At 41.8% G+C, this 45,262-nt stretch carries 38 protein-coding genes; 22 read left to right on the top strand and 16 right to left on the bottom strand.

Annotation, left to right across the window (positions count from 1 at the left end; genetic code table 11):
- The 9 genes from ACLL8Z_RS10655 to ACLL8Z_RS10695 form a co-directional block, all read left to right on the top strand.
- Positions 1-1,270 (top strand): transglycosylase SLT domain-containing protein (locus ACLL8Z_RS10655; protein ID WP_411274768.1); only part of this gene is annotated, 1,270 nt, incomplete at its 5' end.
- Positions 1,271-1,371: 101 nt separating this feature from the next.
- On the top strand, positions 1,372-3,696 hold the full coding sequence (locus tag ACLL8Z_RS10660) for an NADP-dependent malic enzyme (protein WP_411274769.1): 2,325 nt from the start codon (positions 1,372-1,374) through the stop codon (positions 3,694-3,696).
- A 5-nt stretch (positions 3,697-3,701) separates the two neighbouring features.
- Positions 3,702-4,286: a Holliday junction branch migration protein RuvA gene (ruvA, locus tag ACLL8Z_RS10665; protein ID WP_411274770.1), complete on the top strand. Its 585-nt coding sequence runs from the start codon at positions 3,702-3,704 to the stop codon at positions 4,284-4,286.
- 44 nt (positions 4,287-4,330) lie between these two features.
- Positions 4,331-11,353, top strand: a complete 7,023-nt coding sequence (gene sprA / locus ACLL8Z_RS10670) for a cell surface protein SprA (protein WP_411274771.1) — start codon at positions 4,331-4,333, stop codon at positions 11,351-11,353.
- 562 nt (positions 11,354-11,915) lie between these two features.
- Entirely contained in the window at positions 11,916-12,296 is a 381-nt protein-coding gene (gene gcvH / locus ACLL8Z_RS10675) for a glycine cleavage system protein GcvH (RefSeq protein WP_411274772.1), read from the top strand.
- Positions 12,297-12,701: a VanZ family protein gene (locus tag ACLL8Z_RS10680; RefSeq protein ID WP_411274773.1), complete on the top strand. Its 405-nt coding sequence runs from the start codon at positions 12,297-12,299 to the stop codon at positions 12,699-12,701. It begins immediately after the preceding gene.
- Between the two features lie 192 nt (positions 12,702-12,893).
- On the top strand, positions 12,894-13,109 hold the full coding sequence (locus ACLL8Z_RS10685) for a ferrous iron transport protein A (RefSeq protein WP_411274774.1): 216 nt from the start codon (positions 12,894-12,896) through the stop codon (positions 13,107-13,109).
- A gap of 3 nt (positions 13,110-13,112) precedes the next feature.
- The gene (gene feoB, locus ACLL8Z_RS10690; RefSeq protein ID WP_411274775.1) at positions 13,113-15,227 is read left to right on the top strand and encodes a ferrous iron transport protein B; all 2,115 of its coding nucleotides are present in this window, start codon (positions 13,113-13,115) and stop codon (positions 15,225-15,227) included.
- Between the two features lie 3 nt (positions 15,228-15,230).
- Positions 15,231-15,839 (top strand): sprT domain-containing protein, encoded by a 609-nt coding sequence (locus ACLL8Z_RS10695; RefSeq protein ID WP_411274776.1) that lies wholly within the window; start codon positions 15,231-15,233, stop codon positions 15,837-15,839.
- A gap of 161 nt (positions 15,840-16,000) precedes the next feature.
- On the opposite strand, the gene ACLL8Z_RS10700 is transcribed toward ACLL8Z_RS10695, so the two are convergent.
- From ACLL8Z_RS10700 to pdxA, 12 genes are all read right to left on the bottom strand, one after another.
- Complete coding sequence (locus tag ACLL8Z_RS10700) at positions 16,001-17,983, bottom strand: thiamine pyrophosphate-dependent enzyme (RefSeq protein ID WP_411274777.1); 1,983 nt, start codon at positions 17,981-17,983, stop codon at positions 16,001-16,003.
- Between the two features lie 3 nt (positions 17,984-17,986).
- A complete protein-coding gene (locus ACLL8Z_RS10705) occupies positions 17,987-19,366 on the bottom strand; it encodes a LutB/LldF family L-lactate oxidation iron-sulfur protein (protein WP_411274778.1) in 1,380 nt (459 codons plus the stop codon).
- A 273-nt stretch (positions 19,367-19,639) separates the two neighbouring features.
- Positions 19,640-21,247 carry a M28 family peptidase gene (locus ACLL8Z_RS10710; protein ID WP_411274779.1) on the bottom strand — a complete coding sequence of 536 codons (1,608 nt, stop codon included), beginning with the start codon at positions 21,245-21,247 and terminating at the stop codon, positions 19,640-19,642.
- Positions 21,248-21,266: 19 nt separating this feature from the next.
- A complete protein-coding gene (gene rpiB / locus ACLL8Z_RS10715) occupies positions 21,267-21,701 on the bottom strand; it encodes a ribose 5-phosphate isomerase B (protein ID WP_411274780.1) in 435 nt (144 codons plus the stop codon).
- Positions 21,702-21,748: 47 nt separating this feature from the next.
- Positions 21,749-22,624, bottom strand: a complete 876-nt coding sequence (gene tatC, locus ACLL8Z_RS10720) for a twin-arginine translocase subunit TatC (RefSeq protein ID WP_411274781.1) — start codon at positions 22,622-22,624, stop codon at positions 21,749-21,751.
- Positions 22,625-22,769: 145 nt separating this feature from the next.
- On the bottom strand, positions 22,770-24,110 hold the full coding sequence (gene accC / locus ACLL8Z_RS10725) for an acetyl-CoA carboxylase biotin carboxylase subunit (protein WP_411274782.1): 1,341 nt from the start codon (positions 24,108-24,110) through the stop codon (positions 22,770-22,772).
- Between the two features lie 61 nt (positions 24,111-24,171).
- Positions 24,172-24,645, bottom strand: coding sequence for an acetyl-CoA carboxylase biotin carboxyl carrier protein (accB, locus tag ACLL8Z_RS10730; protein WP_411274783.1), 474 nt, complete (start codon positions 24,643-24,645; stop codon positions 24,172-24,174).
- Positions 24,646-24,801: 156 nt separating this feature from the next.
- Complete coding sequence (locus ACLL8Z_RS10735; protein ID WP_411274784.1) at positions 24,802-25,788, bottom strand: beta-ketoacyl-ACP synthase III; 987 nt, start codon at positions 25,786-25,788, stop codon at positions 24,802-24,804.
- Between the two features lie 14 nt (positions 25,789-25,802).
- A complete protein-coding gene (gene plsX / locus ACLL8Z_RS10740) occupies positions 25,803-26,738 on the bottom strand; it encodes a phosphate acyltransferase PlsX (protein ID WP_411274785.1) in 936 nt (311 codons plus the stop codon).
- Between the two features lie 12 nt (positions 26,739-26,750).
- A complete protein-coding gene (gene rpmF, locus ACLL8Z_RS10745) occupies positions 26,751-26,942 on the bottom strand; it encodes a 50S ribosomal protein L32 (protein WP_411274786.1) in 192 nt (63 codons plus the stop codon).
- Positions 26,943-26,960: 18 nt separating this feature from the next.
- Entirely contained in the window at positions 26,961-27,494 is a 534-nt protein-coding gene (locus tag ACLL8Z_RS10750; RefSeq protein WP_411274787.1) for a YceD family protein, read from the bottom strand.
- Between the two features lie 86 nt (positions 27,495-27,580).
- Positions 27,581-28,636, bottom strand: coding sequence for a 4-hydroxythreonine-4-phosphate dehydrogenase PdxA (pdxA, locus tag ACLL8Z_RS10755; protein ID WP_411274788.1), 1,056 nt, complete (start codon positions 28,634-28,636; stop codon positions 27,581-27,583).
- A 301-nt stretch (positions 28,637-28,937) separates the two neighbouring features.
- On the opposite strand from pdxA, the gene rsmA reads away from it, so the two are divergent.
- From rsmA to ACLL8Z_RS10775, 4 genes are all read left to right on the top strand, one after another.
- Complete coding sequence (gene rsmA / locus ACLL8Z_RS10760; protein ID WP_411274789.1) at positions 28,938-29,717, top strand: 16S rRNA (adenine(1518)-N(6)/adenine(1519)-N(6))-dimethyltransferase RsmA; 780 nt, start codon at positions 28,938-28,940, stop codon at positions 29,715-29,717.
- Positions 29,718-29,722: 5 nt separating this feature from the next.
- Entirely contained in the window at positions 29,723-30,655 is a 933-nt protein-coding gene (locus ACLL8Z_RS10765) for an NAD(P)-dependent oxidoreductase (RefSeq protein ID WP_411274790.1), read from the top strand.
- A gap of 263 nt (positions 30,656-30,918) precedes the next feature.
- Entirely contained in the window at positions 30,919-31,392 is a 474-nt protein-coding gene (greA, locus tag ACLL8Z_RS10770) for a transcription elongation factor GreA (protein WP_411274791.1), read from the top strand.
- 3 nt (positions 31,393-31,395) lie between these two features.
- Positions 31,396-31,788 carry an HIT family protein gene (locus ACLL8Z_RS10775; RefSeq protein ID WP_411274792.1) on the top strand — a complete coding sequence of 131 codons (393 nt, stop codon included), beginning with the start codon at positions 31,396-31,398 and terminating at the stop codon, positions 31,786-31,788.
- Positions 31,789-31,935: 147 nt separating this feature from the next.
- On the opposite strand, the gene ruvC is transcribed toward ACLL8Z_RS10775, so the two are convergent.
- A complete protein-coding gene (ruvC, locus tag ACLL8Z_RS10780; protein WP_411274793.1) occupies positions 31,936-32,502 on the bottom strand; it encodes a crossover junction endodeoxyribonuclease RuvC in 567 nt (188 codons plus the stop codon).
- 87 nt (positions 32,503-32,589) lie between these two features.
- Here ruvC and ACLL8Z_RS10785 point away from each other — a divergent pair, with 87 nt between their 5' ends.
- The 6 genes from ACLL8Z_RS10785 (at position 32,590) to ACLL8Z_RS10810 (ending at position 38,548) form a co-directional block, all read left to right on the top strand.
- On the top strand, positions 32,590-33,564 hold the full coding sequence (locus ACLL8Z_RS10785; protein WP_411274805.1) for a lysylphosphatidylglycerol synthase domain-containing protein: 975 nt from the start codon (positions 32,590-32,592) through the stop codon (positions 33,562-33,564).
- On the top strand, positions 33,545-34,678 hold the full coding sequence (locus ACLL8Z_RS10790; protein WP_411274794.1) for a glycosyltransferase family 2 protein: 1,134 nt from the start codon (positions 33,545-33,547) through the stop codon (positions 34,676-34,678). The genes ACLL8Z_RS10785 and ACLL8Z_RS10790 overlap by 20 nt, the downstream gene beginning before the upstream one ends.
- Before the next feature lie 66 nt (positions 34,679-34,744).
- The gene (locus tag ACLL8Z_RS10795) at positions 34,745-35,989 is read left to right on the top strand and encodes a PP2C family protein-serine/threonine phosphatase (RefSeq protein ID WP_411274795.1); all 1,245 of its coding nucleotides are present in this window, start codon (positions 34,745-34,747) and stop codon (positions 35,987-35,989) included.
- Between the two features lie 54 nt (positions 35,990-36,043).
- Complete coding sequence (locus ACLL8Z_RS10800) at positions 36,044-36,649, top strand: ribonuclease HII (RefSeq protein WP_411274796.1); 606 nt, start codon at positions 36,044-36,046, stop codon at positions 36,647-36,649.
- A gap of 96 nt (positions 36,650-36,745) precedes the next feature.
- Complete coding sequence (gene gcvT, locus ACLL8Z_RS10805; RefSeq protein ID WP_411274797.1) at positions 36,746-37,822, top strand: glycine cleavage system aminomethyltransferase GcvT; 1,077 nt, start codon at positions 36,746-36,748, stop codon at positions 37,820-37,822.
- 12 nt (positions 37,823-37,834) lie between these two features.
- Complete coding sequence (locus tag ACLL8Z_RS10810; protein ID WP_411274798.1) at positions 37,835-38,548, top strand: 2-phosphosulfolactate phosphatase; 714 nt, start codon at positions 37,835-37,837, stop codon at positions 38,546-38,548.
- Between the two features lie 100 nt (positions 38,549-38,648).
- Here ACLL8Z_RS10810 and ACLL8Z_RS10815 read toward each other — a convergent pair whose 3' ends face one another.
- The 3 genes from ACLL8Z_RS10815 to rsgA are packed head-to-tail and all read right to left on the bottom strand — an operon-like array spanning position 38,649 to position 40,353.
- Complete coding sequence (locus ACLL8Z_RS10815; RefSeq protein ID WP_411274799.1) at positions 38,649-38,975, bottom strand: nucleotide pyrophosphohydrolase; 327 nt, start codon at positions 38,973-38,975, stop codon at positions 38,649-38,651.
- A 3-nt stretch (positions 38,976-38,978) separates the two neighbouring features.
- Complete coding sequence (dtd, locus tag ACLL8Z_RS10820; RefSeq protein ID WP_411274800.1) at positions 38,979-39,431, bottom strand: D-aminoacyl-tRNA deacylase; 453 nt, start codon at positions 39,429-39,431, stop codon at positions 38,979-38,981.
- A gap of 1 nt (position 39,432) precedes the next feature.
- Positions 39,433-40,353, bottom strand: a complete 921-nt coding sequence (gene rsgA / locus ACLL8Z_RS10825) for a ribosome small subunit-dependent GTPase A (RefSeq protein WP_411274801.1) — start codon at positions 40,351-40,353, stop codon at positions 39,433-39,435.
- 432 nt (positions 40,354-40,785) lie between these two features.
- Here rsgA and thrA point away from each other — a divergent pair, with 432 nt between their 5' ends.
- From thrA to thrC, 3 genes are all read left to right on the top strand, one after another.
- On the top strand, positions 40,786-43,236 hold the full coding sequence (gene thrA, locus ACLL8Z_RS10830) for a bifunctional aspartate kinase/homoserine dehydrogenase I (RefSeq protein ID WP_411274802.1): 2,451 nt from the start codon (positions 40,786-40,788) through the stop codon (positions 43,234-43,236).
- A gap of 11 nt (positions 43,237-43,247) precedes the next feature.
- Complete coding sequence (locus ACLL8Z_RS10835) at positions 43,248-44,183, top strand: homoserine kinase (protein WP_411274803.1); 936 nt, start codon at positions 43,248-43,250, stop codon at positions 44,181-44,183.
- Positions 44,184-45,262: threonine synthase (gene thrC, locus ACLL8Z_RS10840; protein ID WP_411274804.1), on the top strand; the 1,079-nt coding region annotated here is incomplete at its 3' end. It lies immediately after the preceding gene.

Below are 45,262 nucleotides of genomic sequence, written 5' to 3' on the forward strand. Positions count from 1 at the left end.
TATGATGAGAACTTTTACTTTTGTCGTGCTCGCATTATTGTGCACGGCCGATCGGACTAATGCCTCTTTAACCACGCCATTTATTGGCTTAGGGAAATTTAGCCAAATAAAGCTTAAATCTAAAACCGTTTCCGCGGACACAGGTCTTGTTGCTGCATCCTCCACCAATCCAGAACTTTCGTTTCAAGATCTCTTATTTAAGAGCAGACTTGATTCGCTGGAAAAATCTGTGCCTTTAAATTACAACGAGCATGTTCGGGGCTACATCAATATTTATCTCAACAGGAAAGAGCAGATTGGCAAAATGCTTGGATTATCCAACTATTACTTTCCAATATTCGAAAAAGTTTTGATGGAAGCAGGACTTCCCAATGAGTTGAAGTTTCTTACAGTAATTGAGTCCACTCTGAATCCTCACGCAGTTTCGAGATCCGGGGCTGTCGGGCCATGGCAATTCATGTATACCACTGCAAAAGGTTATGGCCTGGTGATGGATAGTTATGTGGATGAACGTAAAGATCCGGTCAAAGCAAGTTATGCTGCTGCGCATTATTTCGTAGATGCATACAAAAAAATAGGAGATTGGCTATTAACCATTGCCGCTTTTAATTGCGGAACCGGAGCAGTTACCAGGGCTATAGTTAAGTCTGGCGGTATACCTGACTTTTGGAGAGTTCGTGCATTTCTACCTAAAGAAACCCAGAATTATGTTCCTGCATTTATTGCTACAGTGTACGCAATGAACTATTACCAGAATCACGGAATTGAGTCGAGGCCTCCAGGATTTAATATTTTCACAGATGTTATTCAGGTCAACAAAATGCTGTCGATCCATAGTGTCGCTAAAGCAGCCAATCTGGATTTAAAAGAATTATTAATTCTGAACCCTTCGTATAAAAAGCAGATTATTAACGGCTCTGTTCAGAATCCTAAATCTTTAGTAATTCCGGATGTCGCTAAGGGTGCATTTGCATCGCTATACAATGTACTGAATGGCCTTGAAAACGAATATCCGGAGACGATTACAGCTTTGGGTAAATCAGCTTCGACTGAAGGGCCAGGCCAGAACATTCGCTTGTCAGCAATACCAAAATCTTCCGTCAAAGGACCTGAAACCCCTTACATGAATTATATCGTAAAAGTGGGGGATACATTATCGGGTATAGCAGAGAAATTCAGCGGAATGACGGTTTCAAAAATAAAAGCACTCAACGGCTTAACAAAATCGGCCATCAACCCAGGGATGAAGCTTATAATCAATCGATTATGATCAATGGAATTCATCGGTTAATAATCCTCTGAGCCCGGTTTTATTCATTATATCAAAGAAAAGAATTGTAATTTTGACGCACAAATCAATTCCCAATCTTAATGAGTAAGACTAATCGTAAACAAGATGCACTTGACTATCATTCGCAGGGCCGGCCCGGAAAGATCCAGGTGGTCCCAACAAAACCCACTAATTCTCAACGTGATCTTTCCCTGGCTTATTCTCCCGGTGTTGCGGAACCGTGTCTAAAAATAGCTGATAATAAAGAAGATGTTTATAAATACACTGCAAAGGGTAACCTCGTTGCAGTTATTAGTAATGGATCTGCAGTTCTTGGCCTGGGTGATATTGGCCCCGAAGCGAGTAAGCCTGTTATGGAAGGCAAGGGATTGCTGTTTAAAATATTTGCAGATATTGATGTGTTTGATTTGGAACTCGATACCAAAAACATCGACGAATTTGTAATGATCGTCAAAGCTCTTGAACCTACTTTTGGGGGAATAAACCTCGAGGATATTAAAGCTCCTGAATGCTTTGAGATTGAACGCAGGCTCAAAGAAGCCATGTCAATTCCAGTAATGCACGACGATCAGCATGGTACTGCCATTATTTCTGCAGCCGCGCTCATAAATGCATGTGAATTACAAAAAAAGAAGCTCGAAAAGATTAAGATTGTCGTAAACGGTGCGGGAGCAGCGGCCATTTCGTGCACACGTTTGTACGTAAGTCTTGGCGCGAAGCTGGAAAATATTGTGATGCTCGATCGCTCGGGTGTCATTCGTAAAGACCGTGATAATCTCGAGGGTACGAAAGCGGAGTTCGCAACAAAAAGAACTATTAGCACTCTGGCCGACGCCGTTAAAGATTCTGATGTATTTATTGGTTTATCATCGCCCGATGTGCTTACCGCGGACATGCTAAAGACAATGGCGAAAAATCCAATTGTCTTCGCAATGGCCAATCCTGATCCGGAAATTGCTTATGAGCTGGCAGTTAAAACAAGGAAGGACATTATTATGGCTACCGGCCGATCTGATTATCCTAACCAGGTGAATAACGTTCTCGGTTTCCCCTACATCTTTAGAGGTGCATTGGATGTAAGAGCTACAGGCATTAATGAGGAGATGAAAAAAGCCGCCGTTTTTGCAATTGCTGAACTAGCTAAAAGGACAGTTCCAGAGGCTGTAAATCTTGCGTATAACTCCCGGAACTTAAAGTTCGGTAAAGACTACATTATTCCTAAACCCATCGATTTCAGACTGATCACCACGGTATCACCTGCGGTAGCTCAAGCTGCAATTGATTCGGGGGTTGCAAGAAAAATCATTACCGATTGGGAGGCTTATAATGAGGAGCTGAAAAACCGGTTGGGGATGGATGATAAGATCCTGAGGGCTGTAACCAATAAAGCCAAATCATCGCCTAAACGGGTCGTATTTGCGGAAGCTGATAATTATAAAATATTAAAGTCTGCTCAAATAGTAAAGGATGAAGGAATAGCTATACCAATTTTGCTGGGTAATAAAGAGCGGATCAGGCAGATTATCGCGGACCATGAACTGGAACTTGAAGGTGTGGAGATAATTAATCCCATGGAGGAAAAAGCTATTTCTGCCCAGTTTGCTGAATACCTTTATAAGAAACGTCAGCGTCGGGGAGTCACGCTCTCAGAGGCTAAGAAGCTAATGCGCGACCGTAATTATTATGGCGCTAGTATGGTTCAAGTCGGCCAGGCTGATGCGTTGATTTCAGGCCTCACTAAAGATTATGGGACCACAATAAAGCCTGCGCTTCAGGTTATAGGAATTGAAGAAGGGGTGAACCGTGTAGCAGGGATGTACATGATGCTCACTAAAAAGGGCCCCGTATTTTTTGGAGATACAACTGTAAATGAAAATCCCACTCTCGAGGAATTAGTGGATATCACCGTGTTAATTGACCGGGCGGTAAAGAAGTTCAATATACAGCCAAGGATCGCAATGTTATCTTACTCTAACTTTGGATCTAATGATGGCATAGTGCCCGAAAAAGTGCGTCAGGCTGTGAAGATACTTCATCAAAAGTATCCCGAAATTATTGTGGATGGCGAAATGCAGGCCAATTTTGCTATGAATGCTGATCTATTGAAGGATAATTATCCTTTTAGTGCTTTAAATGGAGCTCCAGCAAATGTACTGATGTTTCCAAACCTCGAATCGGGAAATATTGCGTATAAATTGCTTCAGGAACTTGGCGGTGCAGAAGCCGTAGGGCCTATACTTCTGGGACTTAAGAAACCTGTGCATGTATTGCAGCTTGATAGCTCTGTAAGGGAAATTGTAAATATGGTGACTATTGCTGTTGTTGATGCGCAGACAAAGGAAGAACAGGAAGTCTCCTCGCGTAAAAGGGGTCTTTTCAGTCGTGTTAATAAATCTCAGAAATAAATAGAATGTACGCGTATATTGATGGAAAACTTGTTTTTAAGTGTCCTACGTATGTTGTTATAGATGCAGGCGGAGTTGGGTACCATATTAACATATCACTTAATACCTATGCAGCTTTAAATGATGCCGAGCGATGTAAGCTTTACACATGGCTTCATGTTAAAGAAGACGGTCATACTTTATATGGGTTTTTTGATGAGGGAGAGAGGCGCTTGTTTTTGCACCTGATATCTGTCTCGGGGATCGGTCCCAATACGGGCAGAATGATACTATCATCAATAACACCTGCGGAAATACAGATTGCAATTGTCAAAGGTGATGTTCCATTAATACAGAGAATTAAGGGTATTGGGCCAAAATCTGCACAGCGAATGATTTTGGAATTGCAGGATAAACTGAAGAAAGAAGGACCGGACTCATTGATTTCGATGCCTCACAATATTACCGCGATGGATGAGGCGTTATCAGCCTTGGTGATGCTTGGCTTTAATAAAAATATAGCTGAAAAAGCTTTGGACGCTGCCGTGAAATCAGAAGGCGAAGGTTTAACAGTTGAACGTTTAATTAAAATAGCTCTTAAAAGCTTATAATTAATATCAATTTTTGGAAGTTGAAAAGTGCAGCGTTGTTTAATATGGGTAGAGTCTGCTTCTTCTTGTTTGCTCTATTGAGCGGACAGGTTTTAGCACAAAATACCGTATCAACCAAAGACACATCGAGACTTACTTATCCTTTTGCAGATTCGCGATATATTCAGTTAAAGCGAGCCACAGGCATCACCCTTCCCAACCCTTCAAATATTCAACGCAGTATTGAATTCGACCCGATATCAAAACGCTACATTATCCGTGAGAAAATTGGAGATCGTTTCTACCGTTCGCCCCAGTATTTAAGTATTGAGGAGTATCAGAAATATGAGAATGAGCTTATTAAAAAAAATTACTGGCGCGAACTTGCTGACCTACCCTTAGTTGAAGCGAGGGAACCTGGTTTTATCCCCCCGGTAAAGATCAACAGCAAATCTTTTGAAAAAATATTTGGAGGATCAACGATTGATATCCGGCCTCAAGGCTCCGCTGATTTAACGTTTTCTGGAAGGATAAACAGGAATGAGAACCCCCTGTTTAACGAAAGGCAAAGAACCCAGGGTAACTTCGATTTTGATCAGCGGATTCAGATGAATGTGGTTGGTCAGATAGGGGAAAAATTAAGGATAACCACGAATTATAATACCGAAGCCCAGTTTGATTTTGAAAATCAGATTAAGCTTGACTACACCGGAAAAGATGATGAGATTATCCGAAAAATTGAGGCCGGAAATGTAAGTCTCCCGTTAAGCACGTCATTGATATCCGGCAGCCAGGCCTTGTTTGGATTAAAGACTCAGCTTCAGTTTGGGCGTCTGAACGTAACTACGGTATTCTCTCAGCAAAAATCCCAGCAACGTGAGATAACGATAACTAACGGTTCACAGCAAAATGAATTCGCTATTTCAGCCGACAATTACGAGACCAACAAACACTATTTTCTGGCCCAGTATTTCAGGAATAATTATAACAAGGCTCTCGAAAATACGCCCATAATAAATTCGAACATCAATATTACAAAAATTGAAGTCTGGGTTACGAACCGGGCAAACAGCACGGTAAACTCCAGGGACATTCTGGGGCTCATTGATCTTGGTGAAAATAAGGTTTACAATACCGCACAGGTACGTGGAGGAGCGGGGTTTTCAGGCCTGCCAGCCGGATTTGCAGGACCTGGATTTACACAGCAGTCTAATAATCTTTTACAGGTTTTGCCGCCCGGGGTAAGGCAGACTAACAGTAATGACGCGATAACTTTTTTTCAGGCAAATAGAGAAACTGACAACTTTGCAAAGCTGACTTTCGCACGAAATCTTACCGACAAAGAATTTACTTTAAACCCCAGACTGGGATATATATCACTTAATACTTCTCTAAACGCAGACGAAGTGCTGGCCGTTGCTTTTCGGTATACTGTAAATGGGGTTGAATATCAGGTAGGAGAATTTTCGACGGATGTTTTAGTTGATAATACCACTCCCCAGGTGCTCTTTGTTAAGCTCCTAAAGAATGAGACTCTCAAAACGAGTTTACCAACCTGGGACCTGATGATGAAGAATATCTATTCACTGGGGGCTTATGAGGTCAGTCGCACGGATTTCAGACTAAATATTTTCAGATTGGGTGAAGATACAGGAGTGGAAACTCCTCAAATTACAGAAGGGCAAAATACCATTGGAAAGCTCTGGCTTCAGTTGACAAATCTTGATAATCTCAATCAACAGAATGACAGGCGGCCGGATGGCTTTTTCGACTTTGTTGAAGGGATAACTATAGACCCACGAAATGGCCGGATAACCTTCCCGCTCATCGAACCATTCGGGTCAGACCTGGCAAGACGCTTCAATCCAGTTTCTGAAAGAAATCTTATCGATAAATATGTTTACCAGCCCTTATATGATTCAACGAAGGTACTCGCTCAACAGCTTTTCGCGCGGTTAAACAGGTATCAGATTCGGGGTACTTATCAATCGCAGGCAGGCTCAGTATTTCAACTAAACGCGATTAACGTTCCGCAGGGGTCTGTTCAGGTTGTGGCAGGTACTCTACAACTTCAGGAGGGTGTTGATTTTACAGTAGATTATAACGGCGGGATGGTGAGCATTATTAACCAGGCATTACTTAATTCCGGGCAGCCTATCCGAATTAAACTTGAAAATAATGAGCTTTTTGGACTGCAGCAACGGTCTTTAACAGGATCGAGGTTCGATTACCGGGTTAGTAATAAGCTAAACCTCGGCGGAACTTTTATGAATCTTACAGAAAAGCCCCTCACGGAGAAAGTCAATATTGGAGAGGAACCGATTTCCAATACTATTTGGGGTCTCGACGCAAATTATAGTTCGGGTTCCCGGTGGTTAACGCGGATGGTAGATAAAATTCCTTTTATCAATACTAAAGAGCCTTCCACCTTAACATTTAATAGCGAGTACGCACACCTGGTTCCTGGTCATCCGCGGGCATTGAACTTTGCCGGAAGCAGGAACGGCGCCAGTTACCTGGATGATTTTGAAGCAAGCAGATCACTAATTGATATAAAAAGTGCAATTGCCTGGCAGATTTCAGGAACCCCGCAACTGTTCCCTGAATCCCGCCTGTCAAATGACCTGGCCTATGGCTATAACCGCGCCCGATTGGCTTTCTATAATATTGACCCGATATTTTTCGTGAGCGGAAATTCACTGACCCCGGACAATATACGCAAGGATAAAAAGGAGCTTTCCAATCACTATGTTCGACAAGTTTTTGAACGAGAGGTTTTCCCATTCAAAGAATCTTCTACGGGACAGGCAATTATTTTACCAACTTTTGATCTCGCATTTTATCCGCGCCAGCGGGGCCCTTATAACTTCAGCCCTTCAGCCCTAAACCCCGATGGTACCCTGTCTAATCCGAGAAACCGTTGGGGAGGAATCTTTAGAAAGTTGGAGACCAATGATTTTGAAGCGCTGAATATTGAATTTATAGAGATGTGGATGCTTGACCCTTTTATTTACAATACTACGGGTCAGGGTGGAGATGTTTATTTTAACCTTGGAAATATCGCCGAAGATATTTTAAAAGATGGGCGGAAAAGTCTGGAAAACGGATTACCTGTAGATGGTAATATTGCTAAAACTGATGCCACCCAATGGGGACGTGTTCCTAAACTCCAACCGGTTATTCAAGCTTTTGACAATAATTCCGGTGCCCGTGCTTTTCAGGACGTGGGAATCGACGGGCTGTCCAGTACCGACGAAAGACAGCAGTTTGCACCATTTTTGACTCAGGCAAAGGCATCCATAAATTCCCAGGCAGGTATTGTGCTCGACGAAGACCCCGCATCAGATGATTTTCAATACTACCGGGGTTCAAACCTGGATCAGCAAAATGCAGGGATATTAAAACGCTACGAAAAATATAATAACCCGGAAGGGAACTCTAAAACACCGGAGCAATCAATTGCACAAACTGGTATTGAAAATACAGCGGCAACATCTTTACCCGATGGTGAAGATATTAACCGGGATAATAATTCTACTCAGGCGGATGAATATTATCAATATAAAGTATCAATTCGCCCACAGGATCTGGCGAGTGTAGGAACTAATTATATCACTGACATCGTTCCTGCTACAGTGCGGTTAGCCAACGGTTCGACCGAAACTGTGCGTTGGATCCAGTTTAAAATCCCGGTAACTGATTATGTACAGAAAGTAGGGAACATAGAGGATTTCAAGTCCATTCGTTTTATCAGGATGTTCATGACAGATTTCGTGGACACTGCCGTATTGCGCCTCGCGAAACTGCAGTTGGTAAGGGGTGAATGGAGAAGATATAATTCAGAAAATAATCCGACGAAAGTCCTGGCTGATCCTTCCTTAATAAATCCAGGATTGGATAACTCGTCTATCGACGTAACGGCTGTCAATATCGAGGAGAATGGAAAGCGTACTCCGATTCCTTATGTGCTTCCCCCCGGGATTACCCGCGAGCAGGACATTACAAATTTCCGGGGGGTGTCCCGGCAAAATGAGCAATCGCTTTCTCTGGCAGTACGTAACCTCCGTGATGGTTATGGGCGGGCTGCATTCAGAACTACGTATAACGATTTCCGTTCTTACAGACGGTTGGAAATGTTTATTCATGCTGAAGGAGACCAGGTTCGGGATAATGATTTGCGCGCTTTCCTTCGGGTTGGTACGGATAATCAGGATAATTATTATGAATATGATATTCCGCTTAAGATAACGCCTCCCGGATCCAGCGACCCTGCCACTATCTGGCCCAGCCAGAACAAACTTGACATTGAGCTTAGTTTATTTCAGGTCGCTAAAGCTGCCCGAAATAATGCAATATTTAATGGGCAACCATGGCCAATCAACCGCCCCTTCATTTACCAGGATGGCGTAAATACCATTATTGTAAAAGGTCAGCCCGACCTTAGTAAGGTTAGGGTTTATATGCTTGGTGTACGTAATCCTCTTCGAAATCCGGCAAGTCCTGGTGGAGATGACGGCCTGGATAAAATAGCACAAGTATGGTTCAATGAACTTCGTCTGACAGATTTCGACGAACGGGGAGGATGGGCGGCGACCGCCCGTCTAAACGCGAAGTTGGCAGACTTTGCAGATATTACTCTCTCCGGAAGCAAAAGCACTATTGGCTTTGGTTCAATCGATAAAAGAGTAAGCGAGCGTAACCGCGAAGATGATGTGCTTTTCGATCTTTCGGGAAATGTAGAGTTAGGAAAATTTTTTCCGGAACGAACAGGAATAAAGGTGCCCCTGTATGTTAATTTTTCATCTCAAGTGGGCAGCCCGCAGTACGATCCGAGGAATCAGGATACTGAATTCAGGCAAGTCTTGCAAAATGCTCCGGGACGTATCCGGGATTCTCTTCGGTTCATTACGGAGGATTATAGTTCGCGTAAGAGCATTAACTTTACGAACGTTCGGAAGATCAAAACCAATCCCGAAAGCAAAGTTCACTTATGGGATATTGAAAACCTAAGTGCAACCTATGCTTTCAATGCGTTCAACCACCGGGATTACATTAACGAAAGTACAATCCAAAAGACATATCGTGCAGGCGTGCAATACAATTATGCAAAGCAGGCGAAATCTATTACGCCTTTTGAGAAACTTATAAAGTCTAAAAGTCTGGCCCTCATCCGTGATCTCAATTTCAGTTTATTGCCTTCAATCCTTAACTTCAATATCAGTGTTGACCGCCTATATTCTGAAAATACTTTAAGAGATAATGATCCAAACAACTTCCTTCCTATAAACACTAACTTTAATAAAAATTTCCAAATGTCCCGGCTGTACGGTATAAGCTGGAATTTAACCCGTTCGATGCAATTGGATTTTAATGCCACCAATTTTTCTGTTATTGACGAACCTGACGGTCGGATTAATGGACTTAAGCGGGACACCTTATGGCAAAACCTTAAAAAATTGGGTCGCACGACTGATTATAATCATAGCTTGAATCTTACCTACAATCTCCCGATAAATAAAATCCCGGGACTTGATTGGGTGAATATATCTACGGCTTATCAGGCAGGTTTTAACTGGCAGACTGAACCGCTGATTACTTTGAGAGATCCTCTTATTGATGTCGGAAACACTATACAGAACTCTCGTGCGATACGAGTTAATCCCGGCTTAAGTCTAACCGGGTTATACAACAAGTTTGGATTTGTACGGTCGGCGGCCCAGGCAGAGAATGGAGCAGCTAAGTTCTTTATCAATTTGCTGACCAGCTTAAAAACTGTTAACGGCACCTATTCAAAAACTCAGGGCACTTTTCTGCCGGGTTATTTACCTTCGACTGATTTCCTTGGACAGGATGTTGACGCCAGTGCCCCCGGTTATGATTTCCTGTTAGGAAACCAAAAGGACATAAGGGGAAGAGCGCTTCGAAATGGATGGATCACCCAGGATTCACTTTTGAATCAATTATACATCACAACCGACCGTGAGGATATGAACTTCCAGGCATTGATCGAACCGATCAGAGATATGCGCATCCAGCTTACAGCTGTTAAAGGACAAAATTTTAATTACTCAACAAATTTTAAATTTCTTCCTTCCACTAATAACTTTGAGAATCTCAGCCCAATTACAACCGGGGATTATACAATCTCTTATTTTACTCTTAGAACCGCATTTGCGAAAGAAAATAAGGATAACAATTCCTCCAGACTTTTTACACAGCTTGAAGAGAACCGGGCAATTATTTCAAGGAGATTAGGACAAACTAATCCGAATTCAGCAGGAACGAGCGGAGGTTATGCTGATGGATATAACAAAGGGTCCCAGGATGTGCTGATCGCGTCATTCCTTGCCGCGTATACAGGTAAGGATGCAAATAAAGTTTCCCTTAATCGCTTTCCTAAAATACCCGTGCCTAATTGGAATTTAACTTATAACGGGCTAAGCAAATTCAGCCTATTCAATGATATATTCACCTCTTTTGACCTGCGACACGGTTATCGTTCTACTTACACAGTGAATGGCTTTAATTCACTTGTACGTTATCAGGAAACTAATGGTGCTGTCAGCGTGAGGGATGCAAACGCCAATTTCCTTCCATTTTACCAGTTTTCGCAGGTCACCTTATTCGAACAATTCCAACCTCTCTTTGGAGTTGATATGCGACTAAAGAATAATATGACCTTAACGATGGAGTATCGTAAATCGCGTGCACTAAGCTTCAGCCTTGCAAATACCCAGATTGCTCAGCAGAAAGAGGATAATGTCGTGTTTGGATGGGGATATCGAACCACTAAGTTCAGATTTCCTTTCGGATTATTCAAAGGACTTAAAATGGATAATGATATGACGTTTAAGCTTGATTTCGCATTAAGCGACAGGAAAAACGTCATATACCGCGCCGACGTTCTTGATGCAGAGGTTTCGTCCGGCGACCAGAGAATCACCATCCGTCCAAATGTGGATTATGTGCTGGATCAGCGTTTCACAATCCGTATGTTTTACGATGGCAATATTACCAGGCCTTATACTTCGCAAACATTTAATACGTCGTTTAGTAATTTCGGGGTGAATTTGAGGTTTACGTTGTAGAAGCAAGAACCTCGTCTGAGCTTGGACGAATGGGGTCCCTCGCTTCGCTTCGGGATGACGGCAGTCAGCTTTGGTGGAGGGGGGAGATTTCTCCTCGCGGTATAGGGCTTCTGAATGAAAAACATGCAGTCGCTCGTCGAAATGTGCCCCTTAATAAATCCATGGTTAATTTATTGGAGTCACTTCCTTCGGTTGGGTACAAGCTTTCATGTTATTGAGAAGCGGAACTTTTGGGTACTATTAACTTAAAAGCGGACAATATTTCGACGAGCTTACCACACTGGAATGATGTACTTTGTACGTGCAGCGAGGAGAAATCTCCAGTCCCCCAAACCGGCCCCGTCCTCCCGAAGCGAAGCGAGAGACCTCATCTCTACAAATAACATTGCTAATAAAGGCATATCATATCTTCTGCAGAATTACCCCCAAATTTAACACTCTCAAGGACACCGGCTCTCGGTTCTTTGATCCCTGTAAAGGAACAAGGACAAGACACTTTATTCTTTACTCTTTGTTCTTTGCTCCCTTTAAAGTATTTTTGCACTTTAAAACCATCTAGAAAATGAATTTCCCCGAAGAATTAAAATATACAAATGATCACGAGTGGGTACGCGTTGAAGGTAATATAGCGTACGCAGGCATAACTGATTTTGCCCAGCACGAATTAGGAGACATCGTTTACATTGAAATTGACACACTTGGTAAAGAGGTAACAAAAGAAGATCAGTTTGGAACTGTTGAGGCTGTGAAAACTGTATCTGATCTTTTGATGCCAATTACTGGAACTATAAAAGAATTAAATAAGAAGTTGGACACCAACCCGGAACTTGTTAATACCGATCCGTATGGAGATGGTTGGATGGTTAAGATTGAGATATCTGATCTTTCACAGCTTGATAAGCTATTGTCTGCTTCCGATTATAAGACTCTGGTGGGGGCATAAATGTTAAAAACCCTAAGGTACCAGTATCTGGCCATTCTGTGGGCAATATTTACTTTGATAATGTGCGAGATGCCGATGTCGGATCCGGGCAGCAGTTTAGGCGTCACTTTTTTCGAAGGATTTGACAAACTAGCGCATACTGGTTTCTTTTTTGTGCTTACCGTTCTTCTTTTTTACGGAAAAATAAAAGAGCAAAGCAGTTACACTTACAGAACATTAACCATACTTAAAATACTTGTAGTAACGTTAGCTTTAGGAGTTTTGATCGAAGTTTTGCAGATAACAATATTTACATACCGTGCTGCAGAATGGTGGGATCTATTTGCTGATATGACGGGTGTTGGTATGGGGATTTTCAGCTATATCCTTTTACATAGAATCCGATTTAATGAAAAATTGTTGTAAGATATTATGCCTTTTGGCACTGTTGAGTCTGGGATCTTGCGGAATCTTCAACAAAGGATGCAAGTGTCCTCAGATCAGCAAGTATCAGCAGGTTTTCGTACCAGGAAATAATTGATTTTATTGCTTTAAATAGACGCCCATCTATTTGGAATTAATTTAATTAAGCTTTATTTTTGTTCATAATTTGTAAATATGAGGCTTTCACAATTAGAACCGGGTCAAACAGGAATAATCAAGGAATTTACTGATCTTGAGATGTCGATAAAACTCATGGAGATGGGCTGTTTGCCAGGTGAATCCATTGTTGTAGAACGCATTGCTCCGCTCGGAGATCCCATGGCAATAACCGTTTCCGGATACTCTCTAAGCCTTAGGAAGCACGAAGCTTCTACAATAATAATGCAATAATAAGTGAGTCAGGAGTTAAGGGTAGCACTGGTTGGGAATCCCAATTCGGGAAAATCTACGCTATTTAACGTTCTTACCGGACTCAGTCAAAAAATAGGCAATTTTCCTGGTGTTACTGTTGAAAAGAAGGAGGGTTTTACGACTCTGCCTGATGGACGTTTAGTCCGTATAATTGATCTGCCAGGCACCTATAGTTTTTATCCTAAAAGCAGGGATGAGCGAATCGTTATGGATGCCCTTGCCGATAAAACAAGTCCGGTGCATCCTGATTTAATTGTATTCGTTGCCGACGCGTCTAATCTTAAAAGAAACTTACTTCTGTTTTCACAGGTTGCGGATTTGCGGATTCCCATTATCATTGCGTTAAACATGATGGACCTGGCCAGCAATGCCGGGATTGAAATAGCTGTAGATGAACTTGCTTTAAAATTGGGTGTTCAAATAGTGGCAATTTCAGCCAGGAGAGGTGAAGGGATCCAGGAGTTGAAAACTGCAATTAGTCAGAGCAGCTCCATCGCTACACAGTTCAGTTCAATTGATATACCCTCTCTGGCACCGGATCTTGTCCATGCAATTCGCAGAGATCTGAACATACCATATCCATATGTTGCACTTCAGCTGGCACATCAGCATGAACAGCTCTCATTCCTGTCGACTGAGCAGAACACCCGGATCGAAGAGATAAAAAGTGAGTTTTCTTTTAACTCTCAACAATTGCAGGCAGCTGAAACCATAGGGAGATATAATTTCATAAATGACGTCCTTTTTGACACGGTAAAATTGAATAATGACCCGGGTAAAGAGACAATGAGTAATAGAATTGATAATATTCTTACCCACCGTGTATTTGGCTTTATAATCTTTTTTGCAATTCTCTTCCTCATCTTCCAATCCATATTTGCATGGTCTGAATATCCCATGTCGCTTATTGAAGGCTTGTTTATCTGGATGACAAATATTGCACACCAATATTTGCCTTCAGGTGTTTTCAGCGATCTCATGATCGATGGAGTACTTGCAGGATTGAGCGGCGTTTTGATATTTATACCCCAGATCGCTATTCTATTTGCTTTTATATCCATTCTGGAAGATACAGGCTATATGTCGCGCGTTACGTTTATGATGGACAAGATCATGCGGAAGGTTGGCCTTAGCGGGAAATCAATTGTACCAATGATTGGGGGCTTTGCATGTGCAGTTCCGTCCATTATGAGCACCCGTAATATTGAGAACTGGAAGGACAGAATGATCACCATTATGGTTACTCCTTTAATAGCTTGTTCTGCGCGTTTACCAGTATACACTCTCCTTATCTCAATGGTGGTACCCGATCTGAAGATTTGGGGATTTATTAACATGCAGGGAATAGTTTTAATGGCCTTGTACGTGTTAAGCATTGTCAGCGCTATTGTTGTCGCCTTGGTAATGAAGGTAATTATTAAGTCACGTGAACGTGGTTATTTCATTATGGAACTTCCTGTTTACAGGATGCCAAGGTGGAACAACGTACTACTTACAATGTATCGGAGCGTTAAAACATTTGTTTTTGAAGCGGGTAAGATTATTATAGCTGTTTCTATTGTTTTGTGGGTGCTATCTTCATACGGACCATCAGCCAGATTTGATATCATTGAAAAAAAATACCAATCAGTATCTTTAAACAAAGCGTATACGTCGAAGGAAATTGATCGGATGGAATCTTCCGAGAAGCTGGAAAATTCGTATGCGGGGATACTGGGAAAAGTTATAGAACCCGTCATCAAACCGCTAGGTTTCGACTGGAAAATAGGCATCGCACTGATTACCTCATTTGCAGCACGGGAAGTTTTTGTCGGAACAATGGCGACCATTTACAGCGTGGAGGCAGACGATTCAAATATGGCTTCTGTCAGGGATAAAATGCTGGCTGCTAAGAATCCCGAAACAGGTTTGCCGGTATTTACAGTTGCAGTGGCATTCTCCCTGATGGTTTTCTATGCATTTGCGATGCAATGCGTCAGTACTATCGCAATTGTCGCCAGGGAGACAAAAAGCTGGACCTGGCCTGCCATACAATTTGCTTACATGACCACACTGGCTTATATTGCAAGCTTAGTAGTTTACCAGATATTAAAGTAAAAATTGGATAAAGTTAACGTATTGAGTAATTATCTGCCAGCGGGTGCAGCGCCCCTTATTGCACGTTGGATAGATTATTTCAAGTGTGAATTTAAAATATCGAGAGGGCGCAGCACAAAATATGGGGATTACCGGCATCCTTTCAAGGAGGAAGGTCACAGGATTTCTGTAAATTATAATCTTAACCCCTATGCATTCTTAATTACTACTGTTCATGAATTTGCCCATCTGCTAACCTGGAACGAACACAAGCGAAAAGCCAAGCCTCATGGGCTGGAGTGGAAGAGCAATTTTAAACGAATGATGAAGCCATTCTTTGATCAAGCCATTTTTCCACCGGATGTGAAGCATGCAATTGTTAATTACCTGGAAAATCCTTCAGCTTCCAGTTGTACCGACCTTAACCTATTCAGGGTTCTTAACCGCTATGATAAAAAGCCCGAGGGAGTTATACATGTTGAAAAACTACCGATCAACAGCCTCTTCTCATTTAAGAATAACCGCGTTTTTAAGAAAGGTGATCTGGTGAGAAAAAGGTATAAATGTGTCGAAGTGAAGACAGGGGCAGTGTATCTGTTTAGTCCGCTTTCGGAAGTAATATTGGTGAGCTAATTTTCTTCGACGACCATACAAATTTAACCGCGGAGATCGCAGAGAATGCGCAGAGTGCGCAAAGGTTTCCACAAAGTTTTGACAATCAGTTAACTCTGCGAACACTGCGTGAAACTTTGCGGCCTCCGCGGTTAAATAATCGCCTTGATGGTTCTTGTTCGTCAATAATCCAAAAGCCTGCTCACCTGTTCACCAATCCTCCCCTTTGCAAGAAAATTATCCTCTAAAGCCTTATTCATCGGTATAGCAGTATCCAAACTTGCACATCGCACCACCGGTGCATCCAGATATTCAAAGCAGTGTTCTGCGATGTGAGCACTGATCTCTGCACCGAATCCTCCCGTTAAAGTATCCTCATGGAGTATAATTACCTTCCCTGTTTTTTTCACTGATTTTACTACCGAATCCTTATCCCAGGGCTGCAGGCTCCGCAGATCAATCAGATCGGCTGATAGTTCCGGGTGTTCATCTAAGTATTCGATTGCCCAGTGAACACCAAGCCCGTAGGTTATGATACTTAATTGTTCTCCATTTCTCAGAACTTTTGCCTTACCAATTTCAAGTGTAAAGTAATCGTCATAGACGGGCTCAGATATTGCCCGGTAAAGATATTTATGCTCAAAAAACATCACCGGGTTTGGGTCATCTATAGCGGCTGCTAAAAGGCCCTTAGCATCAGAAGGGAAGGCGGGGTAAACAACTTTAAGACCGGGAGTTTTGGTAAACCATGCCTCATTACTTTGCGAATGAAACGGACCTGCTCCAGAACCCGCACCTGTAGGCATTCGAATCACAACATCAGCTTTTTCAGCCCAACGGTAGTGGGTTTTCGCAAGGTTGTTAATTATCTGATTGAACCCACAGGTCACGAAATCAGCAAACTGCATTTCCATAACTGCTTTGCAGCCATTTATAGAAAGCCCAAGTGCTGCACCCACAATCGCCGATTCACAAATAGGGGTATTTCGAACCCGTCCTTTTCCAAACTCCCCGACAAATCCTTGTGTGATTTTAAATGCCCCGCCATATTCAGCAATATCCTGGCCCATGATAACCATTTCAGGAAATTTCTGCATGGATTGCCTCAAACCATCACTAATAGCATCGATATACCTTATGTCTGTTTTACTTAATGGATTTAAGGGTCCGATCGGCATTCCTGAATATGGGGCATACATATCATTTACCTCAGTATCTGTATTAGCGGCAATTTCTTCTTCCGCAAATGCAAGTTCAATTTCGGCTTCAATTTCAATCTTAAAATCTGCACGGATCTCGCTTATCAGGTGCTGATCAATAATTTTTTCATTTAGCAGATACTCTTCAAAATTTTTAAGCGGATCTTTTTTCTCCCATTCTTCAAATAATTCCTGTGGGATATACTTTGTTCCAGATGCTTCTTCGTGGCCCCTCATTCTAAACGTCATACATTCGACGAGTACCGGCCGTGGTTTTTGTCTGATATCGAGTGCAATATCGTTTATGGTGTGATAGACTTCAAGTATATTATTACCGTCAATTCGATGTCCTTCCATGCCATAACCAATCGCCCTGTCAACAAGGTTCTTGCAGCGATATTGCTCATTGGTAGGTGTTGAAAGCCCATAGGCATTGTTTTCGATAATAAATATAACAGGAAGATCCCAAACAGCAGCAACGTTCAGGGCTTCGTGAAAATCCCCCTCACTGGTAGCTCCTTCACCTGTGAAAACCAGGGTTGCATGTTTTCGATCTTTCAGTATATCAGCCAAAGCAATGCCATCTGCCAATGCCAGCTGTGGACCCAGGTGGGAGATCATTCCAATAATCTTAAACCGTTTAGTTCCAAAGTGAAAAGACCTGTCCCGGCCTTTGGTAAAACCTGAGCTTTTTCCTTGCCATTGCGCCATTAATCGGGATAAGGGTATATCCCGGCTGGTGAACACACCCAGGTTGCGATGCATAGGCAGAATGTATTCATCGGGATGCATAGCGAGGGTTGTCCCTACAGCAATTGCTTCCTGGCCTATACCCGAAAACCACTTGCTGATTTTCCCCTGCCTCAATAAGATCAGCATTTTCTCCTCAATCATTCTTGGCTTGAGCAGATGCTTATAAAATTTTATCAGGCTTTTATCGCTTAGATCTTTCGGGTCAAAATTCATTTCTCAACTTTTACCCATCTGACTCCACTGTTTACTAAATGATTCCTTCGCAACTTCCGGCAGGCTCCTATGTTTCCCCCAACTTTTTTTAAAGAACATTTTTAAAAAAGTATTTTTCCAGCCACCGCCTAACATGTCCATCATTTTTCTTTTCATCATGCCCATTTTCCACCCCCTCCAAGCTAACTTTTCCGACCCCGGATTTAAGCCTTCTTTTACTGAATCTCGCCGGTTTAACAAAAGTATCTTATGAATATCGATTTTAACAGGGCAAACTTCTGAGCACTTTCCACAAAGACTGGACGCATAACTAAGATGTTTGAACTCTTTCATTCCTGCCATATGCGGTGTAATGATTGATCCAATTGGCCCACTGTAGGTAGTTTCATAGGTATGCCCACCTATATTTTTATAAACCGGGCAGGCATTCAAACATGCGCCGCAACGAATACAGTATAATCCCTGACGCTGGTCTTTTTGTGCCAAAAGATTCGTTCGTCCATTATCCAGTAAAATGACATACATTTCTTCAGGGCCATCGGTTTCATTGTTTTGTTTCGGACCACCCAAAATTGTGTTGTATACAGTAAGATTTTGGCCTGTTCCATGCGTAGACAAAATGGGCCAAAACAGGTCAAGGTCTGATATCGAAGGTATGATCTTCTCAATTCCAACGATAGCTATGTGGATTTTCGGGAAGGTCGTTGTAAGCCTTGCATTTCCTTCATTCTCGGTTAGGGCAATACTTCCGCTGTCCGCGATAAGAAAATTTCCACCCGTTATTCCTACATCAGCAGAGGTATATTTTTCTCTGAGCAACTCCCGGGCTTTTAGAGTTAATTGCTCGGGTGTTGCGTCGACAGGAGTTCCAAATTTTTCATTGAAGAGTTTCGCAATATCTTCCTTGCTAAGATGCATTGCAGGGGTAACGATGTGATATGGTTTTTGTCCAAGTAGCTGCACGATGTATTCACCAAGGTCGCTTTCTAATGTACTTATGCTGTTCTGTTCAAGAAATTCATTCAGGTGAATTTCTTCCGTAACCATCGACTTTGACTTAATAACAGTTTTTGCGTTTGCTTTTTTTAGAATATTGAGTATTTCGTTATTTGCTTCGGCAGCATCATTTGCCCAAATTACCTTGCCGCCTTTACGTTGAAAGTTGGATTCAAACTCTGGCAAAAGTTTATCCAGGTTTTCCATAACCTTCCATTTGATTGTATGAGCCTTACGTTTGGAATTCTCCAGGTTGAAAAATCTGGAAAGGCCTCTGGAAACTGCCGTGTCGTACTTGCCAATATTGTTGTTGATAATGCGTCTGTGATCCAGGTCAAATGCTTTAGATGCGGATGTGGTAACGAATTCAGATGCCAATTTACTCATGCTGCGAATTTAGGTATTTAGAATCACTGGTGTCCGGTAAAATGATTGTACTTTTCGACCCCGAAGGTGGTCGTAGGTGTCTGAAATTTTCACATACGACCACCTTCGGGGTCGCGCAAAAGGCTAGAATAATTTCCTCTATAAACATGTGACCACCTTCGGGGTCAAGCCTACTCTATCATTCATCACCGGCAAGTGCAATTGCCCGCTTCGATGCTGACCGAAACCTAAGAACAAAGAGGTTGCCGGTTTACGTTAGAAATTAGGAGACACTTATCGTGAGTTCGGCATATCATTCTTCACATCAACCACCGGTCTTTTATCGCGGTTTGCCAGGTCCCAACCGGTATAGAATACAAGCTGCGCCCTTTTTGCTAATAAATCAAAATTGATCTTTTTAACCTCGTCAGATGCTTTGTGGTAATCTTCGTGAACTCCGTTAAAATAAAACACGATTGGTATACCATGCTTAGCGAAATTATAATGATCTGAACGATAGTAAATACGTTCAGGATCTTGGGGATCATTGTATTTGTAGTCGATCTTCATTTTGGTGTAAACCGCATTGGCATTTTCGCTGATTTTGTGAAGATCGGTACTGAGTTTATCAGAACCTATCAGGTAGCAATAATTGGCCGAATCCGCAGAGCCTTTATATTCTTCACCAGTTCTGCCTATCATATCGATATTCAGGTCCGTTATAGTATTGGCTAATGGATAAATGGGATTCTCTGAATACCATTCAGAACCTAGAAGGCCTTTTTCCTCGCCGGTAACAAGCAGGAATAAAATACTTCTTCGAGGACCTTTACCGTCTTTTTTAGCTTTTGCATATGCTCTGGCAATCTCTAGTACTCCAGTTGTACCGGAACCATCATCATCTGCACCATTGTTAACCTTATCCTTTCCACCGTCTGTAGTCAATCCGATATGGTCATAATGTGCAGAAAAAACAAGAACCTCGCTTTCCAGATCTGAACCTTCAAGATATCCAAGAACATTTACTGACTGAACGTCTTTCAAAGTGGGGCCGTAGTTTATAGCTACAGTTGAACTTACGGTTTGTGATTGAGGAGTGCTACTGTTATCGATTGCAGATTTCAGGCCGTCGAAAGTTTTACCTGAATTCTTCAGCATAAGATTAGCCATTTCAGGAGTTGTATAAACAATCGCCGCTGATCCCGCACGTGTTGAGGTAGCAGGACTATTTGGTTTTTTCAGACTTAACCTTCCTGTGGCAGGACGATATTGTTTTAGTGAATTGCTCACATCCGGGCTTACTGCGATGATCAGGGAGGGGCCTTTCGCCATAATATTCTGAAGGCGTTTGCTGCGGCTGCTTGTCCAGTCGGAGGGAGTGCCTGTTTTACTGATGGCAGAAACGCCATTTGCCATAGGTTCACCTTTATTGATCAGCATCACCACTTTATCTTTGATATCGATATTTTTCAGATCGTCGTAATTTTCTGAACTGATTCCATATCCCACAAATACAATATCACTAGCTTTAATTTCTTTTGAAGCGCCGCTACCAGTAAATAGATAATCTTTACCGATAGTAAGGTCTGTTCCATTTACATTAAATGAGCTTACTTGAAAAGAAGTCTCTACCAAAGGTACATCTTGAAAATACGATCCGTTTACAGGAGCAGTCAGGCCAAGTTTTTTAAATTCAGCTGCTATATAATCTGCAGCTTTCTTACCCCCTGGTTTGCCTGTTTCTCTTCCCTCAAATTTATCTGAAGCAAGTATTTTCAAATGTTTTTTACCAAGTTTAGGAGTTATTATCCTGGCATATTTTTCAGCAATCGGGTCTTGTGCAAATCCTTGTATTGATAGGCCTACCACAAGAAAGGCCCAAAGTAATTGTTTAATATTCATATAAATGATTAGTTTAAAATTAGCAGGATATTTTATTTACCCTTTTGCCGTGACGTCCGCCCTCGAAGACTGAATGTAAAAATTTAAAAGTAATTTCTTTAGCGAGTTCGGCAGTAACAAAGCGAGCCGGGATGCAAAGTACATTCGCATCGTTATGACTTCTTGCTAGCTCAGCGAGCTCTCCATTCCAGCAAATCGCCGCCCTAATGCCCTGGTGTTTATTGGCAGTAATAGCCACTCCATTTGCACTTCCGCAGATTAAGATACCCAGGTCAAATTCTTCACTCTCAACAGCATTTGCCACGAGATGGGCGAAATCAGGATAGTCGACAGAATCACTGTCGTGAGTTCCAAAATCCTTCACATTATATTCGTTAAGAAAATCTATCAGGATCTTTTTGTATTCGAAACCGGCATGATCTCCTCCAATCGCAATGCTTAAATTTTTGTTCATCTTACAAATCTATGATTTTAATAAAATCAAACCGGCAGCGTCAATCACTAATTCTTGTAGAATTCGATCTCAGCCTGTTTTTTGCGACGCTCTACCGCGGCTGACACGTATATACTTGCTTCGTAAAGTAAAAACAAAGGCAGGCTGACCGTAAACATTGTTATAAGATCGGGAGTTGGTGTAACCACAGCTGCTATAATCAGGATAATAACCGTTGCATACCGCCTGGAAGAACGCATAAATGCCGGGGTCATGATACCCAGCTTAGAAAGTATATAAATAATTATCGGGAGTTCAAATATTAAGCCGGCACCAATCGTAAGAGTAGCTAAAATTGAGAAGTAAGAGTCGATTTCAATATTATTATTGATGATTGAACTTACTTCATAATTTGAAAGGAAGTTTATTGACAATGGCGAAATGATATAATAGCCAAACAAAACTCCTGTAATAAATAACAATGATGCCCATAATACGAAGCCTGATGCCGAATTACGCTCATTCTCATGCAGAGCTGGTTTGACAAATCGCCAGACCTCGAATAATAAATAGGGGAATCCTAAAACGATACCAATCATCAGGGAAGAATTAAGCTGCAATGTAAATTGCCCTCCCAGTTGAGTATTTATTATAATGAAGTTAAGTTTCGTTACGCAGAAATCTGCACCGAGGTTAAACCTCTCGGTAGCTGCACACATCATTCTGTAAGTCCAGAAATCCGTTTGTCCCGGAGCCATGATGATTTTGGTAAAAATAAAATCGTAAAAGCTAAAGGCGAGAATGGTGAATACGACTATTGCGATAGCAGCTCTGATTAAATGCCCGCGCAGAACATCCAGATGGTCAAAAAATGACATCTCTGCTTCAATAGTTTTTCCTTTTTCCTGTATTGCCTTAATCAGGTTGGTGGGTTCTTCGCTCATAATTTTCTAAAACAAAAATACCATTCTGTTTTACAAGAGAATGGTATTCTTAGAATATTTAATGATCATCTGTTTATTTGTGACAGTCAGATTCAATGACCACAAGCAAACAAACGAATTTTGCATTCAATTAGTTTTATTCAGCTTACTCAGTGAGATCAAAACTTTCCATGAACTTGGTTGTAAAGTTACCAGCCCGGAAATTCGGATCTCTCATCAATCGTAAATGAAAAGGTATTGTTGTTTTAACTCCCTCAATGACAAATTCGCTGAGCGAACGTTCCATTGTGCATAATGCTTCTTCACGCGTTTGAGCTACGCAAATCAGTTTAGCAATCATTGAATCGTAGTTCGGCGGAATCTGGTAACCTGCATAAACATGGGTATCAACACGGACTCCATGCCCCCCTGGCGAGTGAAAATGTGTTATCAGTCCCGGAGATGGTCTGAAATTATTAAAAGGATCTTCTGCGTTTATTCTGCATTCAATGGCGTGCATTGCGGGAATATAATTCTTGCCAGAGATCGGAATTCCTGCCGCAACCTTAATTTGTTCTTTAATAAGGTCAAAATTAATAACCTCCTCCGTTACCGGATGCTCGACTTGGATTCTGGTGTTCATCTCCATGAAATAGAAGTTGCGGTGTTTATCAACCAGGAATTCGACCGTTCCTGCACCTTCGTAATTCACTGCCTGGGCACCTTTAATTGCGGCTTCTCCCATTCTTTCCCTCAATTCATCTGTCATAAAAGGAGAAGGGGACTCTTCCACCAGCTTTTGATGCCGGCGCTGTATAGAGCAATCTCTTTCAGATAGATGGCAAACTTTTCCGTACTGGTCGCCAACCACCTGGATCTCGATGTGACGCGGATCTTCTACGTATTTTTCAAGGTAAAGGCCATCATTTCCAAACGCTGCCGCTGATTCCTGTTTCGCAGAATCCCATGCTGGCTCAAATTCCTGGTCATTCCACACAATACGCATACCGCGCCCACCACCGCCGGCAGTGGCCTTTAGAATAATCGGGTATCCTATTTCATTGGCGATCTTAATTCCCTCTTTAACATCGCTAAGTAAACCTTCAGAACCGGGTATAATAGGAACGCCGGCAATTTTCATCGTTTCCTTGGCAGAAGCTTTGTCTCCCATTCCGTTAATCTGGTCGGCAGTTGCACCAATGAATTTAATTCCATAATCGTGGCAGATTGCTGAAAACTTGGCATTTTCAGACAAGAATCCATATCCGGGATGTATGGCATCGGCATTGGTTAGTTCAGCGGCAGAAATAATATTTGGGATGCTTAGATATGAATCTTTACTTGGGGGCGGCCCGATACAAACGGCTTCATCAGCGAATCGTACATGTAAGCTATCGCGATCAGCAGTAGAATATACAGCTACGGTTTTTACACCCATCTCTTTACAGGTACGGATGATCCGTAAAGCTATCTCACCACGATTTGCAATAAGTATTTTCTTGAACATAGATTTATTTGTCGATATGAATTTACTTCAACAGGGGATATCAATTAGCAAGTGATAACGCTTATGCCGGTTCAACCAGGAATAAAGGTTGGTCATACTCTACCGGGCTGGCATTATCGACCAGTATTTTTACTATCCGGCCTGTAACTTCAGATTCGATTTCATTGAATAGTTTCATAGCTTCAATAATGCAAAGTACCTGACCTGATTTTATCTCGTCTCCTACATTTGCCAACAAAGGTTTATCAGGGTTGGCCGATCGGTAAAATGTACCTATCATAGGCGACTTAACCGTAATATAATTAGAAGCTTCATCTTTCACTGAAGCCGGAGGTGCTGGGCTCGCGCTTGAAGCTGCTGCGGGTTGCGGCGCAGCAAACGCCTGCTGAGTAACCTGTGCAGGCGCAGCGGTAATATAAGTCGGCGCCTGATTGGTCTTTATGGTAATTTTAAACTCTTTCTGCTCAATTGATACTTCATTTACTCCAGATCTGGAAACAAACTTAATGAGTTCCTGAATTTGTTTAATATCCATATGTTATAGTTTAGTTTTCGATTAATCTAATGTATAATAAAAATTTTATTTCTGAACTGGATTTCACAGTTGAATTAAATTCCCCTGAGGTGGTTGTTGGACACCTTCCTGCCGGCTGGCTGTCAACTGTCCACCCGATGGCTATCGGATCTCAACTTAATAAGCCCACTTCAAATAAATAGAACCCCAGGTGAATCCTCCACCAAATGCCGCCAGAATAACGTTATCTCCTTTTTTGAGCTTACTTTCCCATTCCCATAAACACAGGGGAATGGTGCCATTAGTAGTATTTCCGTATTTTTCGATATTGATCATAACTCTGTCTGGATCAATGCCTGTGCGGTTGCTGGTAGCATCAATAATTCTTTTGTTAGCTTGGTGGGGTACCAGCCATGCGACGTCATTCGCGCTAAGATTGTTTCTTTCCATTACATCTGCGGCAACATCGGCCATATTTGTAACGGCAAATTTGAAAACAGCCTGACCCTCCTGGAAAAGAAAGTGTTCATCGTTATCGACGGTCTGATGACTTGCCGGCCTTAAAGAGCCCCCGGCTTTCTGATGAAGATATGGACCGCCGGCTCCGTCACTTTTTAGGATAGAATCGATTACTCCGTTTCCTTCAATATTTGGTTCAAGCAATACTGCCCCGCAACCATCACCGAAAATAATGCAGCTTGTGCGATCCTTATAATTTATGATTGAGGACATTTTATCTCCTCCCACAACTAAAACTTTTTGGTGCTTACCTGATTCGATAAATTGTGATCCTGTAGCAAGGCCAAACAAAAAACCCGAACATGCAGCGTTCAGGTCAAATCCCCAGGCATTATCGGCACCAATTTTATGAGCAAGAACATTAGCGGTTGCGGGAAACATCATGTCCGGTGTTGTGGTGCAGAAAATGATGAGGTCTATTTCCGAGGCACTAATGCCACGCTTTTTAAGTAATCCATTCACAGCTATAACAGCCATGTCGGATGTCCCGAGGTTCCCTTTAAGAATGCGGCGTTCCTTGATACCCGTGCGGGAGGTTATCCACTCATCATTAGTTTCAACCATGCCCTCCAGTTCCTTATTTGTTAAAATATAATCTGGCACGTAGCCATTAACGGCTGTTATTGCAGCATGAACTTTTGTCATAATATTTGGAATAATTATTTAAAAGCTTCTTTGATTTTGTCAATAAACTCAGCCTCTATCATCGTTCGACAAAGAAGGACCATATTTTTGATTGCCTCCGGACTGGAAATACCATGGCCGATTAAAACAGGAGCATTAACTCCCAGAATAGGACTGCCGCCATATTGTTCGTAATTGAAGCGGTCAAAGAACTCGTCTCTGAATCCTTTTTTTAGAGTCAGGATATAAAAGGTTTCAGCTAGTTTGAGCATCACATTTCCCGTAAATCCGTCACAGACAATAACGTCTGCTTTGTCATTGAACAGATCACGCCCTTCAATGTTTCCAATAAAATTCAGGTTAGTTTTTTGCAGAAGGGGAAATGTAGCCTGGGTCAGAACATTGCCTTTCTCTTCTTCCTCGCCAATATTCATTAAGGCCACCTTTGGATTGTGAACATTGTAAATATGTTCAGCATAAAGGCTACCTAAAATACCAAATTGAGCCAAAACTTCTGGCTTACAATCAGCATTAGCCCCAACATCAAGCATAATGCCGAAACCGGATTTTAATTTAGGGACATTAGTGGCGATCGCGGGACGAATTACACCCGCTACAGGTTTTACACTGAACATTGACCCAACAAGCATAGCTCCGGTATTACCGGCAGATGAAAATGCATCAATCTGCCCGTCCTTAAGATGCTGGAAGCCAAGACTTATACTGGAAGTTGGTTTTTGAAGCACAGCTTTTGCCGCATGTTCACCCATACCAATCATTTCCGTGGTATGAACGTATTCAAAAACGTCAGGATCGATCCCGTTTTCAGAGATCAGGGGTAAGGCTTGATTCTTATCGCCAAAAAGTACAATCTTTTGACCTGGCAATAAGGCTTTTTGGGCTTCTATAGCTCCCAAAACTGTGGCCTTGGGTGCGAAGTCTCCGCCCATTATGTCTAAGCCAATCTTCATTTCTGAGAGATTTTAGGCTACAGACGTATTTTCAATAACCATTTTGCCGTTATAATATAAGTTGCCGTCAACTGTATATGCACGGTGAGGTAAATGTACTGCACCTGTAGTTTGACAAGTTGTTAAACTTGGAGCCACAGCTTTATAATGTGTTCTTCTTTTATCTCTTCTGGATTTAGAGATTTTCCGTTTTGGATGTGCCATTTTTTCCTATGTATTAATTTACTTTTTAATATTCTTTAATGCTTCCCATCGGGGGTCAGCACTTGGATTTTCTTCACTCGAACCGCCCGAAAGCTGCTTTAGTTTTTCGATCATTTCCTGGTCGCACCATTGTGTATTCCCTTCGTCATCGCAACGATTAATATAGGGAACTGCCAGGTTAATATATTCGTAGATTAATGAACCTACATTAATCTCATTTTCATTTTTTGTCAAAACAATGATCTCGTCAGTATCTTCTTCCAGGTCGACGTTCGCAGAGAACTTTGCAATCTGACGTTCATCAATTTCTACCTGATAAGGATAGTCTGCCAGGCAAACATCACAACCAAGCATCATTTCCCCGGAAATCCGAAAATGCAGGATCATCAAAGTTTCCTGTTTCTCCAGATCCAGATCAACTTTCAGCTTTCCACTCTTGACAAGAGAGTATTCAAATGCACTGAAAAAAGCATCATTCACTTCAAATTCAAACTGATGAATTCCAAGTTTTAATCCGGTATACGGAATGCTATATTGTAGTAACGATTTCAAAGCACGCCAATTGAGCCTGCAAATTTACGAAAATTTATTTAGTTGGAAACAGTTTTTTCAAAAACCGAAAAAGGTATTTCAAAGGCTTAATCTCTATCTTTTGAAAACTTGCTAAGCTTCAAAGGATTGGACCTTAATTCAACACTTTCTCTTCGGCGTTCGACTATATTTATAGCTGTAAAAAGGGCTTCACGGAATGAACTTTCCGATGCCAGATTTTTCCCCGCTATATCGTAGCCAGTTCCATGATCTGGAGATGTACGTACAACCGGCAAACCTGCCGTGAAGTTTACTCCATTATGAAAGGCTATTTGTTTAAAGGGAATCAGTCCCTGGTCGTGATACATTGCGAGAACCCCGTCGAATTGGCAGTAGGTATGAGCTGCAAAAAATCCATCTGCGGCATACGGGCCGAAAGCAAAACAACCCTTCGAATTTGCCTCCGCGATGGCAGGTATAATTACTTCCAGCTCTTCCTTACCAATCAGGCCATTATCTCCGGCGTGGGGGTTCAGTCCCAAAACAGCGATCCTTGGTTTTTGAATCCAGAAGTCTTTTTTTAGGCTTTCACTCATGAGGCTAAGCTTAGATACGATCTTATCTACGCTTAATTTTTCGGTTATTTCATGTACAGGGATGTGACCGGTTACAACTCCAATCCGGATGTCTTCACTTACCAGAAACATCAGTGAATCGGCGGAATTTGTTTTTGACTGGATATATTCCGTATGACCGGCAAACTGAAAATTGTCGCTTTGTATATTATGCTTATTTATTGGCGCTGTAACTAAAGCGTCTGTATTGCCGGCAATCAGATCGTCAAGCGCTTTTTCCAATGAGATAAAAGCATATTTTCCACCGGTTTCCGTTGTCATGCCAAGTTCGATCTTTACGTCCTCTTCCCAGCAATTGATCATATTTGCACGCTTATTCTGAGCATGGGCAGCACTATTAATGACATTGAAGTTCAACTCGGCATTATCCATAGCTTTCCGGTGGAACGAAGCAACTTTTGTATGCCCGTACACAATTGGCGTACAATAGTCGAGAATACGGTTGTCCATCAGAGTCTTCATGATGACCTCCATTCCAATGCCGTTTATATCGCCGATTGATATACCTATTTTTATTTTATCGCCCATTCCGTTTTCTATAAGCTAACTGATTAATGAAAAGCCTGGTGGCTTTTTCGTGTACGCAAATTAAAGACTTTAATCTGTAAGTTGTACGTTTTACGTTGTACGTTCTACGTCTGGGCGCTTAAGGGGAGATTTAAGTTTTACGTTTTACTTCTGGGGTGATAGGAGTTATACCTTGTACGTTATAGGTATTATGAGCCCAGCCCAACAACCAACAACAAACCGTGGTAAGAAGACTTATAACGTACAACGTATAACGTACAACTTTCTAAATCCGTAACTTTGCCATAAACCACCGCCCTCCATGAGTTTAGTCAAGGCCAAGAAACATCTCGGACAACATTTCTTAACAGACAAAAATATTGCTGAGAAGATTGTAAATAGCCTTCAATCCGCAGACAAGTATGATCATGTTCTGGAGGTCGGGCCGGGGATGGGCATCCTTTCTGACTTTCTACTCCGCAAAGATGACCCCCAGACTTACCTTATAGATATTGATTCGGAATCTTACGGCTTTTTACAGAAAAAATACCCTTCACTGGGCGAACGGCTGATTAATGGTGATTTCCTGCAACTTGATTTCAAAAAGATATTTCCCGGTAAGCTCGGCATAATTGGAAACTTTCCATACAATATATCCTCTCAGATTCTTTTTAAAGTTCTGGATAATCGCGATCAGGTAGTAGAATTAGTCGGAATGTTTCAAAAGGAAGTTGCTGAAAGATGTGCCGAGAAGCCCGGAAGTAAGGAGTATGGCATACTAAGTGTTTTTCTGCAGGCGTTTTATAAGGTTGAATATTTATTTTCTGTTAAACCCGGAGTGTTTAACCCGCCGCCGAAAGTTACTTCTGCAGTGATACGACTTACCCGTAACGAGGTAGAAAGGTTGGATTGCGATGAAAAATTGTTTTGGCAAGTGGTTAAGGCCGGCTTCAACCAAAGAAGAAAAACCTTACGGAACTCACTTTCGTCGCTTGTGAGTAAGGAAGATATGCAGGATGATCCATTACTCGAACTGAGAGCGGAAAGATTAAGTGTGGCTGATTTTGTTAAACTGACAAACCTTGTGAGCGTTTCAAGATAAATTAAATGAGTAAAAAGATACTTATAGCTGATCATCTCCATCCTGCTTTTAAAGAAGAAGCAGAAAGACTGGGATATGTGTGTGATGATATGCCGCTTTTGAGCCGGGAGGAGACTTTACAGATCATCAATGACTATACAGGCATTGCTATTCGTACTAAATTTCTTATTGACAAAGATCTTATTGACGCTGGCTCCAATCTTAAATTTATTGCAAGAGCCGGGGCTGGTATGGATAATATTGATGAAAAATATGCAATATCTAAAGGCATTAGTTGTATTAATGCTCCTGAAGGAAACCGTGATGCAGTGGGTGAACATGTTATAGGGATGCTATTGAGTTTATTAAATAAGCTCAGAAATGGGGATCAGCAAATCCGGAATTGCGTATGGGATCGGGAAGCTAACAGGGGATTTGAGCTTAAGGGTAAAACTGTAGGTCTCATAGGATATGGAAACAATGGACGGAGCCTGGCTAAAAAGCTCTCAGGTTTTGAGGTTAATGTAATTGCTTACGATAAATATAAAACCGGTTTTAGCGATCAATATGTGAAAGAGGTGAGTATGGAAGAGATTGTTAAATACGCGGATATATTGAGCTACCATATTCCACTTACCCGCGAGACCAGGCAGTTATTTAATGAGGAATACCTCTTCCATTTCAGGAAACCAATTGTTTTATTAAATGCATCCAGAGGTGAGATCGTCAATACAAAATCTGTTTTGAATGGATTGAGGAATGGAAGGATCTTAGCCGCAGGGCTGGATGTACTTGAAGTTGAAAAATTTCCTGCTTTGTCTGAACAGAATTGGTATCAGGAACTTATAGATAGCGATAAAGTTATTTTAAGCCCTCATGTTGCCGGCTGGTCAGTAGAATCTTACCGGAAGATTTCGGAAGTGTTGGTTGAAAAGTTGAAAGGACTAATGATCTCCTGAATTATATCCCTCTCCTTGCTTTGTGGATGCTGTTTTTTTGCTTCAGCCCAAAACACACATCCGCATAGCCGGGAATGCAAACCCAACTGGCATTCTTCCACTCGTCAATAAACTTGTAAGTCCTTTATCTTATTTCACAACAGAAATTTGGAAATCTAAAATCAAAAATATTATCTTCGTATTGATACGAGCAAGACTATATTGGCTTAAGCCGACATAGTCTTGTTTGTTTTTATAGACTTTACCATAAAACTGAGAGAGACATGACGGACGTAACGTATTACACCCAGGAAGGATTGGATAAATTAAGAGAGGAACTTCATAGCTTGAAGACTGAAGGCAGGTCGCAAATATCCAAAGCAATTGCAGAGGCGAGAGATAAGGGCGACCTTTCTGAAAATGCAGAGTACGATGCAGCCAAAGAAGCGCAGGGGCATCACGAATCCAAAATTTCAAAGCTTACGAACGTTCTTGCGAATGCACGGTTAATTGATGAGTCGAAGCTCGATATAACAAAAGTCCTGGCTTTATCCATTGTCAAGATTAAGAATATTCAGAACGGGACAACGATGACCTATCAGCTGGTATCAGAAACGGAAGCCGATTTGAAGTCTGGAAAGATCTCTGTAAAATCACCAATTGCCCAGGGTTTGTTGGGCAAATCTGTCGGAGATAAAGCTGAAATTGCTGTTCCTGCCGGCAAAATAGAATTCGAGATCGTAGAAATAAGTCGATAGCTCATGGAATCAATTTTCTCAAAAATTGTAGCGGGAGAGATACCGGCTCATAAAGTTGCAGAAAGCGTGCAATATCTCGCCTTCCTGGATGTAAATCCACTTGTAGAAGGCCATGTATTAGTCATCCCCAAAATCGAGATCGATTATTTATTTGATATGGAAAGTGACGAATACGTCGGTTTAATGATGTTTGCACAGATCGTTGCCAAGGGCTTAAAAAAGGCCATTCCTTGTAACAGAATTGGATTAACTGTGATGGGAATGGAAGTTCCTCATGCACATATTCATCTCATTCCAATGAACAGCATGGATGATATGAACTTTGGCCGGCAAAAACTCAATCTAAGCGAAGAGAGACTTGTAGAAATTGCCGACCTGATTAGGGAGAAGCTTTAAGGCGGAGGTCGGAGGTCGGAGGTCGGAGGTCTGAAGTCTGAGGTCGGAGGTCTGAAGTCGGAGGAAACTCCATGGTCTCAAACGCTATGGATCCAGGCAGTTCTGATGTCGGAAATCCATCAGACATCTTACCTCAGACATCAGACCTCATTTAACCCGCTTAACATTATCCTTCGCAAATGCATCCCAACCCGTATAATTCTTTTTATCACCAGAAGTCGTTATTTTTTGGAATGAATGGCAGACGGCCACCGCAAGCCCGTCTGTTGCATCAAGAAATTCTGGTGTTTCGGTAAATTTTAACAGGGTTTTGAGCATTGCGCTAACCTGTTCCTTGGATGAATTTCCATTCCCTGTAATCGATTGTTTGATTTTGCGCGGCGAATATTCAAAAATTGGAAGGTTTCTGGATAATGCGGCAGCCATAGCGACTCCCTGTGCCCGACCTAGTTTTAACATAACCTGAATATTCTTGCCGTAAAACGGGGCTTCCACCGCCAGGCAATCCGGGTGGTATTGGTCAATCAGCAATACGGTTTTCTCAAATATGTGTTTCAACTTATGTGGATGATCGTCCAAATGGTCGAGCTTTACCACACCCATGCATAAAAGATCAATGTTGCTCTTTACTTCTTTCACTATCCCATATCCCATGATACTCGTTCCGGGGTCAATCCCGAGAATAATCCTCTCCCTGGCTTTCTCTTTTAACATGCTTCAATATTAGTAATTTGCAGTCAAAGCTCGGGCAAAATTTAAATTCCGGGAAGGTTTTCGTTAACATTGCAGAAAGAAGTTCATTTGAATCGCCAGACAAAAAAAAATCTTAGCATCATTATCAAGATCGCCATTCTGGTGCTGGCCTTCGGCTTTATTTTTGACAAGCTCAGGAACAATCAGAATATCGCAAGCTTCAAGTTGCTAACAAATTCCATTTCTTCTTCAAGCGTCTGGATCGTGCTTGTTACCTTGTTTTTTTTAATGTTATTAAACTGGTTCCTTGAGGCTTTGAAATGGAAGTACTTATTACGCGGAGTAGAGAAAATCAGCACATGGAAAGCAGTGGAATCGGTTTTTTGCGGACTTACCTGGGCTGTTTTTACTCCGAATCGTATTGGTGAATACGGCGGACGGGTCTTTTTCCTTTCCCCCCGAAAGAGGGTTATAGGAGTTATATCAATGATTGTGGGTTCAATCGGTCAGATGGTCATCACTAATGTTCTTGGCTCCCTGGCTTTGTTATGGTTCGTATGGAATTTTATGAACCTGAATATAATTGTCAATTTCTCCCTTACCTTTCTGGTGGTAATTTTCTGTAGCTTTTTTCTCCTTTTCTACTTTAATATTCAATTAATCGACAATTTGCTGGCTAAAGTAAATTTTATTAAACCTTTTAGAAGGTTTTTTAGAATACTGGCGAAATATAAAAAAGCAGATCTTTTACGGATTTTAACTTATTGCCTTTCGCGTTTTACTGTTTTTACTACTCAATATTGTCTTGTAATTGTACTTCTAATCCCGGATATCCCCTTTTTTCCGATGGTGATGATACTGTTTATCCTGTTTTTTATTCAGTCATCTCTCCCATCTCTGGATATTTTCGATATTGGGGTAAGAGCGCTAACAGCAGGATATTTTTTCGGTTTCATTACTAATCAGGAGCTTGCAATTATGGCAGCCACTGCGTGTATTTGGCTTATTAACTTGATTATTCCGGCAATTTTGGGCTCCGCATTTGTTTTAAAACTTAATTTCTTTGGTAATTCTAGCAGCTAGTATCCTAACAGGGTGCCTTACATTATTATATATACTTATTATCTTCTTCCTCAGGCTAGGGTGGGGAAGAATACCCTATTTTAAAAAGACGGATACGACTCCTTCGACTTTTGTAAGCATCCTTATTGCTGCCAGAAATGAAGAAGGAAAGATTGAAAAAACCATCATGGATATTTTAGCACAAAATTACCCCGGCAAATTTTTCGAACTTATAGTTGTGGATGACCATTCTACAGATCGTACCTCGGAAATTGTTGCCTCTTTTTCAACCCTGGGTGTGAAACTGATAAAATTAGATGAGTCGGAAAAGTTAAATTCTTACAAAAAGAAAGCAATTACTGAAGCCATCAATCTGGCTCAGGGCGAACTAATAATTACAACAGATGCAGATTGCAGGATGGATGAGTCATGGCTCACAACCATTGTTTCTTACTACGAATCGGGTCATTATAATATGATCTCGTCGCCTGTAATATATTTCGAGGAGAAAAATAGCTTTGAGGAGATGCAAACCCTGGAATTTATGTTTCTCATTGGATTGGGAGCTTCTGGTATTGGCAATAAAATGCCGGCAACTTGTAACGGTGCTAATCTCGCGTACCGTAAGGATGTTTTTATTAAGTTGCACGGATTCAAGGGAATCGACGATCTGGCTTCGGGCGACGATGAATTATTCCTCCATAAGGTTGCCTCAGCTTATCCTGGTACTATTGGGTTCTGTAAATCCCGTGAAGCAGTGGTTTATACTCATGCAAAAGAGAATCTCAAAGAGTTTATTCAGCAAAGAAAACGTTGGGCATCAAAAAGCACCCGTTACAAAAACAAGGGAGTTGTATTTCTCGGATTATCTATATGGCTGTTTAATTTATTGTTTCTATTAAATTTCTTTTTAGGGTTTACGGACCCCTTTTTTTGGAAGATCGGCTTAATAAGTCTGGCCTTAAAAATGTCTATTGAACTGATATTTTTGTTTCCAGTCTGCTCATTCGCAGAGAGAAAGCGCCTGCTATTGTATGTTCCACTATCTACAATAGTTCATATTTTTTATTTGGTTTTCATCGGTATTGCCGGTAATTCGGGTAAATATAAATGGAAAGGGAGGATGGTAAGGTGAGCCTTTCTTTGTTTTTCGGTAACATTTTCCTACTTTTATCACGCACCGTCACCAATAAATATTGTATTGGCAAATTTTCCAACATCAGTAATTAATGATGAGAGTGAATTAATCCAGCTCCTTTTAAAGAGGCAGGCAGAGTTAAATTCGCTGCTTGAAATCACCCAGGCAATTAATAAAAATAGCTCCTCAAATGTCTTATTTGAGATGCTGGAGGTGATTTTAAATGTCCATTTGAAGATTGGCCAGGTACGTCTGCTAATCCGGGAGGGCGAGTATTTCTATTGCGCTGCACGTTTCGGCGGTGAGTTCGAAAATGCTAAAACGCTGCAGCAGACTTGTCAAGCACTTTCAGACTACAAGCATATCACCGCCCTTAAAACAAATACGAATGCTTTATTGAGTAAATACGAATATTTTGTCCCTGTTTTTCACAAAGAGGAATTCCTGGCATTTGTGCTGATTGGTGATTTTAATACCGGCCACGAATTATTAGTCAACGACTTGAACTTTATCGAAACCCTGATAAATGTTATAGTAGTAGCACTTGAGAATAAAAAACTTTTTAAAGAAAGGGTTGATAGGGAGCGCCTGCAACGGGATATGGAGCTCGCCGTAGAGGTACAGGGCATGCTCATTCCCCGAAGTTTGCCAAAAACGGGTTCAGTTGAGGTGGGGGCAACCTATTTACCGAATGAAAATATTGGTGGAGATTATTTCGATTTCATCAAGCTTGGCCCGGATGAGTTTTTATGGTGTATTGCCGATGCATCAGGTAAAGGTGTCTCTGCAGCATTGTTAATGGCTAATTTGCAGGCCAGCCTCCGGGCCTGGTCCTCTGTTGAGAGCGATCTGGTAAAGATGATTGAGCGTCTTAACGAAATTGTAGTATCAAATACTAATGGTGAAAGGTTTATTACCCTTTTTCTGGGACTTTACAACGAAAGAACGCGCGTGCTCAAATATGTTAATGCAGGCCACAACCCACCGATCCTGATAAATGGTAAGAAGATTAAATTCCTGAAAGAAGGAACCACTGTTATCGGAGCATTTGACAAACTACCAATGATAAAAATGGGAACAGAAATCCTATCGCCCGGGAATCTTATTTTTAACTATACTGATGGCCTGGTAGAAAGCGCGAATGAAGAAATTTTTATTTCTGATGATGAATTGGTAGATCATTTAATGAGACACTGCAATTCCTCAGTTGACGATCTAAATGAAGCTATTCTTCGAAATATCCAGCTTAATAATAACGCAAGGATGAATTCGGATGATATCACCATTCTATCGATCCGCATCCTGTAAAAGTATCACAAGAATTTCTAAATTTGCCGGACAAGAAAGTTCTTCTAACTACTAATGCTATTACCCTTTTTTCAGAATGATTTTATTGAAGCAGGTTGCGACGAAGCCGGACGCGGCTGTTTGGCAGGACCGGTATATGCAGCTGCGGTGATTCTCCCGAAAAACTTCAGCCATGAAGTGCTGACCGACTCAAAACAGCTCTGTGAAAAGGATAGATACCAGCTTCGCGAGTGTATTGAGCGCGAAGCGATTGCTTTTGCCGTTGCGCAGGTTGACCACGAAGAAATCGACCGGATAAATATTCTGAATGCTTCTTTAAAGGCAATGCATCTTGCACTTGAAAAACTTCATATTTCTCCCGGGTTTATAATCATAGATGGAAATCGCTTTAAGCCCTACCAAACGGTACCCCACCAGTGTATTATAAAAGGAGACGGCAAATATTATTCAATAGCCGCAGCCTCCATCCTTGCAAAAACATATCGCGACGATCATATGCATCGGCTTTCTGATGAACACCCGCAATATGACTGGAGCCGTAACAAGGGTTATCCCACAATAAAACATCGTGATGCTGTAATTTCTTACGGCATGTCACCATATCATCGAAGGACCTTCAGAATCACAGATCCTCAGCTGAGTCTTAGTTTTAAGGAATAGCGTTTAACAAATCCTTTGCGACCTTTGCGTCGTATTTTGCAACCTCTGCGTTTCCCCTTTTTTAACTACTTTTGCCGCACTCAATCTTAGCCCTTAATGAAGAATGTAGCTTTAAATGATGTGCACCTTGGCCTGGGTGCCAAAATGGTACCTTTTGCAGGTTTTAATATGCCGGTGCAATACAGCGGCATAAATGTAGAGCATGAAACGGTTCGTAAAAACGTTGGTGTTTTTGATGTAAGTCATATGGGTGAATTTATTCTTAAAGGGGAGGGAGCACTTGATCTTATCCAACGGATAAGCTCTAATGACGCATCAAAGCTTTTTGACGGAAAGATCCAGTATTCCTGCCTTCCAAATGATAAAGGTGGGATCGTTGATGATCTTCTGGTTTACCGAATTGATGAGAAAACCTATATGCTGGTTGTTAATGCATCCAATATCAACAAAGATTGGGATTGGATATCTAAACATAATTCTGGTGGGGTGGAAATGAAAAACATTTCTGATCAAACTTCCCTGCTGGCTGTACAGGGTCCAAAGGCTGCAGCTGCTTTGCAGAGCCTTACGGACGTAGATCTGGCCTCAATGGAATACTATACTTTTAAGAAAGGTACATTTGCAGGTATCGACAATGTTCTGATTTCCGCTACTGGTTATACTGGCGCCGGGGGATTTGAATTATATTTTGACAACCAACATGCCGTGCACATCTGGAATGAAATATTTAATTCCGGAGAGCAATTTGGGATAAAACCTATCGGCCTGGCAGCGAGGGATACACTGCGACTGGAAATGGGCTTTTGTTTATATGGTAATGATATAGATGATACGACCTCTCCTATAGAAGCCGGGCTGGGCTGGGTAACCAAATTCACTAAGAATTTTGTGAATTCAGAGAATCTTGCTCTCCAAAAGCAGGAAGGAGTAAGCCGCAAGCTGGTTGGCTTTGAAATGGTTGATCGGGGTATTCCAAGGCATGATTATGTGATCGAAAATGCGGACGGAAATATTATTGGCAAAGTAACTTCAGGAACACAGGCGCCTTCATTGCAGAAGGCAATTGGTTTGGGTTATGTATCGAAGGAGTTCTCGAAAGACGGTACGGAAATATATATAAAGATCCGGGATAATAGGGTTAAGGCCCATGTGGTTAAGTTTCCGTTTAAGTAATCTTAAATTAGCATGCAAAAACGTAATCTCGAAGTTTGTCTTACTCCAGCCCTCCTCCATCTTTATGATTTTAAATCGAGTATTGTAGTTGTCATCGATATCTTTAGAGCGACATCCTCCATCTGCTATGGAATTGAGAATGGTGCCGAAGCAATAATTCCCGTGGCCACCGTTGAAGCATGTGAATCGTACAGACACTCTGATTTCCTTCTCGCAGCCGAAAGAAATGGAGAAGTGGTCGACGGTTTCGATTTCGGAAATTCTCCTTTTTCATATATTAGGGAAAAGGTAGACGGCAAAACGATAGTCCTCACTACCACCAACGGCACGCATGCAATTAATTTGTCCCGGGGTGCAAGTAAAATAGTAATTGGCTCATTCTTGAATTTAAAGGCGCTTTGCGACTGGCTTAAAACTCAGTCAAATGATGTTCTGCTACTTTGCTCAGGTTGGAAGGACAAGGTAAATTTAGAAGATACACTTTTTGCAGGTGGAGTAGTACACCTCCTTAAGAATGAAAATTACAGTTTAGACGATTCAGGAATAGCTGCTGAGGATCTTTATAATATGGCTAAGGCTGATCTGAACACCTACCTTAAAAAAACTTCGCATAGCGAACGGCTGAAAAAACTGGGTATCGAAGAAGACATCGCTTTTTGTTTGAACCTTGACCTAACCACAAGTATCCCTGTGCTGGATGGGGAGAGGTTGGTGAAGATGACATAAATATCAGGTTTCAAGTATCAGGTATCAAGATTTCCACCAAACTTACCTGAACCCCTTCTCGTCCAGCCTGGTAACAGAGAACTGGCAACTGGTAACTGTTCTACTTCAACTTCTCATTCCCCCGATGCCTCTCCCCATCCCGGGTCGTTTTCTTCACCAAATTCTTTTCCAGGGCATCGGTAAGATCAACGCCGGTTTGATTTGCAATGCAGATAAGAACAAATAGTACATCTGCCAACTCATCGCCGAGGTCTTTGCCTTCATCAGACTTCTTAAATGACTGCTCACCATATTTACGGGCCATAATGCGGGCAACTTCACCAACCTCTTCCATAAGGATAACTGTATTAGTCATCTCATTGAAATAGCGGACACCTGTGCTATTAATCCATTTATCAACCGTTTCCTGAGCTTCCTGTATGGTCATGTGTCATTCTTTAGATTTTGTATCAATTGAAATGGTGACTGGTCCGTCGTTGATCAGACTGATTTTCATATCAGCCCCGAAAATCCCTGTTTGAGTTTTCTTTCCGGTTACTTTGGCCAGTTCAGTTATCATACGTTCGTAAAGTGGAATTGCAACATCAGGCTTTGCGGAACGTGTAAAGCCGGGTCGGTTGCCTTTTTTTGTTGATGCATATAATGTAAACTGGCTGATCAGTAATATGCCACCATTAACATCTGCCAGACTCCTATTCATAGCTCCATTCTCGTCCCCGAAAATCCGCATGTTTGCAATTTTTTGCGCCAGCCATATTAAATCCTCTGCGCCATCCGAATCTTCAATACCCAGTAAAACCATAAACCCGGCATCAATCTTTCCTGTTACTTCGCCGTTTACGGAACAGGAGGCACTGCTTACACGCTGAATGATTGCTCTCATTTTAAGCCCGGGTATCGTTATTATGATATATACTTAAGTAACTGTCGTATCGTGATGGCTCAATTTCATCCGTTTCCAAAGCCTTGAGTACGGAACATCCCGGTTCATTTATATGCCTGCAATTGTGAAATTTGCAATTTTCCATCAGCTCCCTGATCTCGGGAAATAATCTTCCTAGTTCCTGTTTTTCAATGTCGAATACCCCCAACTCACGAATGCCGGGTGTGTCGATCAGGTATCCGCCGAAAGGAAGCTCAAACATTTCTGCAAATGTGGTTGTGTGTTTTCCTTTATCGCTCCACTCAGAAATATCTCCGGTTTTAAGCTGTGATCCGGGAAGCAGTGCATTTATTAGTGTTGATTTCCCAACACCAGAATGCCCGCTTACCAACGTTACTTTATCCTTAAGCAGTTCCTTGATTTGCTCAAGATTAGTCATCTCAATAGCAGAAACACTATAACAAGGGTAACCGGCTTTTTCATATATCTGCTGGTAAAGCTTAAGAATTTCCAACCCTTCGTTGCTAAATAGATCCAGTTTGTTAAAGATCAGCATGGCAGGAACAGCATACGCCTCAGCTGTGACCAAAAACCGATCGATAAATCCCAAAGATGTTCGTGGAGAAGCGAGAGTCACAATCAGAAATGCCTGATCAAGATTTGCGGCAATAATCTGCGCCTGCTTAGAAAGATTTACTGATTTGCGAATAATATAATTTTTTCGCGGATACAATGTGCCTATAAGCCAGGTATCCTGGTCGGGTTCGCGTTCTACCTCCACCTTATCGCCAACTGCAATGGGATTGGTGGTTTTGATATCCAGGGTTCGGAATTTGCCCTTTATACGGCAATTGATGATTTCACCGCTTTCTGCGACTACTTCATACCAGCTTCCGGTTGACTTTATTACTAGGCCTTGCATTGGGTGTAAAGATAATGGATAGTTTTTTAGTTGTTAGCTGCCCTGCCTGAAGTCAGACGCATTGCCAACAAAAAAAAGCTTGGCGTGTGAAGTATTTATAATGTTCTAAGCCGGAGGTTTTTAAAATAAGTAAAAATTCATTTGCTATTTCAAAAACTAAGTCCGTTATTAGCGCCTCAGAAAAACAATGAGCAATTATTCTTACACCACAGCAACAACAACAACCACGCTAACGCGACGGGGAAGGTTTTGTATGGTGTAATAAGTACATAAAAACATCAAAAACGCCTTCCTCCACCACAGGGGAAGGCGTTTTTTTTTAATAAAAAATTGGTTTAAGAAAAAAATGCCTTCCTGACCGGTGGGCGGGAAATCGCCCGGCCAGACCGGTTGGAAGGGCTTCAGTATTAATAAGAACAAAAGAATAAATAGATGAAAGTTTTAAAATTCGGAGGCACATCGGTAGGATCAGTTGAGTCGATCACCAAGTTATTACAGATCATTGAGAGCGAAGATGAAAATTCTGGAAATCCGGTGATTGTTCTCTCCGCGATGAGCGGAGTCACGAACTTACTTTCAGCTATGGCTGACAAAGCATCGCAAGGTGGGTCTTTTCATAATGAGCTGAAGGAGCTGGAGGAGCGTCATTTTGATGTTATCAAAGAACTGCTTGCGGTGTCAAGACAAAATCCAGTATTTACACAGCTGAGGATATTGTTTAATGAAGTCGAAGACCTCCTTCAGGGAATTTCGATGTTGCGGGAACTTACTCCCAGGACACGCGATCTTGTCTTAAGTTATGGGGAACGTTGTTCGGCTTTCATGATCTCTAAGATTGCAGGGCAGGAAAAAGGTAATACCATTTTTGTGGATGCCCCAGATTTAGTTAAAACCGATAGCAGCTTCGGGCAGGCAAAAGTGAATATTGCACTGACTGAAATACTGATCCGGAATTTCTACGAAAATAATAGGGGTAAAATGCTGTTCGTCACCGGCTTCATAGCCAGCAACGACGAGGGCAGGGTAACGACACTTGGAAGAGGCGGCAGCGACTATACTGCAGCAATTTTCGGAGCGGCCCTCAATGCGAGCGAAATTGAGATTTGGACAGATGTAAACGGAATGATGACAGCAGATCCTCGGATGGTGAAAAAAGCATTTTCATTACCTGAGTTATCTTATACTGAAGCTATGGAACTTTCCTTTTTCGGTGCCAAGGTAATTTATCCGCCAACGATGATCCCTGCCTTTATGAAGATGATCCCAATCGTTATTCGTAATACTTTCGAGCCTGAATTTGCTGGATCTGTAATAAAACATAATTGTGAAAATTCTAACCTTGCTATAAAAGGGATATCATCAATCGATGATATTAGCATAATAAATATTGAGGGAAGCGGTATGGTAGGTAAGGCTGGCTTTAGCGGTCGCTTATTTTCTCTGCTTGCCCGTGAACAGATCAACGTTATACTCATCACACAGTCTTCTTCTGAGCATAGCATAACATTTGCTATTCCTCCCGGCGATGCGGCCCGTGCCCAGCATATGATTGAAATTGAATTTGAGCTTGAATTGCTCGCGAAAAAATTGGAAGCTCCCGTGTTTGAACAAGGACTTGCCATTCTTGCGATCGTAGGTGAAAACATGAAACAAACTCCCGGCATTTCCGGAAAGCTGTTCCACGCACTGGGGAGAAACGGTATTAACGTGAGGGCCATCGCCCAGGGTTCGTCAGAGTATAATATTTCTGTGATAATTTCCCGCGAAGACCTGAATAAAGGCCTTAATGCAGTTCACGATGCATTCTTCGTCGACTTAAACAAAACCCTGAACCTGTTTTGTCTGGGGACCGGCAATATTGGAAAAACTCTATTTCGCCAGTTGCAAGAACACCGCCAGTTCCTTCAGGAGCATAATGGTATTCAAATTAGAGTGGTAGGTATAAGTAATACCCGCAAAATGTATTTTGATCCCGATGGAATAGATCTGGAGAATTGGGAGAAGACGCTCGACGGCTCCTTACTTTCAGCTGATTTAGGGGCTTTCGTAGAGAAAATGAAGAACTTGAATCTGCCAAACTGCGTTTTCGCTGATAATACTGCAAGCTTAAAGCCTATTGAATTCTACCATGAAATATTTAGCTCCAATATTTCAATAGTAGCCTGTAATAAGATTGGAAATTCATCAGCCTATGCACAATACAAGCTGTTTAAAGACACTGCGAGAATTCATGGAGTGGATTATTTCTATGAAACAAATGTAGGAGCAGGTTTACCAATAGTGCGTACACTTAAAGACCTGATGGTCAGCGGCGACAGGATTCTCAGTATCGAAGCGATCCTTTCCGGGACAATTTCTTACATATTTAACAACTATAAAGGGGATGTCACGTTTCACGATATCGTTAAACAAGCTCAGGAAAAAGGTTATACAGAGCCAGATCCGAGGGATGATTTAAAAGGAACCGACTTTATGCGAAAAATGCTCATCCTTGCCAGGGATGCCGGATACCCTCTTGAGGCAGAGGATGTGCATATTGAAAGTATGCTTCCTCAAGCCTGTATCGATGCACAGTCGGTTGATGAATTTTATGCTGAGCTTAAAAAGCATGATGCCTTCTTTGAAAAACTTAAAAAGCAGGCTGAAGACGGTCGTAAGGTACTGAGGTATATAGCAAAACTTGAAGATGGCAAAGCCACAATTAACCTGCAGATGGTGGATGAAACCCATCCTTTTTATGCGCTTTCGGGAAGTGATAATATAATTTCCTTTACAACGGACCGCTATAAAGAGCGCCCAATGGTAGTAAAAGGCCCGGGAGCGGGTGCGGATGTAACCGCGGCCGGAGTATTTGCAGATATTGTAAATGTCGGGGCACAATAATTTAACTGCAAATGAATAAATCAATTAAAGTTTTTGCCCCTGCTACAGTAGCAAATGTTGTTTGTGGTTATGATGTTTTGGGCTTTGCTGTCGACCAGCCTGGCGATGAAGTGATCATGCGTATTAAGGACAAGCCCGGCGTAATTATTACTAAAATCAGCGGCGATGATGGGCGCTTACCTTATCATCCTGCTAAAAACACAGTTAGTGTAAGTGTGCAGCATTACCTGGAACATATTGGCCGTCCGGAAGTAGGAGTGGAGATTGAGCTGTTTAAGAAAATGCCGATTGGTAGCGGTCTTGGTTCAAGTTCTGCCAGTACTGTCGCCGGTCTGTTTGCAGTAAATACCTTATTAGGTAATCCATTGACGCAAATGGAGCTGGTTCCATTTGCTATGAAGGGTGAAGAAATGGCCTGCGGTACCGGCCATGCTGACAATGTTGCTCCTGCTCTGCTGGGCGGATTCGTCCTTATCAGGAGTTATGAACCCCTGGATATTATACAGCTACCTCATCCTGAAGAACTATATTGTTCAATTGTATTTCCTCATGTAGACGTGCCCACCCGCGATGCACGTAAAATTATCAGAAGCAATGTTCCGTTAAAAGATGCGGTGGTGCAGTGGGGAAATGTTGCGGGTTTGGTTAGCGGTTTATTCATGAAAGATATCGATCTCATTTCCAGAAGTATGAAGGATGTCATAGTGGAACCTGTTCGATCTATTCTGATACCTGATTTCTACCGCTTAAGGGAAATAGCTATGGAGAACGGCGCTCTTAGTTTTGGTATTTCAGGTTCAGGCCCGTCAGTTTTTACCTTCGCGCGAAATGCAGACGACGCTCAAAATATTAACGAAAAGCTACAGAAACATTTCCTTTGGCTGGATACAGAAAGTATCGCTTATCATTCCACTATCAATTCAAAAGGCCCGATAATACTAGATTAAATGCAATTCTATAGCACCAATAATAAGGCCCTAAGGGTTTCCTTTAAAGAAGCCGTATTTAACAGTCTGCCAGCCGACAAAGGCCTGTATATGCCAGAGGCGATACCAGTATTGGATCCTGAATTTATCCGCAACCTCCATACTTACAGCCTGCCGGAGATCGCTTTCACGGTTGCTAAGAATATCCTTGATGATGATATTCCAGATCAGGATTTGAGGAGAATCATAGGGGATGCAATAAATTTCGATGCGCCGATACATCAACTGGCAGAACAAATCCATGTCCTTGAGCTTTTTCATGGACCTTCATTAGCCTTTAAAGATTTTGGTGCGCGCTTTATGAGCAGGATAATGAGCTATTTCATGGAAGCCGGCGAAAAGGAGTTGAATGTACTCGTTGCAACTTCGGGAGATACCGGCGGAGCGGTGGCGCTCGGCTTTTTGGGTGTAACTAATACGCGGGTTACCATTTTGTATCCGAAAGGAAAAGTAAGTCCGATTCAGGAATTACAGTTAACAACTAACGGACAAAATATCCGTGCTATTGAAATCGAAGGAACATTTGACGATTGCCAGGCTCTGGTAAAGCAAGCGTTTAACGATCCTGAATTAAAGCAAAAGTTTCGCTTAACTTCTGCGAACTCTATTAATATTTCCAGGCTGATCCCTCAAACGTTTTATTACTTTAATGCCTATGCTCAGTTGCTGCGCCAGGGTAAAACAGAGGTGATCTTCTCTGTTCCCAGTGGTAATTTTGGGAATATTGGTGCAGGTATTCTCGCCTGGAAAATGGGCCTGCCTGTTAAACAATTTATCGCTGCGACAAATATTAATGATACAGTTCCAGCTTTTTTACAGAGCGGCGTTTATCAGGCCAAACCTTCTATTCAAACGTATTCAAACGCAATGGATGTTGGCGATCCAAGCAACTGGGTAAGAATAATGGACATCTTCGACGGACATAGTGAAGACTTGAAAAAACTCTTAACAGCTTATACATTTACTGACAATGAAACTCTTGCGGCAATCGAAAAGGTTTATAACGACCAGCAATACATTATGTGCCCTCATACAGCAAT

It is taken from the genome of Daejeonella sp., from assembly GCF_046590655.1.
Classification (GTDB): domain Bacteria; phylum Bacteroidota; class Bacteroidia; order Sphingobacteriales; family Sphingobacteriaceae; genus Daejeonella.

What these genes read in the sequence shown, in the direction of transcription:
- ACLL8Z_RS10660 (WP_411274769.1), top strand. Translation starts at nt 1,372, where the DNA reads ATGAGTAAGACTAATCGTAAACAAGATGCACTTGACTATCATTCGCAG.
- ruvA (WP_411274770.1), top strand. Translation starts at nt 3,702, where the DNA reads ATGTACGCGTATATTGATGGAAAACTTGTTTTTAAGTGTCCTACGTAT.
- sprA (WP_411274771.1), top strand. Translation starts at nt 4,331, where the DNA reads ATGGGTAGAGTCTGCTTCTTCTTGTTTGCTCTATTGAGCGGACAGGTT.
- gcvH (WP_411274772.1), top strand. Translation starts at nt 11,916, where the DNA reads ATGAATTTCCCCGAAGAATTAAAATATACAAATGATCACGAGTGGGTA.
- ACLL8Z_RS10680 (WP_411274773.1), top strand. Translation starts at nt 12,297, where the DNA reads ATGTTAAAAACCCTAAGGTACCAGTATCTGGCCATTCTGTGGGCAATA.
- ACLL8Z_RS10685 (WP_411274774.1), top strand. Translation starts at nt 12,894, where the DNA reads ATGAGGCTTTCACAATTAGAACCGGGTCAAACAGGAATAATCAAGGAA.
- ACLL8Z_RS10700 (WP_411274777.1), bottom strand. Translation starts at nt 17,983, where the DNA reads ATGAATTTTGACCCGAAAGATCTAAGCGATAAAAGCCTGATAAAATTT.
- ACLL8Z_RS10705 (WP_411274778.1), bottom strand. Translation starts at nt 19,366, where the DNA reads ATGAGTAAATTGGCATCTGAATTCGTTACCACATCCGCATCTAAAGCA.
- ACLL8Z_RS10710 (WP_411274779.1), bottom strand. Translation starts at nt 21,247, where the DNA reads ATGAATATTAAACAATTACTTTGGGCCTTTCTTGTGGTAGGCCTATCA.
- rpiB (WP_411274780.1), bottom strand. Translation starts at nt 21,701, where the DNA reads ATGAACAAAAATTTAAGCATTGCGATTGGAGGAGATCATGCCGGTTTC.
- tatC (WP_411274781.1), bottom strand. Translation starts at nt 22,624, where the DNA reads ATGAGCGAAGAACCCACCAACCTGATTAAGGCAATACAGGAAAAAGGA.
- accC (WP_411274782.1), bottom strand. Translation starts at nt 24,110, where the DNA reads ATGTTCAAGAAAATACTTATTGCAAATCGTGGTGAGATAGCTTTACGG.
- accB (WP_411274783.1), bottom strand. Translation starts at nt 24,645, where the DNA reads ATGGATATTAAACAAATTCAGGAACTCATTAAGTTTGTTTCCAGATCT.
- ACLL8Z_RS10735 (WP_411274784.1), bottom strand. Translation starts at nt 25,788, where the DNA reads ATGACAAAAGTTCATGCTGCAATAACAGCCGTTAATGGCTACGTGCCA.
- plsX (WP_411274785.1), bottom strand. Translation starts at nt 26,738, where the DNA reads ATGAAGATTGGCTTAGACATAATGGGCGGAGACTTCGCACCCAAGGCC.
- rpmF (WP_411274786.1), bottom strand. Translation starts at nt 26,942, where the DNA reads ATGGCACATCCAAAACGGAAAATCTCTAAATCCAGAAGAGATAAAAGA.
- pdxA (WP_411274788.1), bottom strand. Translation starts at nt 28,636, where the DNA reads ATGGGCGATAAAATAAAAATAGGTATATCAATCGGCGATATAAACGGC.
- rsmA (WP_411274789.1), top strand. Translation starts at nt 28,938, where the DNA reads ATGAGTTTAGTCAAGGCCAAGAAACATCTCGGACAACATTTCTTAACA.
- ACLL8Z_RS10765 (WP_411274790.1), top strand. Translation starts at nt 29,723, where the DNA reads ATGAGTAAAAAGATACTTATAGCTGATCATCTCCATCCTGCTTTTAAA.
- greA (WP_411274791.1), top strand. Translation starts at nt 30,919, where the DNA reads ATGACGGACGTAACGTATTACACCCAGGAAGGATTGGATAAATTAAGA.
- ACLL8Z_RS10775 (WP_411274792.1), top strand. Translation starts at nt 31,396, where the DNA reads ATGGAATCAATTTTCTCAAAAATTGTAGCGGGAGAGATACCGGCTCAT.
- ruvC (WP_411274793.1), bottom strand. Translation starts at nt 32,502, where the DNA reads ATGTTAAAAGAGAAAGCCAGGGAGAGGATTATTCTCGGGATTGACCCC.
- ACLL8Z_RS10800 (WP_411274796.1), top strand. Translation starts at nt 36,044, where the DNA reads ATGCTATTACCCTTTTTTCAGAATGATTTTATTGAAGCAGGTTGCGAC.
- gcvT (WP_411274797.1), top strand. Translation starts at nt 36,746, where the DNA reads ATGAAGAATGTAGCTTTAAATGATGTGCACCTTGGCCTGGGTGCCAAA.
- ACLL8Z_RS10810 (WP_411274798.1), top strand. Translation starts at nt 37,835, where the DNA reads ATGCAAAAACGTAATCTCGAAGTTTGTCTTACTCCAGCCCTCCTCCAT.
- ACLL8Z_RS10815 (WP_411274799.1), bottom strand. Translation starts at nt 38,975, where the DNA reads ATGACCATACAGGAAGCTCAGGAAACGGTTGATAAATGGATTAATAGC.
- dtd (WP_411274800.1), bottom strand. Translation starts at nt 39,431, where the DNA reads ATGAGAGCAATCATTCAGCGTGTAAGCAGTGCCTCCTGTTCCGTAAAC.
- rsgA (WP_411274801.1), bottom strand. Translation starts at nt 40,353, where the DNA reads ATGCAAGGCCTAGTAATAAAGTCAACCGGAAGCTGGTATGAAGTAGTC.
- thrA (WP_411274802.1), top strand. Translation starts at nt 40,786, where the DNA reads ATGAAAGTTTTAAAATTCGGAGGCACATCGGTAGGATCAGTTGAGTCG.
- ACLL8Z_RS10835 (WP_411274803.1), top strand. Translation starts at nt 43,248, where the DNA reads ATGAATAAATCAATTAAAGTTTTTGCCCCTGCTACAGTAGCAAATGTT.